The organism is Exiguobacterium sp. s21 (assembly GCF_018617975.1).
Classification (GTDB): Bacteria; Bacillota; Bacilli; order Exiguobacteriales; family Exiguobacteriaceae; genus Exiguobacterium; species Exiguobacterium mexicanum_A.
Map to the genome: position 1 here is coordinate 53,307 of NZ_JACSLF010000007.1, position 54,123 is coordinate 107,429.

The 54,123-nt window shown below is 52.2% G+C and carries 69 protein-coding genes (2 of these 69 running past the window's edge); 14 read left to right on the plus strand and 55 right to left on the minus strand.

What is annotated here, in order from left to right:
* From KNP06_RS09555 to KNP06_RS09710, 32 genes are all read right to left on the minus strand, one after another.
* Nucleotides 1–328, minus strand: partial view of a dUTP diphosphatase gene (locus KNP06_RS09555; protein WP_214788668.1) — the 5' portion only. It extends 209 nt beyond the left edge of the window; 328 of the gene's 537 nt are visible here — the first part of the coding sequence; it begins with the start codon at nt 326–328; its stop codon lies off the left edge, out of view.
* Nucleotides 325–477 (minus strand): hypothetical protein, encoded by a 153-nt coding sequence (locus KNP06_RS09560; protein ID WP_214788670.1) that lies wholly within the window; start codon nt 475–477, stop codon nt 325–327. The genes KNP06_RS09555 and KNP06_RS09560 overlap by 4 nt, the downstream gene beginning before the upstream one ends.
* A gap of 175 nt (nt 478–652) precedes the next feature.
* On the minus strand, nt 653–1,438 hold the full coding sequence (locus KNP06_RS09565) for a DNA-methyltransferase (RefSeq protein WP_214788673.1): 786 nt from the start codon (nt 1,436–1,438) through the stop codon (nt 653–655).
* 44 nt (nt 1,439–1,482) lie between these two features.
* Complete coding sequence (locus tag KNP06_RS09570; RefSeq protein ID WP_214788676.1) at nt 1,483–1,686, minus strand: hypothetical protein; 204 nt, start codon at nt 1,684–1,686, stop codon at nt 1,483–1,485.
* Entirely contained in the window at nt 1,683–1,964 is a 282-nt protein-coding gene (locus tag KNP06_RS09575; protein ID WP_214788679.1) for a hypothetical protein, read from the minus strand. The genes KNP06_RS09570 and KNP06_RS09575 overlap by 4 nt, the downstream gene beginning before the upstream one ends.
* Before the next feature lie 93 nt (nt 1,965–2,057).
* On the minus strand, nt 2,058–2,576 hold the full coding sequence (locus KNP06_RS09580) for a Holliday junction resolvase RecU (protein WP_214788681.1): 519 nt from the start codon (nt 2,574–2,576) through the stop codon (nt 2,058–2,060).
* The gene (locus KNP06_RS09585; RefSeq protein ID WP_214788684.1) at nt 2,573–2,767 is read right to left on the minus strand and encodes a hypothetical protein; all 195 of its coding nucleotides are present in this window, start codon (nt 2,765–2,767) and stop codon (nt 2,573–2,575) included. The genes KNP06_RS09580 and KNP06_RS09585 overlap by 4 nt, the downstream gene beginning before the upstream one ends.
* Nucleotides 2,764–2,910: a hypothetical protein gene (locus KNP06_RS09590; protein ID WP_214788687.1), complete on the minus strand. Its 147-nt coding sequence runs from the start codon at nt 2,908–2,910 to the stop codon at nt 2,764–2,766. The genes KNP06_RS09585 and KNP06_RS09590 overlap by 4 nt, the downstream gene beginning before the upstream one ends.
* The gene (locus tag KNP06_RS09595; RefSeq protein WP_214788690.1) at nt 2,907–3,761 is read right to left on the minus strand and encodes a hypothetical protein; all 855 of its coding nucleotides are present in this window, start codon (nt 3,759–3,761) and stop codon (nt 2,907–2,909) included. Before KNP06_RS09595 ends, KNP06_RS09590 begins: the two co-directional genes overlap by 4 nt.
* On the minus strand, nt 3,758–4,294 hold the full coding sequence (locus tag KNP06_RS09600) for a hypothetical protein (protein WP_214788693.1): 537 nt from the start codon (nt 4,292–4,294) through the stop codon (nt 3,758–3,760). Before KNP06_RS09600 ends, KNP06_RS09595 begins: the two co-directional genes overlap by 4 nt.
* Before the next feature lies 1 nt (nt 4,295).
* Nucleotides 4,296–4,802 carry a helix-turn-helix domain-containing protein gene (locus KNP06_RS09605; RefSeq protein ID WP_214788696.1) on the minus strand — a complete coding sequence of 169 codons (507 nt, stop codon included), beginning with the start codon at nt 4,800–4,802 and terminating at the stop codon, nt 4,296–4,298.
* Complete coding sequence (locus KNP06_RS09610; RefSeq protein WP_214788699.1) at nt 4,795–5,229, minus strand: hypothetical protein; 435 nt, start codon at nt 5,227–5,229, stop codon at nt 4,795–4,797. Before KNP06_RS09610 ends, KNP06_RS09605 begins: the two co-directional genes overlap by 8 nt.
* Complete coding sequence (locus KNP06_RS09615; protein ID WP_214788701.1) at nt 5,226–5,714, minus strand: hypothetical protein; 489 nt, start codon at nt 5,712–5,714, stop codon at nt 5,226–5,228. The genes KNP06_RS09610 and KNP06_RS09615 overlap by 4 nt, the downstream gene beginning before the upstream one ends.
* Entirely contained in the window at nt 5,699–5,878 is a 180-nt protein-coding gene (locus tag KNP06_RS09620; RefSeq protein ID WP_214788704.1) for a hypothetical protein, read from the minus strand. The genes KNP06_RS09615 and KNP06_RS09620 overlap by 16 nt, the downstream gene beginning before the upstream one ends.
* Entirely contained in the window at nt 5,875–6,033 is a 159-nt protein-coding gene (locus KNP06_RS09625) for a hypothetical protein (protein ID WP_214783320.1), read from the minus strand. The genes KNP06_RS09620 and KNP06_RS09625 overlap by 4 nt, the downstream gene beginning before the upstream one ends.
* A 2-nt stretch (nt 6,034–6,035) precedes the next feature.
* Nucleotides 6,036–6,524 carry a YopX family protein gene (locus KNP06_RS09630; protein WP_214788707.1) on the minus strand — a complete coding sequence of 163 codons (489 nt, stop codon included), beginning with the start codon at nt 6,522–6,524 and terminating at the stop codon, nt 6,036–6,038.
* Nucleotide 6,525: 1 nt separating this feature from the next.
* On the minus strand, nt 6,526–6,906 hold the full coding sequence (locus KNP06_RS09635) for a hypothetical protein (protein ID WP_214788710.1): 381 nt from the start codon (nt 6,904–6,906) through the stop codon (nt 6,526–6,528).
* Nucleotides 6,903–7,754 (minus strand): helix-turn-helix domain-containing protein, encoded by an 852-nt coding sequence (locus KNP06_RS09640; RefSeq protein ID WP_214788713.1) that lies wholly within the window; start codon nt 7,752–7,754, stop codon nt 6,903–6,905. The genes KNP06_RS09635 and KNP06_RS09640 overlap by 4 nt, the downstream gene beginning before the upstream one ends.
* A complete protein-coding gene (locus tag KNP06_RS09645) occupies nt 7,747–7,893 on the minus strand; it encodes a hypothetical protein (RefSeq protein ID WP_214788716.1) in 147 nt (48 codons plus the stop codon). The genes KNP06_RS09640 and KNP06_RS09645 overlap by 8 nt, the downstream gene beginning before the upstream one ends.
* Entirely contained in the window at nt 7,893–8,357 is a 465-nt protein-coding gene (gene ssb, locus KNP06_RS09650; RefSeq protein WP_214788718.1) for a single-stranded DNA-binding protein, read from the minus strand. Before ssb ends, KNP06_RS09645 begins: the two co-directional genes overlap by 1 nt.
* Entirely contained in the window at nt 8,354–8,530 is a 177-nt protein-coding gene (locus tag KNP06_RS09655) for a hypothetical protein (RefSeq protein ID WP_214788723.1), read from the minus strand. Before KNP06_RS09655 ends, ssb begins: the two co-directional genes overlap by 4 nt.
* Complete coding sequence (locus KNP06_RS09660) at nt 8,527–9,432, minus strand: recombinase RecT (RefSeq protein WP_214788726.1); 906 nt, start codon at nt 9,430–9,432, stop codon at nt 8,527–8,529. Before KNP06_RS09660 ends, KNP06_RS09655 begins: the two co-directional genes overlap by 4 nt.
* 12 nt (nt 9,433–9,444) lie before the next feature.
* Nucleotides 9,445–10,413: a YqaJ viral recombinase family nuclease gene (locus KNP06_RS09665; protein ID WP_214788729.1), complete on the minus strand. Its 969-nt coding sequence runs from the start codon at nt 10,411–10,413 to the stop codon at nt 9,445–9,447.
* Entirely contained in the window at nt 10,410–10,868 is a 459-nt protein-coding gene (locus KNP06_RS09670; protein ID WP_214788733.1) for a hypothetical protein, read from the minus strand. The genes KNP06_RS09665 and KNP06_RS09670 overlap by 4 nt, the downstream gene beginning before the upstream one ends.
* The gene (locus KNP06_RS09675) at nt 10,865–11,158 is read right to left on the minus strand and encodes a hypothetical protein (RefSeq protein WP_214788735.1); all 294 of its coding nucleotides are present in this window, start codon (nt 11,156–11,158) and stop codon (nt 10,865–10,867) included. Before KNP06_RS09675 ends, KNP06_RS09670 begins: the two co-directional genes overlap by 4 nt.
* Nucleotides 11,155–11,307 carry a hypothetical protein gene (locus KNP06_RS09680; RefSeq protein WP_214788738.1) on the minus strand — a complete coding sequence of 51 codons (153 nt, stop codon included), beginning with the start codon at nt 11,305–11,307 and terminating at the stop codon, nt 11,155–11,157. Before KNP06_RS09680 ends, KNP06_RS09675 begins: the two co-directional genes overlap by 4 nt.
* Complete coding sequence (locus KNP06_RS09685) at nt 11,307–11,516, minus strand: hypothetical protein (protein WP_214788741.1); 210 nt, start codon at nt 11,514–11,516, stop codon at nt 11,307–11,309. The genes KNP06_RS09680 and KNP06_RS09685 overlap by 1 nt, the downstream gene beginning before the upstream one ends.
* Nucleotides 11,513–11,695: a hypothetical protein gene (locus KNP06_RS09690; protein ID WP_214788744.1), complete on the minus strand. Its 183-nt coding sequence runs from the start codon at nt 11,693–11,695 to the stop codon at nt 11,513–11,515. The genes KNP06_RS09685 and KNP06_RS09690 overlap by 4 nt, the downstream gene beginning before the upstream one ends.
* A gap of 89 nt (nt 11,696–11,784) precedes the next feature.
* Nucleotides 11,785–12,027 (minus strand): helix-turn-helix domain-containing protein, encoded by a 243-nt coding sequence (locus tag KNP06_RS09695; RefSeq protein WP_214788747.1) that lies wholly within the window; start codon nt 12,025–12,027, stop codon nt 11,785–11,787.
* Between the two features lie 13 nt (nt 12,028–12,040).
* Nucleotides 12,041–12,262 carry a hypothetical protein gene (locus KNP06_RS09700; protein WP_214788750.1) on the minus strand — a complete coding sequence of 74 codons (222 nt, stop codon included), beginning with the start codon at nt 12,260–12,262 and terminating at the stop codon, nt 12,041–12,043.
* A gap of 21 nt (nt 12,263–12,283) precedes the next feature.
* Nucleotides 12,284–13,069: an ORF6C domain-containing protein gene (locus tag KNP06_RS09705; protein ID WP_251131569.1), complete on the minus strand. Its 786-nt coding sequence runs from the start codon at nt 13,067–13,069 to the stop codon at nt 12,284–12,286.
* Between the two features lie 77 nt (nt 13,070–13,146).
* Nucleotides 13,147–13,359 carry a helix-turn-helix domain-containing protein gene (locus KNP06_RS09710; protein ID WP_214788753.1) on the minus strand — a complete coding sequence of 71 codons (213 nt, stop codon included), beginning with the start codon at nt 13,357–13,359 and terminating at the stop codon, nt 13,147–13,149.
* A gap of 148 nt (nt 13,360–13,507) precedes the next feature.
* Here KNP06_RS09710 and KNP06_RS09715 point away from each other — a divergent pair, with 148 nt between their 5' ends.
* On the plus strand, nt 13,508–13,921 hold the full coding sequence (locus tag KNP06_RS09715) for a helix-turn-helix domain-containing protein (protein ID WP_214788756.1): 414 nt from the start codon (nt 13,508–13,510) through the stop codon (nt 13,919–13,921).
* A 10-nt stretch (nt 13,922–13,931) separates the two neighbouring features.
* Here the strand turns inward: KNP06_RS09715 and KNP06_RS09720 are convergent, their stop codons facing one another.
* Nucleotides 13,932–14,096, minus strand: a complete 165-nt coding sequence (locus KNP06_RS09720; RefSeq protein WP_214788759.1) for a hypothetical protein — start codon at nt 14,094–14,096, stop codon at nt 13,932–13,934.
* Between the two features lie 219 nt (nt 14,097–14,315).
* On the opposite strand from KNP06_RS09720, the gene KNP06_RS09725 reads away from it, so the two are divergent.
* From KNP06_RS09725 to KNP06_RS09735, 3 genes are all read left to right on the plus strand, one after another.
* Nucleotides 14,316–15,086, plus strand: coding sequence for a hypothetical protein (locus KNP06_RS09725; protein ID WP_214788761.1), 771 nt, complete (start codon nt 14,316–14,318; stop codon nt 15,084–15,086).
* A gap of 333 nt (nt 15,087–15,419) precedes the next feature.
* Entirely contained in the window at nt 15,420–15,980 is a 561-nt protein-coding gene (locus tag KNP06_RS09730; RefSeq protein ID WP_214711041.1) for a hypothetical protein, read from the plus strand.
* Between the two features lie 148 nt (nt 15,981–16,128).
* A complete protein-coding gene (locus tag KNP06_RS09735; RefSeq protein ID WP_034777482.1) occupies nt 16,129–16,824 on the plus strand; it encodes a queuosine precursor transporter in 696 nt (231 codons plus the stop codon).
* Nucleotides 16,825–16,855: 31 nt separating this feature from the next.
* Here KNP06_RS09735 and KNP06_RS09740 read toward each other — a convergent pair whose 3' ends face one another.
* Nucleotides 16,856–17,104 (minus strand): hypothetical protein, encoded by a 249-nt coding sequence (locus tag KNP06_RS09740; protein ID WP_034777481.1) that lies wholly within the window; start codon nt 17,102–17,104, stop codon nt 16,856–16,858.
* A 146-nt stretch (nt 17,105–17,250) separates the two neighbouring features.
* Between KNP06_RS09740 and KNP06_RS09745 the strand changes: the two genes are divergently transcribed.
* The 3 genes from KNP06_RS09745 (at nt 17,251) to KNP06_RS09755 (ending at nt 18,719) form a co-directional block, all read left to right on the plus strand.
* A complete protein-coding gene (locus tag KNP06_RS09745; RefSeq protein ID WP_034777480.1) occupies nt 17,251–17,607 on the plus strand; it encodes a PilZ domain-containing protein in 357 nt (118 codons plus the stop codon).
* An 87-nt stretch (nt 17,608–17,694) separates the two neighbouring features.
* Nucleotides 17,695–18,312, plus strand: coding sequence for a hypothetical protein (locus KNP06_RS09750; RefSeq protein WP_214711040.1), 618 nt, complete (start codon nt 17,695–17,697; stop codon nt 18,310–18,312).
* Nucleotides 18,313–18,446: 134 nt separating this feature from the next.
* Complete coding sequence (locus KNP06_RS09755; protein WP_251129650.1) at nt 18,447–18,719, plus strand: hypothetical protein; 273 nt, start codon at nt 18,447–18,449, stop codon at nt 18,717–18,719.
* 69 nt (nt 18,720–18,788) lie between these two features.
* On the opposite strand, the gene KNP06_RS15420 is transcribed toward KNP06_RS09755, so the two are convergent.
* Entirely contained in the window at nt 18,789–18,923 is a 135-nt protein-coding gene (locus KNP06_RS15420; RefSeq protein ID WP_034777478.1) for a hypothetical protein, read from the minus strand.
* A 56-nt stretch (nt 18,924–18,979) separates the two neighbouring features.
* Nucleotides 18,980–21,643, minus strand: coding sequence for a cation-transporting P-type ATPase (locus KNP06_RS09760; RefSeq protein ID WP_214711039.1), 2,664 nt, complete (start codon nt 21,641–21,643; stop codon nt 18,980–18,982).
* A 251-nt stretch (nt 21,644–21,894) separates the two neighbouring features.
* Here KNP06_RS09760 and KNP06_RS09765 point away from each other — a divergent pair, with 251 nt between their 5' ends.
* The gene (locus KNP06_RS09765; protein ID WP_214788764.1) at nt 21,895–22,929 is read left to right on the plus strand and encodes a PTS sugar transporter subunit IIC; all 1,035 of its coding nucleotides are present in this window, start codon (nt 21,895–21,897) and stop codon (nt 22,927–22,929) included.
* A 40-nt stretch (nt 22,930–22,969) separates the two neighbouring features.
* Here the strand turns inward: KNP06_RS09765 and KNP06_RS09770 are convergent, their stop codons facing one another.
* The 4 genes from KNP06_RS09770 to KNP06_RS09785 all read right to left on the minus strand — a co-directional run bounded on the left by KNP06_RS09770 (nt 22,970) and on the right by KNP06_RS09785 (nt 26,297).
* On the minus strand, nt 22,970–24,013 hold the full coding sequence (locus tag KNP06_RS09770; RefSeq protein WP_214711037.1) for a lipid II:glycine glycyltransferase FemX: 1,044 nt from the start codon (nt 24,011–24,013) through the stop codon (nt 22,970–22,972).
* 231 nt (nt 24,014–24,244) lie between these two features.
* Complete coding sequence (locus KNP06_RS09775) at nt 24,245–25,243, minus strand: Gfo/Idh/MocA family oxidoreductase (protein ID WP_214711036.1); 999 nt, start codon at nt 25,241–25,243, stop codon at nt 24,245–24,247.
* 60 nt (nt 25,244–25,303) lie between these two features.
* A complete protein-coding gene (locus tag KNP06_RS09780) occupies nt 25,304–25,792 on the minus strand; it encodes a GNAT family N-acetyltransferase (RefSeq protein WP_138859472.1) in 489 nt (162 codons plus the stop codon).
* 79 nt (nt 25,793–25,871) lie between these two features.
* On the minus strand, nt 25,872–26,297 hold the full coding sequence (locus KNP06_RS09785; protein ID WP_214711035.1) for an OsmC family protein: 426 nt from the start codon (nt 26,295–26,297) through the stop codon (nt 25,872–25,874).
* A 95-nt stretch (nt 26,298–26,392) separates the two neighbouring features.
* On the opposite strand from KNP06_RS09785, the gene cls reads away from it, so the two are divergent.
* Both cls and KNP06_RS09795 read left to right on the plus strand, forming a co-directional pair.
* Nucleotides 26,393–27,850, plus strand: coding sequence for a cardiolipin synthase (gene cls / locus KNP06_RS09790; RefSeq protein WP_214711034.1), 1,458 nt, complete (start codon nt 26,393–26,395; stop codon nt 27,848–27,850).
* 233 nt (nt 27,851–28,083) lie between these two features.
* The gene (locus tag KNP06_RS09795; RefSeq protein ID WP_214711033.1) at nt 28,084–28,989 is read left to right on the plus strand and encodes a GGDEF domain-containing protein; all 906 of its coding nucleotides are present in this window, start codon (nt 28,084–28,086) and stop codon (nt 28,987–28,989) included.
* 419 nt (nt 28,990–29,408) lie between these two features.
* On the opposite strand, the gene KNP06_RS09800 is transcribed toward KNP06_RS09795, so the two are convergent.
* The 7 genes from KNP06_RS09800 to adhE form a co-directional block, all read right to left on the minus strand.
* Complete coding sequence (locus tag KNP06_RS09800; protein WP_114167413.1) at nt 29,409–29,930, minus strand: GNAT family N-acetyltransferase; 522 nt, start codon at nt 29,928–29,930, stop codon at nt 29,409–29,411.
* A gap of 133 nt (nt 29,931–30,063) precedes the next feature.
* Nucleotides 30,064–31,971 (minus strand): PTS fructose transporter subunit IIABC, encoded by a 1,908-nt coding sequence (locus KNP06_RS09805; RefSeq protein ID WP_214711032.1) that lies wholly within the window; start codon nt 31,969–31,971, stop codon nt 30,064–30,066.
* Complete coding sequence (gene pfkB / locus KNP06_RS09810) at nt 31,968–32,897, minus strand: 1-phosphofructokinase (protein WP_214711031.1); 930 nt, start codon at nt 32,895–32,897, stop codon at nt 31,968–31,970. Before pfkB ends, KNP06_RS09805 begins: the two co-directional genes overlap by 4 nt.
* Complete coding sequence (locus KNP06_RS09815; protein ID WP_029595570.1) at nt 32,894–33,640, minus strand: DeoR/GlpR family DNA-binding transcription regulator; 747 nt, start codon at nt 33,638–33,640, stop codon at nt 32,894–32,896. The genes pfkB and KNP06_RS09815 overlap by 4 nt, the downstream gene beginning before the upstream one ends.
* 139 nt (nt 33,641–33,779) lie before the next feature.
* On the minus strand, nt 33,780–34,691 hold the full coding sequence (locus KNP06_RS09820; protein ID WP_214711030.1) for an alpha/beta hydrolase: 912 nt from the start codon (nt 34,689–34,691) through the stop codon (nt 33,780–33,782).
* Nucleotides 34,692–34,778: 87 nt separating this feature from the next.
* On the minus strand, nt 34,779–35,981 hold the full coding sequence (locus KNP06_RS09825) for a zinc-binding metallopeptidase family protein (RefSeq protein ID WP_034777462.1): 1,203 nt from the start codon (nt 35,979–35,981) through the stop codon (nt 34,779–34,781).
* A gap of 140 nt (nt 35,982–36,121) precedes the next feature.
* A complete protein-coding gene (adhE, locus tag KNP06_RS09830; RefSeq protein WP_214711029.1) occupies nt 36,122–38,713 on the minus strand; it encodes a bifunctional acetaldehyde-CoA/alcohol dehydrogenase in 2,592 nt (863 codons plus the stop codon).
* A gap of 385 nt (nt 38,714–39,098) precedes the next feature.
* Here adhE and KNP06_RS09835 point away from each other — a divergent pair, with 385 nt between their 5' ends.
* The 3 genes from KNP06_RS09835 (at nt 39,099) to KNP06_RS09845 (ending at nt 41,804) form a co-directional block, all read left to right on the plus strand.
* Complete coding sequence (locus KNP06_RS09835) at nt 39,099–39,545, plus strand: MarR family winged helix-turn-helix transcriptional regulator (protein ID WP_138859482.1); 447 nt, start codon at nt 39,099–39,101, stop codon at nt 39,543–39,545.
* A gap of 79 nt (nt 39,546–39,624) precedes the next feature.
* Nucleotides 39,625–40,338 carry a YebC/PmpR family DNA-binding transcriptional regulator gene (locus KNP06_RS09840; RefSeq protein WP_138859483.1) on the plus strand — a complete coding sequence of 238 codons (714 nt, stop codon included), beginning with the start codon at nt 39,625–39,627 and terminating at the stop codon, nt 40,336–40,338.
* Nucleotides 40,339–40,484: 146 nt separating this feature from the next.
* The gene (locus tag KNP06_RS09845) at nt 40,485–41,804 is read left to right on the plus strand and encodes a Na+/H+ antiporter family protein (protein WP_214711028.1); all 1,320 of its coding nucleotides are present in this window, start codon (nt 40,485–40,487) and stop codon (nt 41,802–41,804) included.
* A 149-nt stretch (nt 41,805–41,953) separates the two neighbouring features.
* Here the strand turns inward: KNP06_RS09845 and KNP06_RS09850 are convergent, their stop codons facing one another.
* From KNP06_RS09850 to KNP06_RS09875, 6 genes are all read right to left on the minus strand, one after another.
* Nucleotides 41,954–43,405: a glutamate synthase subunit beta gene (locus KNP06_RS09850; RefSeq protein ID WP_214711027.1), complete on the minus strand. Its 1,452-nt coding sequence runs from the start codon at nt 43,403–43,405 to the stop codon at nt 41,954–41,956.
* Nucleotides 43,402–47,841 (minus strand): glutamate synthase large subunit, encoded by a 4,440-nt coding sequence (gene gltB / locus KNP06_RS09855; RefSeq protein WP_214711026.1) that lies wholly within the window; start codon nt 47,839–47,841, stop codon nt 43,402–43,404. The genes KNP06_RS09850 and gltB overlap by 4 nt, the downstream gene beginning before the upstream one ends.
* Before the next feature lie 277 nt (nt 47,842–48,118).
* Complete coding sequence (locus KNP06_RS09860) at nt 48,119–48,868, minus strand: TspO/MBR family protein (protein WP_214711025.1); 750 nt, start codon at nt 48,866–48,868, stop codon at nt 48,119–48,121.
* Nucleotides 48,869–49,085: 217 nt separating this feature from the next.
* Nucleotides 49,086–49,898 (minus strand): aldo/keto reductase, encoded by an 813-nt coding sequence (locus KNP06_RS09865; protein ID WP_214711024.1) that lies wholly within the window; start codon nt 49,896–49,898, stop codon nt 49,086–49,088.
* Between the two features lie 66 nt (nt 49,899–49,964).
* A complete protein-coding gene (locus KNP06_RS09870; protein ID WP_214711023.1) occupies nt 49,965–50,762 on the minus strand; it encodes an ABC transporter permease subunit in 798 nt (265 codons plus the stop codon).
* A complete protein-coding gene (locus KNP06_RS09875; RefSeq protein ID WP_214711022.1) occupies nt 50,763–51,635 on the minus strand; it encodes an ABC transporter ATP-binding protein in 873 nt (290 codons plus the stop codon). It abuts the gene before it with no gap.
* A 121-nt stretch (nt 51,636–51,756) separates the two neighbouring features.
* Here KNP06_RS09875 and KNP06_RS09880 point away from each other — a divergent pair, with 121 nt between their 5' ends.
* On the plus strand, nt 51,757–52,320 hold the full coding sequence (locus KNP06_RS09880) for a TetR/AcrR family transcriptional regulator (protein ID WP_214708614.1): 564 nt from the start codon (nt 51,757–51,759) through the stop codon (nt 52,318–52,320).
* A gap of 42 nt (nt 52,321–52,362) precedes the next feature.
* On the opposite strand, the gene KNP06_RS09885 is transcribed toward KNP06_RS09880, so the two are convergent.
* Both KNP06_RS09885 and KNP06_RS09890 read right to left on the minus strand, forming a co-directional pair.
* Complete coding sequence (locus tag KNP06_RS09885; RefSeq protein ID WP_214711021.1) at nt 52,363–53,472, minus strand: NAD(P)/FAD-dependent oxidoreductase; 1,110 nt, start codon at nt 53,470–53,472, stop codon at nt 52,363–52,365.
* Nucleotides 53,473–53,552: 80 nt separating this feature from the next.
* Nucleotides 53,553–54,123, minus strand: partial view of a Bax inhibitor-1/YccA family protein gene (locus KNP06_RS09890; protein WP_138859490.1) — the 3' portion only. 164 nt of this gene lie beyond the right edge of the window; the window shows 571 of its 735 coding nt (coding positions 165–735); the start codon falls outside the window, past its right edge; the stop codon is at nt 53,553–53,555.

Consider the following 54,123-nt stretch of genomic DNA (forward strand, 5'->3'; position numbering starts at 1 on the left):
CGTGTTCGACGACAACGTCAAGATATGCCGTGTGCAGGTCCATCTCGATAAATGCGCCGTTCATCTCGATCATGTGGTTGACGAAACTTAAGTAAAAATGCAACGCATCGACCAGCTCCTCGATAAACGCCTCTCGTCGCATCGGCTTATTGCTCCAATGCTTGAAGTCACCCTTCAATTCGTTCAGACACTCGGCTAACTCGATGCGGTAATACAGTTCGATCCGTCGGAGCGGCAAGTCCGTCACTCCGCTCGCTTGCTTAATCTTCGCGTCCAATACTTCCTGCTTGCCTGCCAACTCGATAAACGCCTGCTCTGATAAAATCATGCCCATCTCTCCTCTTCTTCCGCGATGTATACGTCTTCTTCTAACGTCTGTATCAAGTGCCACAGCTCATCGTCCCCGTCGAATCCCTTGCGCTCCATATACGCTTTCAGTTGCTTCTCCAGCTCTTTCAACGTCTTCAAGTCATCCATGTCGTCATCTCCTTTTATCATTTTTAGTTAGAAATAAGTCAGAAGTTAGTTAGAAACTGCATCAAATACCCAGCCGGTTTCCACGACGAGCAACGTGCCACGATACTTGCATCAAGTCGTCCATGTCGTCATCTCCTTTTGTGGGGTCATTCCGTGGAAGTCATAATTTTATTAGTCAAACCAACGTCGTCTGAACGTTTGATACTCTTTCGTCCGCAATCTCACAATACTCAGCACTCACCTCAAAACCGATGTACTTGCGCCCGTTGAGTAGCGCCATCTTTGCGGTTGTTCCGCTACCCATGAACGGATCAATCACGACGTCGCCGGGATTCGACCATGAAATAATATGATCGTTTGCTAATTGTTCGGGGAATGGTGCGGGATGAAGGCGTTCACTTTTGGATTTAGCAGGGAAAACCCTCCATACGTTCGCACGACGACCAAACGCATTAATCTCTTTTTTACCGTAATTCGATGTTCTGCGAACTGTGCCGTCGGGCTGACGAATTGAGCTGTTTTGAATTTCCCCTGATCGTTTATTAGGTTTGTCTTTTATTACGTTACTAGTGACCGGCTTTCCCTTACTAAAGACAAACATAAATTCGAACGTGTTTTCGTATCTATTCAATGAACCTATCGAGGAACAATTTTGTTTGTCCCATATCATCGTGTCATGTAAATTGAATCCCAACTCTTTAAAGTAGAGTGCTTGTCGGAATGAAGTCCCCGTCTCACTTCCATTAACCGTCGCATCTCCAACAACCCACACAACCACGCCACCGGGTTTGATGACACGCCACAATTCTTGTGCGATTTCCTCGAAATTGAACGAGTAGCCATTGTACAAACGGAGATTGTCGTACGGAGGTGAAGTGACGACTAAGTCGATTGACTCGTCGGGAATGTGTTGGCGCATCCCTTCCGCGCACTCCATGTTGTGTATAACGTTCGTTTGCAAATTCTCACTCTCCTATAAAATTTATCGTTTATGCCCCTTGCCCGTTAAAACGACTTCTCGCACAGCTCGCCGATCTGCTCCGCGTTCATCATCTTCGCCAGTCGGTCGAGCGGCATGAAGTGCTTACGCCTAGGGCGCACCTCGTACCACCCGTTGCCGTAGTCGATGCCGTCTGCGATGACGACGCCCTTGTACTGGATGCGGACGTGCCGTTTGCGGACGTCGTGCGTGATGAGTTGGTAGGTCATTGGTTTTTCTCCGTCAATGCGTCCCTTGCTAAAATTCTCATGTCAGTAGAAGTAAATACACCAATCTTATGTGATTCGATTTTCTTAAGCGCGTCTTCGTACCGCTCAACCTTATCGAGGAGCTCGCAGTAAGTCCCGTATTTCTCAATAAGCCCATTGGCAGCGCCTTCCGTTAGCGCTCCGACCGGATCGTTCTTAATCCATCTCCGGCTTGCTTCTTGCATGATGTAACCGAGTTGATATTGATTTTCTTCGATAAACCTTTGAACTTTATCCATCTCATCCACTCTCCTAGTCTCGTAGTCCCCACAGCCCCATCGCCCCGATCAGGCAGATGAGCAGCAGGGCCGTTCCCGTCTCCGTCCATTCAATCATCGCCGATCGCCGAGCTCCTCCCGTACCACGCTCAACCAATCGAGCGCCGCTGCACTCCGGCTCTTGACCACGCGGCAGTTGTCTTGGAACCACGCGTAGGGGATGCTCTTGCGTTCCTTCTGCGTCCACCAATACCGTAGTTGCTCGGCTGATAAGTAGTACGTCTCGCCCCAGTAGCTGAAGCGGACGAGCAGGAAGGCGATGCCGCCCGCCTTGTCCGTCTCGATGACTGTCGTGTATTGATGATGCTCGATGTTGCCGAGCGGGAAGCTCGTCTTGTTCGCCGTCTGCTTCGTGTCGAACGTGATGTAGTTGCCGTCCGCGATACCGTAAAAGTCAAGCCCTGCCTTGCCCTTGTGGAACGCGTTGACGATTTGCCCGCGCGCTCCCCGTATCGTCTTGACCTCGGCGTGCGCCTGGTGGATCAATGCCTCTTGCCGCATCCGATAGACGTGGTTACTCTGGATGACGAGTTGCTCGAGGTCCTTGCCTCGATTCTTGACGCTCGTGGTCATTTTTCGTCCTCTATAAGATCGGTCTCGACTCGGATTGTCATACCATCTTCTCCGAATAGTTCTTCTGCCGCATCTAGAATATTCGTTTTCGCTTCATCGATCATACGTTTGTTATTATGAACTGCACGAGCCAATTCTCTGTCTTCTTCCAAAATTATTGTTTCCATAATGATGATTGTTCTTGCTCTCATTCCCGCTCCCCCATTTCGTTTTCAATGTCGATGATGCAATCCATCAACCGCTCGTTGTCGTCCTTCAACTCGTCGATGCGATTCTGTAGCGTGATGGCGTAGAAGCCGAGCCCGATGGCGAGCAGTCCGAATAATGTGGTCATTTGCTCAACTCCCTTTCCAATGTGTAGGCAATCGTCGTGCGCTCGATCAACTTGCCGTTCTCGACCAACACCTCGACGTTATGCGTCACGTCTTCGATTTCTTCGCTGCGGGCTGAGAGGTAGTCGCCCCAGACCGCCTTGTCACGGTTCAGGACGCGCTTCTCGATGCGCTTATCTCGCTTCTTGTTCTCGTCTAGCTTCCCGATGACTTCCGATACCTCTTCGGCTTTGAACGCCGTCACAGCGCTTTCTAGGCTTGCTGTCGTCACGTCTGGCATCGTCGGTTCCTCCTTGGCTTCTTTTGGGATGGCGGGTTGTGTGGTTTTCGGTTGCTTGACGACTTTTTGACGGTGCCCCATGTCTTGAAGCACCTTCGTGATTGTCGGGAACGAGACTCCGACGCGTTCCGAAATCTCTTTTCGGGCCATACCTTGCTTGGCGAGCTCCAAGATTTGCTCGTTGCGTTCTTTATTCTTGGCAGCACGCTTGGCGCTGAACTTTCGAGGACCTGGCGCTCGGCGTCCATCCGGTACGGGCCATGATGTGCCGTACGTCTTTTTGATTTTGTAGTAGAGCCGACTGCTGATGTTCAATCGTTCCAGCACGGCGCTGAACGTCACACCGTCTTCGTGGAGCGCCCCGATCTGTCTCGCAAGTTCTTCGCGGTCGTACGGCGAGTTCGAGAAATCTCGTCTCTTTTCGCGTTTCTTCGGCACAATGTCTGCGACGAGCGGTTGAATCGTCTCCTCGCTCACGTTGTAGAGTCGTGCCAGTTCACCGAGTTGCATGCCGTTCTTGTATTGCTTTTGCACCACGTCGATGCGGATTGGCAAGTTCAATGTATCGGTCATGTCGTCTCCTCCTTGTTCCGTATCCAGCCGTGACGATTCAACTCACGGCGCACTGCGTTTCTCGAGCGTCCAAGTGCCTTGGCGACCTGTTCTTGCGACATGCCCCGCTCGACGTAGAGTGTATATAGTCGGCCCACCGGGATCTTGATACGTCTGGCAGCACCCGAGCGTTGTCCGGGCGGCAGGAACTCGACTCCGGCGTCTTGCAGAATCCGCTTTGCTGTCGGTGGCGAGATACAGAACTTGTTGCCGATCGCTTTGAACGAGGCTCCGGCTTCGTACATCTCTTTCATGTCATCGATTTGCTCACGGGACATCACAATCAGGTTCTTCTCACTCAGACGTTTGCGCCAGTGTGATTCCGGCACTTTGATGCCCGCCCGGTTCAACCTGGTGTACAAGGTCTTAAGGATCACGCCGTAATGGAGGGCGATGTCTTCGGGCGACTTCCCTTTGTCGAGCCAGCGTTGAATCTTGGCGTAATCGCGCTTCGTGAACTGGTAATCTTCTTGAGGTCTTCCTGTCCGTGCCATGTCACGGTTTCGCTCCTTTCTCGTAGCCGTATTGTTTAATCATCTCGCTGATCCGTTGCCGGCTCACCCCGAGCTCGTCGGCGATGGCCTGTTGATTCCACCCGCTCGCATACAGACGTTGAACCCGTTCCCGTTGGCTTGCCGTCCGGATGCCGTAGCGTCGGCATAGCGTGTCGACGTAACCGCGATCAATACCGAGCAGAGCCGCGATGTCTTTCCGGCTATATCCTTCCTTGGCAAGGCGTCGGAGTTCTTCCGTCCGTTCCTTCGTCTTCTCGGCCGGGCGTGGCGGGCGTCCTTGCGCCGGTGCCTCCGTGACTTCGCGTTTGGCTGTCCAACCATTAGTCTTAACGAGTGCCTTGACGTCCTTGACCTTGAGGTCCATGAGTCGGGCAATCTGGCTCGGGGTCATGCCGCGCTCGGTCCGTCGTTTGATGAGGTTCAACTGTGTCGCGAGCGGGATATCCTTCTCGGCGACGAGGCTTCCGTGTTCTTCTACGTCATTCATCTTGCCCATCCTCCCAGAGTCCGAACACGTCGGCGATGTAGCCGAGGAGCCGCGCCCGTAGTTTGTAGTACGCCTTGCGTTCGATGCCGAGCAACAACATGACCTGGCTGTCGTTGTAGTCGTGTCGCGGGTTGTAGCGCATGTCCCAGATGTCGACGAGCTGTTGATGCAGTTTTTCCTTGCGAAGTTTCTTGAGTAAGTCGAATTCTTTCTCTTTCAAGCGCAAGTCGTCACGTTTGAGCACCTTCGCTTCGACGGGCGAGGACGGAGCCGCGTGGCTCTGTCCTTCCCGGATGTCGTACGAGGCGATAGACGGCGCGATTTCCGCCTGCATCTTCAAGTTTTCGATGGTCATCGGTAGCGTGTAGTAAGCCCGGAGCAACTTCTCACATTGTCGTTGCTTCGGTTTCAGGTTCGTGTCGATCAATGGTGGTCCTCCTTCTTCTCGACGAGCGCCATATACAACTCGCCGTCACAATAAAAGTCTGTCGAGATGTTGCCAATCTGCACATAGCCTTTCTCGAGGTATTCGACGATGCGACGCTCGAGCAAGTGCCGGCTTCCGCTCTTGAGCAACTGGCGCCCGTTCTTCGAGACGCCGCACACGATTTCGTGCCACTCGCGCTGTTCGGCGGTCGGCTTGCGAATCGTCAACTTTTGGCGTTTCTTTCGGCTCTCGTGTAATGGGACGAAGCGCTTCGGCATGTCCGGCTGAATCTCCGGCTTCTGCGGGATGCGACGGGACGGGTCGGCCGCGCCCATCTCCCTAAGTACATCCTCGACCGTCATCGTGGTGAGGATAAAGTCCTTACGTTCTCGTCGTGTGTCCATTTCGAACCGCTTGGCGATGTCGCTCGCCGAGAGTCCGTTTGCGTGTAGCGTCATAATCATGCGTCTCATCCGTTTGTCCATGAACGATGTACCTCCCAACCGGCTTTTAGGTGACGTTGCAACTCGCCTTGGCTCATGGCGTCATACAAGGTGATCCATACACCTGCCTCACGCCGGACGAGGAACACCTCACGCGTTCCCCGATACCGGACAAAGGTCTGCGGCTTCTTCTTGCGGCGGTTCATTTCAGCACCCACTCGTTCGAGTCGAGCAGGGCGTACAGTTCATCTTCGGAGACGTCCTTGACGTCCTTGATACGGTTGTCAACGATGACGTGGAGCGTCAGCCTGTCAGGAAAGAGCAGATAGCGCGTCGTGCCTTCTGTGCGTTCGTAGTGCATCGTCATTCTCCTTTCAGCAGGTGAGGGTGCTCAAACACATTGCCGATGACTTCGAATGACCTTTGGAAGTTCCAAAATTGATAGTTATCAACTGGCGGCGTCGAATCTCCGATAAAGAAAAAACCGTTTGGAGATAAATCTTCAATCCCTTTAGTTTCTAAGCAATGTGCATAATCATGGATATGGCGTAGCGTGTTTCCGACGAGTTCTTTGACGACAACGTAGTCTTTGTTATGGCAGTAGAAATCGTTAAAACCATATCTCGTGATAGTTGGCGAATGTGGTCCAACGTTTTTTACGATATCTCCCTCATATATCTCGATGCCATTCTTGTCTTTGAGTCCGGTCGAGAACGATACACATTCAGATTTGATTTCGATTAGTGGCAGATTTCCCACATCTCCTGCATACACACTTCCGTCCGGTAACATATACAAGTCGCAATCAGTGATCCATTCATTGTTAACTTTGTCCCATGCTCGATATTTCATCTCAGCGTCCTCCCTTTACCTGTTCAAAGTGTCGTTTCATCTTGATCCGTTCGTTCCGTCGCATGCGCTCAATGCCGTGATGGTCGAGCGTCCGCTTGATGACACGATGGTTGCACTTGAATCGCTTCTGCAACTCGTCCGTGTTCAGACAGTCCTCGAAGTACGCCTTGTAGAATGATGGGAACGGGATGACCCGTGGTTCGATGTGATTTGTCGACCGCGGCTCCAAGGTGGGGCGAACCCACCCGTGACGCTTCACGTAGCGATGGAGGCAACGGCGACTGATATAGTGGCGTGTAGCGATGTCTTCGAGCTTGTCCGTGCTTGTCTCGTAGTCAAGGCGTAACTTCTCGGTCTCTTCAAGGGTGAGGCTCTGTTTCATGCGCCACCTCGCATCTTGGCGAGCATCTCCTCGAGTTCGTGGTCGTCCGGGACGCTCGCGGCGAGTTCCTCTTGGCGACGCTTGTCATGCTCACGTTGCTTCGCCCCTTCTTCCTCGAGCCATTCCGGCACCTTGTGATCTGGGACAGATTGTCTTCCATTTGTCCGTCGCTTCTTCTGCTCGACCAACTTCTCGTAGCCGACGAGGGTCTTGACCTTGTGCTCCTCGTCGAGTCTTTGGAGGATTCCAGCCGCATAGTCCCACTTCTTGCCCTTCTCAAGCGCAAGGTCGATAGCTTTCGTGATGACCTCTGCTTCGAAGCCTTTCTTCAAGAACTTGTCCACGGCGGTGATTACCAGTGGCGGCATGTTTCCGTAATTACTCTGATAATGAGCAACTACCGTTTCCATGAGAGAGTCTTTACTCTTAGTAGAGTTATTCTTAGTAAAGTCATTCTTAGTACTATAATTCTTAGTAGTGCTCGATTTTCCGACTTCGGTTTTTCCGACTTCGGTTTTTCCGACTTCGGATAATCGGTTTTCGGTGACAGGCGTTTCATAGACCGTGGTCTTGTATCCTTGCAACTGACCATTCGCCTGTCGGACCCGCTCCCGCTTGACGTGACCCTCGCTCTCGAGCTCTTTGAAGGCGGTCAGCACTGCGGCTTTGCCGTCCTTATGGTGCTTGGCGATTTCTTCGGTATAGATGACCCAGTCATCCGGAAGGCTCAGCACATAAGCGAGCAAACCTTTCGCTTTCAGAGACAGGTTCGAGTTGTTCAGGAACCCTTTGTCGAGCATGACGAAGTTGTTATCTTTGCGGACGCGGTGGATCCGTTCTTTATCCATGGGTCCCACTCCATTCTTCATAGCGTTTGTATTCGGCGTTCAGGTCGTGCATGAGTTGCGTGATGTCGACATTGGAGCGGGCGAAGAAGATCATCGTCTCCTCGCGCCCGTTCCGGTCATAGTAGAGTCGCAACCACATCAGAACGGCAGGTCATCATCTGACAAGTCGATTTTTCCGCCTACCGAGAACGGGTCGTTCGTAAATGTCGGTTGTGGTTTTTCAGACTTTGTCTCCTGCGCTTGTCCCCATCCACTCGATTGTTGTTGCGACTGACTGCCTCCACCTTTCGATTCGAGGAAGCGGACGCTATCGGCTACAACTTCTGCCCGGTAACGACGCTGTCCGTCTTGGCCTTCATAGCTACTGATTTGTAGGCGACCATCGACGCCGGCCATGTTGCCCTTCTTCAAGTATTGGGCGACGTTCTCGGCCTGTTTGCGCCAGACGACACAGTCGATGAAGTCCGCCTCTTTCTTGCCGTCCTGCCCGGTGAACGGGCGGTCACAGGCTAATGTGAAACGCGTGACGGCGATTCCTGATTGGGTGTACTTCATTTCCGGGTCACGTGTGAGGCGACCGACTAATACGATTCGGTTGATCATTTTGCAAATCTCTCCTTCAAATGTTTTGGCCAGTAAAAGATGTTCACTTTCTCGGTACAGGCCTTTACGTAGGCTTGTTCTTGGTCCCAATTCATGAAGTGCTCGTCGGCTTGCGTGGCAAACTCGACTGGTTCTTCGACTTCGATGGGTTCTTGCTCTTCGAATAGGTTCATTGTCCGTTCACCTCGAAAGGCATCTGTTGATTCGCCTCGATGATGGCCGGTTCGACTTCTGCATCTTGCTTCGTGTCGACGTACGAACTGTCGATGATGCCTTCTTGTGTCACCGAAGACTGGCGGATGGTCGAGACGCTGTTGTCCGCGGCGATGAGCTCTCCGACCGGCTGCAGGTGCCCGTCCTCTCGTTCGATTGACAATGGTGCGGTCTTGAGTAGCTTGAGGATGACAGTCTTGCGAGACATCTCGATGAAGTGATCTTTCCAAGGCCCGAACACGTTGCCCGATTTGTCTTTCGATTTCGTGAAACGGTCCCGGTGTTTCTCGACCTGGTTTCGACTCATGACGACGAAGTCTGAACCACCATCTTTCAAGTGATATACAGCGTAGAAATGGGTGACCTTGTCCGGGTCGTCCTCTCCGTTCGGCACGTGGTGAAGGTCTTTGTTCAGTCCGTATGAGTAATGGAAGTCGTCTCCTTCGTATACCTCATGGGCATATAGCTGTTTGAGCTCTCCCGAGCGACGGGCGAGGTCGATGGCTCCCTTGAATCCGAGTTGGAACTGCGCCTCCATCCGTTTCGTCTTACCGTTCCAGAATGGGAGGATGTAGGCGTGTCCGATGAGGTTCGGTTCGACGCCGAGTGCCGCACAGTTGACGATGGCACCTACGAGCGTCATCGGTTCGCATTCGAACAGTTTCGGATTCCGGCTAGCTGCGTTCAATCCGAGGCGCGTGAGCCGTTCTGGTGTGACATGTTTCGGGACCAGCGACTGAATCGCCTTATAGTTGGCGGCGAGCATACGCTCGAGTCCTTTCTCCGGTGTCAATGCCGGAGTCTGTGCCTGTTGTTGCGTCCGGTTGGCGAGTGCGGCTTTCGCATCTGTTGTGTTTGCCATGATGATTCCTCCTTATTTGACTTCCTTGATTGAAAAGCGACGTGTCGGGTTGCCGACCTTGCGATACTTCTCGACGATGTCGGGATGGTCGATCAGCAGTTGACGGGCATCGACCGTCTCACGTCCCTTGACATTCTTCCATTCGACGATGTGGTTGCGTCCGAGCCCGATTTCAGCGTTACCGATGAGTGCCTTGAGTTTGTTCTCCGCGTCGAGCTTGTCCGTCTTGGCGGCGTCCATCCGCTCACTGGCTTCGTGATATTGCTCGATGAGCGTTTCCGCCTCGTCCGGCAACTCCGTCTCCGATTCGTTCTCGGCCTGTGGGAACATGGCGCCGATCAGCGTGACCGAGGCGTTCGAACCATCGAACGGCGGTGGCACTTTCGGGAGCACATGGTTGTTCCAAAAGTTAGAGGCGGCGTCAATCATCAGTTCGATGAGCTCTTCGTCTCGCTCGACCGTCTTGTGGATGAAGCGTTGGCCACCGATGAGGACAGCGATGTGTGCCCGCTCATAGCCGGTGACGGCCAGGTAATGCATCACTTGGATGAGGTATTCCATCGGGACGTGCTCGCCTTCCCATTCCTTGGCCCGATATGCGGATGAGGTCTTACATTCGATGATTTCGGGTTTTCCGATGACGATACGGTCAAGGTTCGCGATGAGGTAAGGATGATCAGGGTGACTGAGCATCCGTGTGTCGTTGCCGACCGCTAGGCCGGTTCGTGTACCGAACTCTTGAGCCACCACGTCTTCGAGCATGTTGCCCCAGTACGCGGCCTCGCTCGTCTCGTCTTCATGTGGGGACTCGCCAACTTTATCGAGGTACACGCCCATCGGGGATTTGTACTTGTTCAACCCGAGGATGCCCGCGATATCCGAGCCGCCGATTCCGTTCCGACGAAGCTCTAGCCAGTCTTCTCGGCTCATGTCTTTCGTGTCGGCGATTGGGATGGCGTTCGTTTTGATTTGAGGGTTCATCGTGTCGCCTCCTTGGGTACGTCTTCGATTGGGATGCAGTTGTCCATCACATAGATATCTGCCTTAGAACAGCCACCTAAACTTAAATCCACTTTCACGTCAGCTTTGTATGTCGCGATAACTGCCGTGAACGCTCTTGAATCAAAACCGACTTTGTAAAGTCTTCCGTCAATATCTTCATATACTCCAACCCATTCGTCCGGCTTGTCGCGCATCGCTTGGCGGACGTCGAAGGGTTTCGGGATGTACCAGTCGCGTCTCAAGATGCGGTCGATTGTCATTAACCTTGGCGTTCTTTGTTGTGCATGAGTTGATACTGGCGAGCTGTATAAATCGCCAGCAGCTATAACGAACTCAGAAAACTCGTTATTGTGGAAGGAAAACACTACTTTTCCGTCTTTCAATCGTTCGAGTGCTTGCCAACCGTCAATCTTTTCGTATCGGTCGAGGTTCATACCGCTGTTCCTCCCTGTTCTTTGAGCATCGTCTCGTAGCAGACGTGCTTGACGCGCTGGGCACCGTATTCTTGTGCGAGTCGTTCGTAGCGAAGCTCGACCTCACTTTTCGGCTCGTCTTGTGCGAGGACTTCCTGCCATTCGACCGCTTGGTCGATCTGCGTGATGGCGTCTCCAATCGGGCCTGTGATGTTGGCGTTGAGGCTACCGAGTTTGACGATGCGTTCACGGATGTCATCTAAGTCGGCGGCGATGTCGTTCAGTTCGTTGATTTTGTCGTAGGCGTTCATTTGCGTTTTCCACCTTTCTTCTTTTGACGCATGCCTTGCTTACGAGATGATTTTCGGCTTTCTAGAAAACGGCGATGTTTGCTATACCGGTCCATTTCAGTGTCGAGATGAGCGTATTTACGAGCGTGTCCCCAAATGTCCAGGTTCATCAATACTCTTCCTTCTGGAATGTCTGCTCGAACAGTTCCTGCAGCTGGCGTAGCGTATTGAACACGCCCTGCTCGTAGCTGTAATCGAGGTCCTTGCCGTGCAACTGCTCGACGGCGTCGTTCGCCTCGACGCGGAGTTGCTTGATATGGTGATGGAAGCAATCGAGTTGTTCCTCGCGCTCCATGAGGCGTTCGTTATCGGCGGTCATGCGTCATTCCCCCTGCTTGTGTAGTCGAGTGTCGCCGTGATGCCGACGAGCACGAGTGTGACGACGGATGTGACGAGCCAGTACTCCGTTTGGTTGAGGAGCATCGTGAGGGTGAAGCTGATACAGGCGGCAAGCCCGAGCGACGTCATGATGATGTCCGTTTGGCGTGTGGTGAGCATGTCGTTCTCCTATCCCGAGGTGATCCGTGGTATACTCAAGGTGTCTAGTTCAAGAGCGTGCGGGGAATTTACCTCGTGCGTTTTTTTGTTTACTTTTCGTGTTGGTCGAGCCATTTATAGAGCGCCGCCCGCTCGATGAGTACCTTGCCGTCGACCTTGATATGCGGCATCCCGTTCGTCCGAAGGTGCTTGTCGACCGACCAACGGCTCATATGCAGTTCCTCGCACACTTCGTTGATGGTCATATACTCGCGATGCGGCTTGGCGTACTGTTGCATCACCTTGGCGACGGCGTCCTCGACGAGTAGCGAGAGCGCTTGTGTGTCAAACATAGGTAGGCTCCTTTCAGTCGCTATGAATCTCATTTAGCAATTTTGCGGCTGTTAACGCTTTGATAAGTCGATCGATGTCTTGTTGATCCAAAAGGACGGCCTCGTCATTGACATCTAGTAACGTCAATTTCGTTTCATCGCCCAGTGCCGTATTCAACGTAGTGACGAAAACCACAGGTCCTCCGTGAGTTTGAACAGCGATTTCGTCGCGGCCCATAAGTTCATCCGTTTTCATGACTCGTACCTCCGATTCGTTTTAAAGTGATTCGAAATCCATTTCGATTTGATCGTTTAATTGATGGATAGCCATTCGATTCTCGGTGCTCGGCGTCCATTCGCGAATGAAAACATTAGCTTCCTGGAGTCGAACGCGAGGGAGATCACCTTTCAACACGATGCCAAAATAATTTTTGAACTCCCGCCAAAATTGAGCGAATACCGTCTGGCGAAGCGAAGCATCCCGATAGGCTCGCGAACCTTTCCCGCCTAAAGAGGCAACAACTCTCTTGTTTGCTGAGTTTGCCATCGAACGCTCATCGCGAGACGACAATCTCATCTCACTTTTTAACAACTTGACATCTTGTTCGATGTCTCCAGTTTTCTCAATTAGATCGGCCACCCCTCGGAACAATTGCGGAAGAGAGTCATTTGCTTTTTGTGGAAGTTGAAACCGTCCTGTCTCCCGAATTTCTCGAAGGATGTGTTTAACCACCTTCTTCATTTGTTTAGCGATTGGTTTTCTAGACTGGAAGAAGACCTCATATAGACCGTCCTCGGTTAAAAACCAAACTTCTTGCGAACCACCAGGGGTCGAAACATTGCTTCGAACCTTTTCGTCTTCGTCGACAGTTTTAATCATCATGTGAACCGCCGTATGTTCAATCCATTCGGCCACGTCCTTTGCAAGGAACAATGGTTGCTCTTCACTACCGTAAATATCAATTTCGCGCCCGAGCACCTCTTCTGTATGAATCACGCGAAGTTCTTTAGTCCGGCTCGCCACTTCCATAATTTGAAACGTTGGTGTTTTGAATTCGTTCATTGCGTATCACTCCTTGTATGATTTACTTCAAAATCGGGTAATTAATAGTAGGATGTTGCTGTTTTAGCAACCCTGGTTCATAGGAAATCCGTGACCTCGCACTCGTAGAGTGCAGCTAGTTTAAATAACTCGTCTCCCCGGAATTTATGAAGACCATTTTCACGTTTAGACAATGGCGAAGCTGTACGGAATCCCAAGTATTTGGCCGCTACATCCAGTGTAATTCGCTTTTGTCTGCGGATCTGCTTGACCTTGTTCAAGTCTACTGTCGGTTCGGCGTATTGAATCATGTGAGTCACCTCCTTGTTGCTGTTTTAGCAACCCTTTGTATCTTCATAATAGTTGCTATAATAGAGAAAGTCAACACTAATTTTCTATTTTAGAGAATATATTTTTCTAATTCGGAAAAAAGTATATGATAGAAGGGAGAATACTAAGATGGAGTTGGTCATGGTTATGAACAAGGGCTTTCGTGGGGACCGCTTAAAAGCGATGCGAGTAAGGAAGCACATGAGTTTAGATGCTTGTGCTGAAAAATTAGGGACGAACAAAAGTACACTCTCTCGTATTGAAAACAACAAAAAAACTGTAGATTCTGAAATGTTTGCTGCTATTCTCGAACTATTAGGCGGGACGGCAGACTATTATATGGGGAGGGTCGAAGACCCGTTCATTACACACGCCGAATATATTGATCAATTAAAAAAATATCATTTAATAGGAGGAGACATGTTCGCTCCAGATAAGTTAGATGAACTTTCCCAAGAGAGATTTGAGGCATTACTAAAATTTGCGCGCGACCAGTATCTACTCAATCAGCTCGAGAAGGAATCAAAAAAAGAGAACAAATGATGAAAGAGCCTTACACCGAAGTGGTTGGCTCTTTTTTGGTAACTCTATGGGTGATTTCTTCTTGGGTGTAGATATACATAACTTGTTGTTGATCATCCCAGAACCAACCGATGACTTCCTTGACGGCCTTCCCGGACACGACTGCAATCTTATCTGGCATCTTGATATCCTGCAAAGAAATCCCTCCGAATACGAACGCACGTTCTTATTTGTGTGTCTTTAGTATGATTCATACCCAACAAATTTTCAACTATATTCCCAATATCAACAAGATTATTGTTTCGACAAGTGAAAATTGAGTGTCGAACATTCGATACGAAACTTAATCTACCATATATGGGTATATATAGTTGTAGTGATACAATTGAATCGAATAATTGAAAGAGGTGATTTTATGTTGGCTTTTCTAGGACAAACGGCAATGATTATTTTTGTGTTTGTTTTCATTTTTCACATGGCCGCACGTAGGGAAGTATCGAAAGACGAAGACAGAGGCGTTGAAAGTGCTCCGCGTATGCTAAAGATGAAACGCATCACCGGTCAAATAATGGGGGTCGCGGGTTTGGTATTCCTCGCAACTCTTGCGTTAGGGAACGATGAAGCTGATCCGAAAGAAGAAGTGGTTGCTCAAAATGACCAATCAAAAGAAAAACAGATCGAAGAAGTAAATTATTCAGAATTGGCTCGAACCGCGGCAAACGTTTCTGAATTAGAAGCGGCCCTTAAACAACTTGACCAGTCGGTCGATTCAGTTCGGCTTGAGGGAGACTTGGCCGTTATCAGTTACGATAGCGAGGAGGCAGTATGGAGCGAGAATACAATGGTGAAAGAGTTCGCAACTGACTCAACAAAGATACTGGAGATACTACATGCCAATCCAAATTTCGGGGATGCGGCATTTGAGCGATTTGGTACACTTGTTGATGATAAAGGGAACGAGAGTGAGTCTGGACTTATCAAGGTTTTGTATCTCGAATCTGAATCCAGTCAACTGAATTTCAAAAACTTTACAGACATGGTATATGGGGATGCGGCGAAATTTTATAACAACGCAACAGGTTATGCAATTAACGGAGCAATTTATACTAAAATCGAAACAGAACTTCAATACAATATGAAATGGGCGAATGATCCCAAGACTGACGTCTACAACGTTTATTTTTGATCTAATTTCGTGCACAGTAACGTGCACACTTACCGCCCATGCACAGGCGAATTCACAGTTTTTCCAACAACTTTCTTACAAATTCAAGACCATCAACCCGCATAACGGCGCGAATTCTCAAGCGTTCTCATTCCCACGAAAAACCAAAATAGAAATGGTAATGCTGCAGCACGAGTTCGATTCTCGTCGGAGGCATCAAATGGATTCCGTGACACGGACCAACACAAGCACTTTCTCAAACTATTGAGAAAGTGCTTTTTTATAGTCGATCGTCCATTCTTATATTCCAATAAATGGTATGATGGATAAATACTTATATAAAGGAGACTCGATATGAAACGTTTCATCATTCTACTTGCTGCCGTCGCCTTATTGGCCGCCTGTACCGAACAGACGACAGATCGTACGTCTGACTCACCCCCGAAAACTAAAAATGTCGTAATCGATGTATCCGAGACACAACCTTTCTCCGAGCCCGTCCCGACCGAAGAAGAAGTCACAATCTTTTTAGGGTATCTTGAGTCTCTGAGCAGTGATACGCTCGGCGCGTTGCGCGAATCAGAGCAGGCAATTTTCCCCTGTGGGATGTCTTGTGAAGACCGTCCGCTCGACGAAATCTCTACGCAAATCGACAGTAACCTGGAAGAACTCGAATCCGTCCGTGCCGACATTGATGAGATTCTCCCGGCACTTGACCACTTGTTGTCATCTGACGCCTCAGGCATCGACCGCGAGGGGTTGACCTCTGTATTGAACGAACTCACTTACATTAGTGAGACGTTGACACGATTTATAGAAGGTGACGATTGGGAATCTTGGGAACATGCCCGTACCAAATTGAATCATCTGTCATCGATGATGAAAGGCATCGCCATTAACCTAAGTGGTGTATGACAGCATATCAACTAGATATATCGCTCTCATCCAACCCCGGGTGAGAGCTTTTTCCGTCTAGTCATGGAAACTGTCTTGACACGGTTTCCGTTCCTCTATAAACTTGTAAAGTTGACAGAATGAATGATTTGGAAGGAGTACGATCCCCATGCTCAATGAATGGTTATGGATTCCTTCTGCCTTGCTCACGCTCGGTCTGCTCGTCCTCAGTTATAAGCTGTTCGGACGTGTCGGACTGTTCGCCTGGATCGCGATGGCCTCGGTCGTCGCCAACATCCAAGTGACGCAGCAGATTGTAATCGGTGGTTTCATCTTTACTCTCGGGAATATCGTCTACGGTTCCCTTTATTTAGCGACTGACATCTTGAATGAAAAATATGGTCGTCACACCGCCCGTAAAGGCGTCTGGCTCGGCTTCTTCATCTTGATCGTCTCGACGGTGCTCATGCAATTCGCATTGCTCTATGAGCCGTTCGAAGAGGCGCTGTTCATGCATGAGAGTTTCGAGGCGCTGTTCTCGATGCTACCGCTCATCACGCTCGGTAGTCTCGCGGCGTACCTCGTCTCACAGCTGTTCGACGTCTTCATCTATTCGAAGATTCGTGCCAAGACCGGTGAGAAGAAACTGTGGCTCCGGACGACCGGTTCGACCGTCGTCTCACAGTTCATCGACACGCTCACGTTCTGTACGATTGCCTTCTGGGGCATGGAATGGGACATCTGGTGGAATATCTTCATCACGACATACGTCGCCAAGTTCATCATCGCTTGGATGGCGACGCCGTTCATGTATTACGCAAAACGGACCGTCCCACAGGAAGACGAGACAGAAAAAGCAGCCTAAACAAAACCGCGAGCCGATCGGCTCGCGGTTTTTACTTTCCCTTGATATGAAGCCGCACCGCATAAGGGCGTGCATCTTCAAGCGACGATTTCTCCCGACAAACGGTGAGCGCCACGTACGCGTCGATGGCGAGCGCCTCGATGGCCTCGTCCGTTGCCTCGACCTCTAGTATGGTGTAGGGCGGCAGTTGCTCCAACTTGACCCACTGCCCGTGTAGATTTTTCGCGTAGATGATTGGTTCGTCGATCGAATAGCGTCGGAGTAAGTCCTTGACGTTCATACGATCCCTCCTCTATCCACTCTGTCTTCTCATTATAGAAAGCGATTGCATTTCTGTAAACCGCGCTTCCTAAATTTTGGTGCATTCAACGCTTCACGATTCGCCAAAAATAGCCGATAATCAAGGTAGAGAAATGAGGTGAACCGATGCGCTATCGACGACAAGAAACGTTTCGTTATATTTTACCGAACCCCCGCTTCATCCCATATCGCCTCATCTGGGAAGACAAAGAACTTCATGACGGGGAAGCACAACTGCTCAATATCAGCGCCCACGGTCTGAAGATGCGGTGCGATTACTTATTTCCACTTTCTGAAGGATTGAAAGTCCAAGTCAAACTCGACCTCGTCCCGTTGATTCAACCGCTCGACCTGACGGGTCACGTACGGCACCGTGGACAAATGGGGAGCCTGTATGATTACGGGATTCGACTCGATTCGAACTCTGACGAGACCCAGCAACTCGTGACGATGATTAAAGCGTATGCGCGCGAAAACCAATGAGAACGTGTCGATTGACACTTCTCATTTTTTGTTCGCTTGATTCCGGGGTATACTAAAAGAAACAGAGACAGACTCGAGGTGTAGGGCATGACTAGAAAGTTTTTACTCATTCCGTGGGCCGCTGCGATCGCCATCGCGCTCCTCGGCCCGAACGAACCGTTCTCGAGCCGGTTTTTGCTCGATTTCATCACGTATAATACGGACGCCTATGAAGGGTATTCGCTTTCCCTTTTCAGCATCCTAGGCGTTTATCCTCTCGCCTTGTTCCCGCTTCTTTGGTCCGAGGTGAACCAGTTGCGCCCGAACCCGCTCTTACCGGCAGCGACCGGTTTCGTCGTCGGCGGCTTCATCATCGCCCCGTATTTGGCGTTCGCGCGGCAGTCGCCTTATCCGACACCGATCAAACCGCTCCCGACACGATTGCTCGGGGTGTTGCTCTTGCTCGTCACGATCGGCTTGTTCATCGCCGCGTCGACGACCGGGAACGTGGCCGAGTATTGGTCATATGTCGAACAGAACCAGTTCGTCCGGACGATGACGGTCGATTTCTTCTTGCTCGCCTTCATCCAAATCACGTTGATGAACCGGGATGCCAAACGTTATAAGATGAGCTTGTGGCCGCTACCTTACATTCCCTTGTTCGGTTTGTTGTTCTGGCTGATCATTCGCCATAAACAACCGTTCAACGAGGCACCGCCAAGCTGACAAAAAATGAAATGAACCGAGCCCCTTTCGCATTCGCGTTAGGGGCATTTTATCGAAAATGGGATGACGGTTCCCAAATCGGGCCAGCTCCTATATACTGAGAATTCAGCTTACAGACGAAAGAAGGTACACATATGAGATTTTTTAAAGTGATGACGCATACGAACGATAAAGCCGAAGAGATCATCTTGAGCGAATATTTCAAGATCAATGACAAACAGGCCGATCAATTTTTGAAAGACACGCTCGAGCTCGACATGTATGACCAGAAAGTGACACTCAAAGAATGTCAGGTCGCGAAAGACCGTTGGGAGTGCCCAGTCGGAGATTTCGTCGTCGTCGAATACTTCAATGAAAAAGAGTTCGACAAAATGAATGAGTTTCGGAGCCCGGCACCGAAAAAATAATGCCATAAAAAGGCTTTCCGATTTTTGCCGGAAAGCCTTTTTTGTGGATACTCCCTCATTGAAGTCTCCTTATTTTGATTCTTTGTCGTCTTCTTCAGGTGCCGGGTCCGGATGTTGCGTCGGAGCCGGTTTTGTAGCCGGGTTTGATTCCTCATCCGGTACTGGGTCCGGGTGAACCCCTGGTTGTGATTCATCACGTTTCATTGAGCATCCCTCCTCTGCATAATGGACTAATTCCACATTAGGCAGTGTGCAAAACATCAGTGTATGTCTTTGTTGCCGATCACACGACGCGAGATGGCTTTCTCGATTTCGACGATGACAAAGACGATGAGACCGAACGCGACCGGATAAATCCAGTCTTGCAGTTCAAGTGGTGCCGTACCGAACAGCGTGTGCATGAACGGGACGTACGTAATGAACAGCTGGAGCCCGATCAAGAGTGCCGACACGAGGAAGGCGATCTTGTTGTCAAAGAAGTGACGGTTGAACGCCGGCGCGAGCTCGGTCCGACAGTTGAACAAGTGGAACAGTTGCGCCATGACAATCGTATTGAGCGTGATCGTCTGCAACTTATCGGTCGAGTAATCGAAATCGCCGAGCATATAGTTGATGACTAGACTACCGCCCCCGATTAAAATCGAGACGAACGTGATGCGGAAGACGTAGTAGCGACTCAGCAACGGCACGTTCGCGGGACGCGGTGGCCGTTTCATCGTGCTCTCTTCGAGCGGCTCGAAGGCGATGGCGAGCGAGAGCGTGATGGCGACGACCATGTTGACCCAAAGGATTTGGACCGGACTGAGTGGTGCCGCGGCGCCCAATAAGATACTCATTGCGACGAGGAGTGCTTGTCCCCCGTTTGTCGGTAGCAAGAACAAAATCGTCTTCTTCAAGTTGTCATAGACGCGACGACCTTCACGGACGGCGTTGTAGATCGTCTTGAAGTTGTCATCGACGAGGACCATCTGCGAGGCCTCTTTCGCGACTTCCGTTCCTTTGATCCCCATCGCGACCCCGATGTCGGCCCGTTTCAAGGCCGGTGCGTCATTGACACCATCTCCGGTCATCGACGTGATTAAGCCGTTCTGTTGCAATCCTTTGACGAGACGAAGTTTATCGTTCGGGCTCGTCCGGGCGAAGACGTCATTATGAACCGACGCCTCTTTGATTTCTTCGTCGGACATGTTCGTCAATTCTTTCCCTTCGAGGGCGCCCTCGACTTCCATACCGAGTTCTCGGGCGATGGCGACGGCCGTGTCTTTATGGTCGCCGGTGATCATCTTGATACGGATCCCCGCGTCACGGCAAGCCGCGACCGCTTCGATCGCTTCTTGACGTGGCGGATCGACGATGCCGTAGAGGCCGAGGAATGTGATGCCGTTCTCGACGTCTTCATGGTCGACCGTCTCTTTCGAGGCTTCGACGCGTTTGAAACCGCCCCCGAGCACGCGTTGTCCGCGGTCGGCAATTTCTTTTCGTTTTTCATCCCAATAGGCACGGTCGAACTCCGTGTCTTCCGCCATATCGAACAGGCGGTCCGGTGCCCCTTTGATGAAGATCATCCGCTCTCCTTTATAGTCGACGAGCGTCGCCATATATTTGTACTCCGAATCGAATGGAATCTTCGAGATGACGTCCAAACGTTCGATCGGCCGCTCCGCTTTTTCAGCGAGCGTGAGCAAACATGCTTCCGTCGGGTCACCATTGACGACCCATTCGCCGCCCTCTTCATACAGCTGGGCGTCGTTACATGTTTTCCCGACCGTGAGAAGGTCGATCATCGACTCATCATCATCTAAATCGAACGGCTGACCGTTCAGTTCTAAATCACCGTCCGGGGCGTATCCACTCCCTGACACTTCGATGTCGTGTTTGGCCGTGACGACTTGTTTGACGGTCATCTCGTTTTTCGTCAACGTCCCGGTCTTATCGGTACAGATGACCGATACGGCGCCGAGCGTCTCGACCGACGGCAAGCTGCGGACGATGGCTTTCTTCTCGGCCATGTTCCGGACACCGAGCGCGAGGATGATCGAGATGACGGCCGGTAATCCTTCTGGAATGGCGGCGACGGCAAGACCAATCGTCGTCAGCATCAACTCGATCGGGTCGAAATCGCGGACGAAGTAACCAAATGCGTAAATGACGACCGAGATGACGAGGATGGCGATGGATACCGTCTGACCAAACTTCGTCGTCTGGCGGATGAGCGGCGTCTTCACCGTCTCGACTTCAGCAATCGAGGCGTTGATTTGGCCGAGCTCCGTGCCTTCTCCGATGGACGTGACGATTGCTTTCGCACTTCCCGTCGCCACGCTCGTACCCGAATAAATCATGTTCTTGCGATCACCGAGGACGGCGTCTTCCGGTACGACTTGAATTTTCTTCTCGACCGTCGTCGCTTCACCTGTCAACGCCGATTCCTCGACTTTGAATTTCTCGGCTTGAATGACACGGGCGTCAGCCGGCACTTTATCACCGGCGGCAAGGACCAAGATGTCTCCGACGACGAGGTCGCTCGAGTCGACTTGGATTTGCTTGCCGTCACGGATGACGCTCGCCTTCGTCTCGAGTAATTTTTTGATTCCTTCTAACGCCTGCTCGGCCTTGTTCTCTTGGAGATATCCGACGACGGCGATAACCGTCACAACGAGCACGATGACGATCGTGTCGATGTACTCCCCTAGAAAGCCGGTGACGACAGCGGCACCGAGCAAGACGAAGACCAGAATATCATTGAATTGACGCAAAAATTTTATGATTTCAGGTGTCTTCTCTTTCTCGGGCAGCACGTTTTTCCCGTACTGTTCCTGCCGACTTGACACTTCCCCTTTCGACAGACCACTAGATGTGTCCGTCTCGAGCGAACTCTTTACCGCATCCGGTTCGAGTGCGTGCCAGTTTTTTGTCTCCATCTGCATCTCTACTCCTCCTTGGTCATTCCTATATGGAAAGTCTTTCCCCTTTCTCTTCCCAATCCGGGCCGGACTGACACATATGAGCTTGTTTTTTCGCTAATTTTACAGCTGAATTCGTTCACAATTTTCCAATTCGTCAGTTGGAAACGCTACCATCAAAAAAAGTCGTGTCAGATGGATGAAATGGCTTTACAGAACCGTTCGGATGGTTAACTATAGAGGAAATATAGAACAGAGAGAAAGAGGTACACCGTATGATCATTATTCAAGGGATCGCACTTTTACTGTTGATTCTTGCCTTATTCACGTTATTCAGTTACAAAGCCCCGTTTGGGATGAAAGCGATGGGCGCCTTGGCCGGCGCCGCCATCGCGAGTTTCTTGGTCGAGGCGTTCAACGCTTACGCCATCGGCGGTTTGCTCCCGCTCCCTTTATATGAGGAAGTCGGACAGGCGGCTGGTTCTTTGTCCGGCCCTGCCGCAGCCGCGCTCGTTTCGATCGCACTCGGGATCAATCCGGTCTACGCGCTCATGCTCGGTCTATCGGTCGCCGGCTTCGGCATTCTTCCTGGCTTTTTCGCTGGATACATCCTTGCCCTTGTCGGTCGTAAACTAGACCGTCATTTACCGGCCGGTGTCGACATGATTTTCTACGTGATCGTCATGGCTCCCCTCGCTCGCCTCGTGGCGACAGGAGTCGATCCGCTCGTCTCGAACACATTGTCGCAAATCGGTGCGGTCATCGAACTTGCCGCGACGCAAAACCCCGTCGTGATGGGACTTGTCCTTGGTGGGATTGTCACAGTCGTCTCGACGTCGCCACTCAGCTCGATGGCACTCACCGCCATGCTCGGTTTGACAGGTGTGCCGATGGCCATCGCCGCCCTCGCGTTGACAGCGTCGATCTCGATGAACTTCTTGCTGTTCAAGCGTTTGAACATCGGGACGAAGAAAGATCAACTATCGGTCGCGATTGAACCGCTCACGCAAGCCGATCTCATCTCGGCGAACCCGATCCCAATCTACAGCGTCAACTTCGTCGGTGGCGCCATCGCCGGACTCATCGTCGCGATGACCGGCATGGTGAACGACGCGCCAGGTTCTGCTGCCGGGATTCCGGGATTGCTCGTCATGTACGGCTTCAATGATTGGCAGACCGTGACCGTGACGGCGCTCATCTTGTTCGGCGTCGGCATCATGGCCGGACTCGTCGGCAGTAAACTGTTCAGTAATTTCCCTATCACTCGCCAAACCGAAAAAATGGCCGCTCCCGACGAAGAGGCCGCTTGATACAAAAGGTTCTCACTCCATCTCGAGTGAGAACCTTTTGTTATCGTTCTGCTTGCACCTCGGCGACCGTCTCTTCGACCGGTGTCCGATAGAGTGGAAAGAAATCAGATGGTCCGTAGCGGAGCAAATGGTCTTGATTCAACCGGTGGTAAACCGCCTCATCGAGCACGGACTGTCCGATATAGTATGTGAGCGGCTCATCCCCTGAGAAGCTCTGCTTGAAGTCATAGAGCGCATCTTCCCCGGTCGCTCCGCCACCGAGATGTACGTATGCTTTCTCTTTCTCGGCCGCGTGGCGGATCATCTCGCGGAACAAGAAATGGTTCGGTCGCAGCGCCAAGTAGTTCGCGTCCGAGCCTCCGAGATGATAATGCGCCCCATCGTCCCCGAACAACATGAACACGCCTGCCACGATGACGCCCTCATGGACAGCGAATAACAGCTCCGTTTCGCATGTATCGCTGTTCCACAGGTCCTCGAAGTATCGGTCCGAGAAATAGTACGCCTCGTTCGCTGCTCGACGGTCCATCGTCGCCCGATAAAGCCGGATGAATTCACATAGTTCATGGGTCTGCCCTTGTACCGCCGTCACTTGTTCACGGATAGCCCGCTTCACGTTTCGTTTCGTCATTTTACTGAAGCGTTGCTCGAGTTGGTCGAACGGGTCATCGAGCCGGACGTGCACCGTTTGACGAATCGGGACGGCTTGGCCGAAGGCACACATCAAATCCTGGTCGAAGCGGCAAGGATGATATCGAATCGTCTCAGTAACCGTGGCTTGATTCTCAGGACGTTTTAAAAAGAGACGTCTAGCCTCTGCGACGTCCTTGTTCGAAAAGTTGCCTTCACGGAACGGGCCGCCATAACCATACGCCGTAACGAGGTCATCATGACGATGTGCAATTGGACGACGGATGTATGGATACAACAAGATGCCGTCCTCTTTGGCCGCAATATACAACTCAGGCTGCTCGCCCGGTTCACAGTTGGCCAATACATAATCGTAATGATCGTACGAATCACAACTGACCTCCCGCAACCAGTTCTCCCACTCCCATCGATTTTTCACAATCTGATTGAACATCATCCGTTCCCCTCTTCCTTTAAGTCGTCATTGTTTAAAGTGTGACAGGACAGTCTGGAGTCGTTTCCTATGTCCTGTTCCCATTCAAAGCTGACTATTTGAAGGAGGGGAATAGCTTTTTGTTGTTAACAAACATGAAGCGAGCTTGTTCATTCACAATAAAATCATAGCGATTTCTTTGAGATTTTAAAAAGGACGACCTCGCCAATGGCGTCAGGTCGTCCTTCATGATTATGACTTGAAGTCGAGGACACGTTGAAGCCGTGATGCTTCACGAGCCGTTTCGATGACTCTCGTCGTCAAGAGCGCTTCCCGAAGCGGCACGAGCGGATGACGTGTCATATAACTATCCGCCAGCGCCCGGTAGAAGGACAAATACTCACCTGCTTCGATGTCGATTGTCGATTCAACATCTGTGACGACCGTTCCACTCTCACGGTCGGGACATCGCACTTCCCCGTTCCGGAGACACGCCTCTTGCGGATCGAGTCCAAACTTCAAGAAACTGCCTTCCGTCCCGTGCACTTCGAACCGCGGCGCCTCGATGGCGATGAACGGGTTCGAACGCAGATATACCCGTTTTTCTCCATAATACAGGGTCAGATGGAAGCCGTCGTCAGACTGACCTCCTTTACGTTGAATCATAACATCTGCCGACACTTTGTCGGGTGCACCGAACAAGACGAGCGCTTGATCGATCAAATGGCTACCGAGGTCAAACAATATCCCTGCTCCCGGCCCCGCATTCTCGCGCCACCGATCCCGGACGACCGGACGGAACCGGTCGAACCGTGACTCGATCACTTTCCAATCGCCGAGTCGTTTTTCCTCGAGCAGTCGTTTGACCGTCAAGAAGTCTCCGTCCGTCCTTCGATTATGGAAGACGTTGACGATTCCGGCACTGGCCTGTTCGCGTGCAATCAACGCCTCTCCTTCCTCTGTCGTCAAGAACGCAGGCTTCTCGACGAGAACATCCTTCCCTTCCTGTAAACAACGTTCCACCATGTCCTTATGTAAATGGGACGGCGTCGTGACGATGAACAAGGTCGCCTCAGTCGCGAGAGCCTCGTCTAGCGTTGCATATACCGCGACATCGCCAAGTACGGCTTGTACGTCCTCAGGTCTTGATGAGACGACACCGGCGACCTGGAAGTCATCCAGCTCCTGTAAAAATGGTAAATGAAATGTCGTCGCGGAAAAACCGAAGCCGACAAGAATCGTTTGAATCATACCGTTCTCCTCCTATCCATTCGCCTCTCAGTATATCAAAAAAAGGAGTCAATCGACCCCTTATGCACTGACACTCTCATCCATGCTGTATTCAAACGTGTTATACCCGTCCCGTGAGTCCACGAAGACGAAGCCAAACCGTGGATAATAACTGTTCAAGAAATCATTATCAGCCACACAATCAAGCCGGACCGGCTCCTGTGTGTCGGCTTCACGTAAGACGTGCTCCATCAGTTGTTGACCGACGCCCCGCCCCTTCAGCCGTTCACTGACAACGATTCGATGGATGTATTGACCGCGCTCGCCATCTTCCCATAAGCTATGGTCCCAGTCATCTGCCGGAAGTAAGGCGATCGAGGCCAATACCGATCCATCTTGCTCGTACACATATACATATCCCGAGGTGATGTCTGTCTGCACCCGATCTATGAGGTCTTGCTCCAAATATTCCGCCCATTGATCGCTACCTTGTTGTTTTAGCGCTACGGCTCGTTGTTCGATAAGGTCCGCGATGTGTTTGGCATCGCGTTTCGTCGCGAGTCGAATCATAACGTCCTCCTTTGTATTACAGTATTTGAAATACAAATATAACGGACCGTTTCGACTCTTTTCAACCATCCTGCTCACATTACGTAAATGGGACGACCTCGCCGCCGTTCAAACGATAGCTGTACGTCATCGTCGCGTTCAGACTGTGCGACACCGAACAGTAGCGATCGACGGACAACTCGATGGCGCGGCGGACCCGTTCTTCGGGCATATCCCCTTCGAGGACGTATAAGATGTGGATGGCCGTGAACTTCTTCGGATGTTCTGTCGCCCGGACGCCGTCGATTTTCATCTCGAACCGCTCGAGCGGCAAACGCATCTTATGCAGAATTGAGACGATATCGATGCCTGTACAGGCGGCCGTCGCCTGCAACAGCATCTCGGTCGGTCGTGGACCCGTGTTGAGACCACCGACGTCCTCCCCGGCATCGAGCGTCACGTCATGACCTGACGGCGTCGTCGTCTGGAACGCCATCCCTTGTTTCCAATTCACTTGTAAATGCATCTTTGTCTCCTCCTTATGTTTCGATAGCTTACTATTCCCTTGAATGAGGTATTATTAATCTATGCACTGAAATTGTCGTTTAGGGAGTTGGTCGCTTGGATTGGTCGGTCATTATTAGTTGGGGGCTGTATATCGTCCTCGGATTGAATTTATTGTTCGCGTTAGCCGTCATCTTCGCGGAGCGCCGCGATGTCGGGGCGACGTGGGCGTGGCTTCTCGTCTTGTTCTTCTTGCCAATTATCGGGTACATCATCTATCTCTTCCTAGGCCGACAGTTGAAGAAGGACAACTTCTTCAACTTGAGCGTCGAAGAGCGCTCGTTCCACGCGCTTCAAGTCGAGAGTCAAATCGAACAGATCCGCCGGAAAGAGACCGCTTTGGCTCAACCGGTGTTCGAAAAGTACGAGCAACTGCTCGAGATGAACTTGCGATCGTCGAAGTCACTCATCAGCGTCCATAACAAATCTGCCATCATGCATGATGGCGAACAGAAGTTCAAAGCGCTCATGGACGATATCCGCAGCGCCGAAACCGAGATCAACATCCAGTACTACATCATTCAACGCGACGCGCTCGGGAAGGCGCTGATCCACGAACTAATCGAACGCGCCAAGGCGGGCGTCAAAGTCCGGCTGTTATATGATGCGGTCGGTTCGCGCAGCCTCCGTGACTCCGATTTTAAAGAATTGATCGCACACGATGGCGAGGTCCGCGTCTTCTTCCCGCCGACGCTCGGATTGATCAACTTCAAGTTAAACAACCGCAATCACCGCAAAGTCGTCATCATCGACGGCAAGATTGGTTATGTCGGTGGCTTCAACGTCGGCACCGAGTATCTCGGCCTGGTCGAGAAGTTCGGATACTGGCGTGACACACACCTCCGCGTCGAAGGGGACGTCGTCTACCATTTGCAACATCGATTCATTCTCGATTGGAACTATTCTGGCAGCAAACATCATGACCCGGAGAACTCGTTCTGTTTCGCACGCCACGACATCAAGGACAAGTCGCCGATGCAAATCGTGACGAGCGGACCGAACTCCGACACGGAACATTTGAAAAACATGATGATCAAGATGATCATGTCGGCGAAACATCGTGTCATCATCCAGACGCCTTATTTCATCCCGGACACGAGCTTCATGGACGCCTGTAAGATGGCACTTTTGTCCGGCGTCAAGATGGACATCATGATTCCAGGAAAGCCCGACCACCCGTTCGTCATGTGGGCGTCGCTATCGTTCCTCGGCGAATTGCTCGACTACGGGGCGAACGTCTATATGTACGGGCAAGGCTTCCTACACGCCAAGACGCTCGTCGTCGATGATGAGATTTCGACCGTCGGGACGACGAACTTGGATGCCCGCAGTTTCCGATTGAACTTTGAAGTGAACGCCGTCATTTATGATCAGCGGGTCGCGCTCGAACTCGCATCACTGTTCGAGTCAGACGTCGCCGTCAGCCGCAAATACACGGTCGACGACTATGCGGCCCGGAAATGGACCGTCCGGATGCGCGAAGGCGTGTCACGATTGCTCAGTCCAATCTTATAAGTTCTGATCACGCTAACTACCCCATCGTATCGGCCAAGTATGCCAACGCGATGGGGTATCTTTATATTCGTAAGTCGAGAGCTATGTACTCACACCAAGCTGTGTCGATTTCTCGTCATATTCTAAAATTTGCTAGCATTTAAAAGAATACTCGCTAGTTTCTTCCCGAATTAGGGTATAAAGTATCAGTACGAACGTCCTACACTACCGCTTCGGCTAGGAAAGGAGGAAGTATGCGTTCACGCATATGTCATACAATGGCTGATCAAGAACGGACTCATCATGACACTCACACCACGAAACCCGATCCTTCCTCATGGGACCAGCTCCCGATCGGCCTGTTCGCATTCAATCGTGACGGGCAGATCGTCAGCTATAACGAATCATTCGTTCATTTACTCGGGATGCTTCCGACCTCGATTGTGATGTTCGAGCGATGTAGTTCTTCTTCGTTCGACTTCTCAGGCGCCATTCGGAACGTCTTGAACGGGGAGACGATTCGCATGGCCGGCTGGTATAAAGCACCAGAACGGCAGGCTCGCTTCATCCAAACGACGATGTCTCCGAGTTTTTCCGCGGACGGACAACTTGACGGCGGCGTCGGCATTTTAGAAGACGCGACCGAGCAACGTCGTTATGAAGAACGCATGGAACACCTGTCCTCACTCGATCCGCTGACAGAGCTGTATAACCGGAAGAAAGTCGGGGACGTTCTCTCGTCGACGGCTCAGGAGACGGTCGACACAAGGGCGCCCGCCGCTGTCATCATGCTCGATATCGACTATTTCAAACTTGTCAACGATACGTTCGGCCATCCGACCGGAGACCTCGTCTTACGTTCGATTGCCCAATTGCTCAGGCGCAACATCCGCAAGTCGGACTCGATTGGCCGCTGGGGTGGTGAGGAATTTTTAATCGTCGCCCCACAGTCAACGCTTGCTGACGGTGTGCAACTCGCCGATAAGCTCCGAAAAAAGATTAACGCCGAGCCGTTCGGTCCCGTCCCGCGCGTCACTTGTTCGTTCGGCGTCAGCGCCCTTGAAGATGGGAAGACGGTCGAACAGGCGCTTCAGGATGCGGACGAGGCGCTGTATGTCGCCAAGAACCTCGGCCGTAATCAAGTGTCGAGCAAGCGATAGTTTTGAAAAAGGATGCGTTCGTGCATCCTTTTTTTGTGGACAGACGATTCCGTCAAGTTGGCTTGCCTTTACAAACTTGAGGTAGATGATGCCAGAGCATTCAATCGGTCATCAGTCAGTGAAACATATTTGTGAAAAAAACAAAAAGGGATGATCGTCTGCCTCGAACAGATTCTCATCCCTTTTTCTCATTCGTATGTTAAAGCGTGATACGAACTCCTTCAACTCTTCTGCCATATGCGCAAATGAGTTCGCAGATTGCGCAATCTCTTCCATCGAACCGAGTTGGTTCTCCGTCGTCGCCACTTGCTTCGAGGCTACTGAGTTCTCATCGGCGATAGGTCAACTTGCTTGCTGTCCTTGCACGGTCATCCCCCTTATCCATAAAAACGGACGCGATCTGCTCTGGCCGCGTCCGTTCATGCGCCGACGATGGCGTCGTGATTCCCTTTCGTCCACCCGTAGGCGACTTCGCGCAGAGCGAGTTCCCCGAACAAGCGCTCTTTCGCATCGATGACTTGCCCGTCACGTTGCTCATAGAACGTGCGGTAAGGGTTCAATTCGAGCGCCCAAATGATGAGCCCGTGATTCGACATCGCTTGGATCGCTCGCTCCAGCAATAGCGAACCAATCCCGTTACGCTGATGGTCCTCTAGAATGTAAATCGCATAAATCTCATTCGGATGGTCCGGATATTCGCCCGTCCGTTCTTCCCCGTAAAGAACGAACCCGACGATTTCCTCTTCGACGATGGCGACAAACCCTTCGACTTCTCGTTTCGCGAGGGCGCTGCGGACCTTTTCAGACCACTCGATCGCGTTCGAACCGAGCTGCAAGAGAAAGTCGGTCGGCACAATTCCCCGATAGGTTGTGCGCCATCCGTTCACCCTCACCCGCGCAATCCCGTAAGCATCTTTTGGCTCGGCTTTCCGTATGAGCATCCGTACCCCCTCCTTAGCGTAAGTTTTACAAGTATTTTACCACAAATCACCCAATCGAAATCAGACTTCTTCCAGATTTGACTGACAATCATTTGACAAAAAACGACCGTAGGAAATCCTACGGCCGTACTGGTCAAGCGACGTTACGCGTTGTTGTAGCTTGCGTCTCCGTCAATGGTTTTTTCAAGAATGACAAGAGCAGTGCTCCAATCAAGGCTCCGGCGAGAATCGCGAGGGCGTAAAGTCCCATGCTCATGACGACGTTTCCAGCCCCTTCAAGAAGTGGGAAGACGAAGACTCCACCGTGTGGCGCTGGCAATTGGATCGCGAAGAAGGCTGACAATCCACCAGCGATGGCTGATCCGAGAATCGCTGACGGCAATACCCGAATCGGGTCGGCCGCTGCAAACGGGATGGCCGCTTCCGTGATGAACGAGGCACCCATGATATATGCTGTCTTCCCGGCTTCACGTTCTTGTTTCGAGAACTTTTGACGGGCGAACACAGTCGAAGCGAATGCGACGAGAAGCGGTGGTACCATCCCACCGGCCATGACAGCTGCCATGATTTCTTGGTTACCGGCAGTGAGTGCAGCTGTACCAAAGACGTAGGCTGTCTTGTTAATCGGACCACCCATATCGACGGCCATCATGCCACCGACGATGATACCAAGCAAGATGGCGTTGGCGCCGCTCAGGCTGTTCATGACATCCATCAACCATGTCATGAAGGCTGCGATTGGTTTATTGACAACAAGTAACATGATCATACCGGAAATAAATGACCCAAGTAACGGATAGAGCAATACCGGTTTAATTCCTTCAAGCGAGGCCGGTAGTTTAGAAAGTGCTTTAACCAAGAAGAGGACGACATATCCGGCAAGGAAACCAGCGATGAGTCCGCCGAGGAATCCGGCGCCACCTTGGCTGGCTAATAAACCAGCGACAAGACCTGGTGCGAGACCTGGACGGTCGGCGATTGACATCGCGATGAAACCCGCAAGAATCGGGACGAGGAAGCTAAAGGCTGCCCCACCGATTGTGTTGAGTTGCGCCGCAAATTCATTGAATGACGGGTCATCCGGATTTGCCGAGTTGATGCCCCAGAAGAAGCTGATGGCGATCAAGAGACCACCAGCGACGACGAGTGGGAGCATCGCGGATACACCGCTCATCAAGTGCTTGTAGATGCCTGTGCGCTGTTCTTTCGTACCACCTGACGAACCGGTTCCTCGATACACCGGTGCGTCTTGTTTGACGGCCCTGTTGATCAACTCTTCTGGCTTCCGGATGCCTTGGGCGACCGGGACTTCGATGACATGTTTTCCGGCGAACCGGTCCATCTCGACGGCTTTATCAGCCGCGACGATGATGGCTGTCGCTTTCGCAATATCAGCCGCTGTCAATTCATTCTTGACGCCGGTCGAACCGTTCGTCTCGACTTTGATATCGACACCCATCGCTTCCGCTTTCTGCTTCAAGCTATCGGCGGCCATGTACGTGTGAGCGATACCCGTTGGACAAGCCGTGACAGCAAGGATGTAAGGTGCATCGGCTTGAACCGGTTTCGAAGCAACAGGAGCCGCCTCAGCCGCTTCTTTTTCTTCGATGGCCCGAATGACGTCATCTTCTGACGTAGCTGCATAGAGACGTTCTTGGAACGCTGGATCCATAAGGAAGACAGATAATTTCGAGAGTGTTTCCAAGTGTTCGTTATTGGCGTGTTCTCCAGCGGCGATCATGAAGAACAAGCGGCTGTTTTGGCCGTCGAGTGCTTCGTAATCGATGCCTTCCGAGCGTCCAAAGGCGATGGCCGGTTGTTTGACGGCCTTCGTCTTCGCGTGCGGGATGGCAATCCCTTCACCGAGTCCGGTCGTACTTTGTGCTTCACGTGCGAGGATGGCGTCGCGGTAGCCGTTACGATCCGATAGTTTGCCAGCGCGGTCGAGCACGTCGACGAGTTCTTCGATGACTTCGGCTTTCGAACGGCTGCGGAGATTCAGTTGAATCGTGTCCTTTTTAAGAAGGTCCGTGATATTCATGTTGTTTCCTCCAATCGAGATAGTGGGATGACGCTGACTTCGCCGACCAAGCGGTCCACGTCTTCTTTTGTGCACAGCCCGAACGTATATGCAGACGCGCTGCCGGTCGTGACCGCATAGCGGAACGCTTCGGTTGCGTCGTGGTCGAGAATGTTGGCGACGAATCCGGCGACGAGTGAATCGCCTGCGCCGACCGAGTTGACGAGTTTGCCGCTCGGTGTGTTCGCCGTATAGGCGCCTGAACTGTTGACGAGCATCGCACCGTCACCGGCGAATGAGACGATGACGTTTTGGGCACCGCGTTCGACCAACTGCTCCGCATACGGGAGCGCCTGTTCGAACGTCTCGATGTCTGTATCGAACAGTTCACCAAGTTCATGGTGGTTCGGTTTAATCATGAGCGGATTGAGTGAGAGGACTTCGAGCATCGCTTCCTTCGTCGTATCGACGACGAACTCGGCACCGTTTGCCCGCACCGTCTCAGCGAGCGTGCGGTAGAGTGTATCCGGCAGATTGCCCGGAATGCTTCCGGCGAGGACGACGATGTCGCCCGGTTGAACGTGATCGAACTGACGCGTCAACCGTTCAAGTTCCGTGTCCAAGATGACCGGGCCGCTCGCGTTCAATTCCGTCTCTTCTTGCGCTCGAATCTTGACGTTGATGCGCGTCTGACCATCGACTTCGACGAAATCGGTTTGGACGCCCTTGTCGGTCAGCGCCTTCTTGATGAAGTCTCCCGTCGTGCCGCCGACGAATCCTAACGCGACTGTGTCGACGTCATATTCACGTAAGACGAACGCGACGTTGATGCCTTTTCCTCCGGCCCGCTGCGTCGTCTCTTGAATCCGGTTGACTTCACCGAGGACGACTTCAGGGAGCGTCACGTAATAATCGATTGAGGGGTTCAGTGTTAACGTGTAAATCATTGGGCGTTCACCACCTTTGTGATTGATTGAATTGAACTGACGCTTGTCGAGTCGCTCCATGTGACGAGTGTAGCCGCTTCGAGCGGAGCCACCCGACTGAACGAACGTTTCCCGAATTTTGAATCGTCCGCCAAAATGTACGCCTCGCGAGCCAGTTCGATTGCTGTTTTTTTGACGAGTGCCTCTTCCGGGTCTGGGGTTGTGTACCCGGCCTCTAGGTCGACGCCATTGATGCCAAGAAAAGCGAGGTCGACCCGATAGTTCATCATGCTCTCCCGAGCGTTATAGCCGACGAGTGCCTGTGTCGACCGTTTCAACTCACCACCGATCACGAACGTCTTGATATCGAGGTCGAACAAGTCGTTGGCGATTGGTAAACTGTTCGTCACGACGATGACGTCTTTTCCATCTAAAAAAGGAACCATCGCTTGCGTCGTCGTCCCAGCATCGAGATAGACGGACATCCCGTCTTCGATGAATGTCGCGGCCTTCCGTGCAATCGCGACTTTTTCATCGACGTGTTGATCTCGTTTCTCCTCGAACGTCGGCTCTTCTTCGTAGCGGGCCACGAGCGTTGCGCCGCCGTGTACCCGTTCGAGATAACCTTCTGCTTCGAGGTCGGTCAAATCCCGGCGAATCGTCGACTCCGACGATGCCGTCAACTCGACCAATTCTTTCAATTTGACAATCTTTTGCTCCGACAGACGTTGCAAAATCAGTTGATGTCGTTGCTTCGTTAACATCATATTCCCTCCGTAGCTCTAATATAAAGCGTTTTCATTTAAAAAACAATCATAAACATTCAAAAACATTCATCTTTTTTTACGTTTTCACAATTATAACATAAAAAACGGTCACTTGGTGACCGTTTTTGACAGTTTATTATCGTTTCATCAACCAATCGTTCAATCGGCGAATGAGTTCGGGGTGAAGCGGTGCCTCAATGGCGTTTCGATATTCCTTATGCAATGTGAGGAGCGCGTGCGGACTCGTCCGTTCGACGAGCAAGTGGTTCATGTTGTGGATGATGTGGCTGTCGATGTCCCCTTTCGTCCGAATCGAGTGGACATGCTCCGGCGGGACTTGGACATCGCGGTCACCGGTCAGGGCGAGCACCGGGACCCGCACATGTTCGAGTCGCTCGCGGACGTCATACGACGCATGCTCGCGAATCCATTTGGCGTTCACGACTTGGCCGCGGTACTTGAAGGCGGCGACGTTCGTCCGCAGCGACCGTTCGAGCAAATCGTCTTGGCGCTGGCGAATCTTCTTCGGGACGCCGGTCAATCGATAGAACACGCCCTTGAGTCCTTTCACCGAACCGACTTCAGTTGCGAGTGCGTCGGCTTGCAGCAAGAACATCTTCTTCGAGGAATCGTTGAATCCGGCAAGAAGAAGCAGTCCGGCCGCGTTCGTCTCGAGCTGGACCGCCGGGGCGATCACTGCCCCTTCGCTGTGACCGAGCACATACATGTCACCTGCGTCCGGCTCCTGTTTGATGGCGTTGACGACGGTGATCGCATCTGTCACCAAGTCGTGCAGCCCGACTTTATTGAAATCACCGTCCGATTCACCGATGCCTTGTTTGTCATACCGGTAGACGTTGACACCCATCTTAAAGAGCGCCTCGGCCAGTTTTTTATACGTGCCGAATTGGGATGGTCCAAGATTGCCGTCCCGGTCGCTCGGCCCGCTCCCGCTGAGCAGGACGACCGTCTTACGGGGTTCGCCGTGGGTCATCCACGTACCGGCCAGTTGTCCATAATTCGTTGTCACATTCAGTTGTCGTTCCATCGTATCGCCTCCCCTTTCATCATACCGAAGTAATGGATCCGTTTCGAGTAAAAGAATAGACCGCCCTATATGTGACGGTCTTACTTCTTATTGGAGAGTTAACCACTCGCTGAGCCATTTAACGTGATCACGCATCGCCTCGTCAGAAAGACGACTGATTGTGTCTTTATCTGTATAAACGTCGTTATGGGCTGTGACAGAATCATTGACGGAGATGACTGGGAACCCGGCTTGCTTGTACTCATCTAAGATTGATACGCCTAGACTCTTCACTTCGACAGGGCCAAAACCAATCCCCTCCATAAACGGATATGTCGTCATCCCACTTGTTTTGAAGAATCGATTCGTCTCCCCTGTACCAAGTATATCAAGTAACATGATGACACGCGGCGTCGTACCTCGATCTTGAAGCATCTGCAAATAGTGCGTACTTGATTCGTATCCATCCCCAGTTCCATTCAAGAAAACGTAGCGGACCGTTGCATCCGTCTCTACGTCATCCATCGCTTGAAGCGTATGGTAGAGCACGGATGCACCACCTAACCCAGTGAGAGCGTGATCGCCATACCAGCTTCCCTCAAGTCGGGCCATGACAATCACTTCTTTGTCAGTCGTGCCAGGTTGCGTAAACTCTACGTAAGGAATTTCGTCTGTGAACGGCTCAATCGCAACCGTTTGACCGTCTTGGAAAGACTCGGCTGTTATTCGGTCGACCCCGGCCCCATTCAAGCGAAGTGCAGCTGAAACGTAAGCGAATCCATATTCTTCCGGAGCATCCGGGTGTGGCGTAATGAGATAACCTGCCGCATTCGCTTCGGCTAATTTTGTAAGATAGCGATTCGCCGCCTCGTCATTAAGGACTTCTCCGTAATAATCGATTTCATACGCATCTTCCATTGCTTCATAAGATACGTCGGTCGTCGGTAGGACGATGACTCTTCCAGCCACATCAGGTATCGGGGCATCCCATTCCAAATGAAGCAGTTCCCCTTCAATTGTCTCTTCAAATGGAATTGTCGCGTACCCATCGTAAAATTCATCATCAATCGTTATAGTCGGCCAATTCGTGTTGAGCGGAGCGTAATGAATCTCACGTTTCATATCGACTGAAGTCTCGTCAGAAACACCAATACCTAACGACTCGAACAGTTCGACATTTTCATGGCTTTCTGCGACCCGATCGTATGAAGCAAAATATTCAGCCGTCTCATAAGGACTTGTTGCCGAGGCCGGATTGAAATAAAGAAAAATAGTAAATAGTGCCGACAGTAGGCTGTACATAATGGTCATCTACGTATCTCCATAAAAAAAACTCACCAATAAATGGTTGTATTATCCTATTATATTAAGTGATCTGACAATTGTATATTTATTTTTCAAGAAAAAACGGCCTCCCTCTTAGGAGGGAAACCGTTTAGATATTGTAAGACTTATACGCCTTCGTAAGCAGCGTACATGATTTCTTTCAATTCTTCGACGAGCGGCATTTTCGGGTTAGCCGTCGTACATTGGTCTTCGAACGCGTCGACTGCCATCTTGTCGATTTTCGCGTCGAGGTCCGCTTTCTTGATGCCTTGGGCTTTGAACGAGAGCTTGATGTTCAAGCGCTGACCGAGCTCGATGATCGCTTGGATGAGCGACTCGACGCCTTCTTCCGTCGTGCTGGCTGGAAGTCCGAGATAGCGCGCGATTTCAGCGTAACGCTCGTCGGCGATGAATGACTCATATTTCGGGAACGCCGCGAGTTTCGATGGGCGTGTCGCGTTATAGCGGATGACGTGCGGCATAAGGATCGCGTTCGTCCGTCCGTGTGGGACATGGAACTCGCCGCCGATTTTGTGTGCGATCGAGTGGTTGATACCGAGGAACGCATTCGCGAAAGCCATACCAGCCATTGTTGATGCGTTGTGGACTTTCTGACGTGCTTCGGCGTCACTGCCGTTTTCATACGCTTTCGGGAGGTAATCGAAGATCATCTTCATCGAACGAAGCGCGAGTCCATCCGTATAGTCGTTTGCCATGACCGAAACGTACGCTTCGATGGCGTGTGTCAACACGTCCATTCCTGTATCCGCCGTGATTGAAGCTGGGACCGTCATGACGAACTCAGGGTCGACGATGGCGACGTCCGGTGTGATCGCATAGTCAGCGATCGGGTATTTGACGTTGCGTTTCTTATCTGTGATGACCGTGAACGGTGTCACTTCAGAACCCGTACCTGATGTTGTCGGGATCGCGACGAACATCGACTTGTTGCCGAGCGTCGGGAACTTGTACGTCCGCTTGCGGATATCCATGAATTTTTGGCGAAGGTTCGAGAACTTCTCTTCAGGGCGTTCGTAGAAGAGCCACATGCCTTTCGCGGCATCCATCGGTGATCCACCACCGAGTGCGATAATCATGTCTGGTTGGAAGTGACGCATCGCTTCGGCACCACGCATGACCGTCTCGACCGATGGGTCTGGCTCGACTTGGTCGAAGATGCGATACTCGACACCAGCCGGCAAGTTTTTGACGACTTTATCGGCAAATCCGAGTTTGACCATCATTTCATCTGTAACGATCATCGCCCGTTTTTTCGATGTGAGCGATTGAAGGTATTGGACCGAGTTTTTCTCAAAGTAAATCTTTTCAGGGACTTTAAACCATTGCATATTCACGCGACGTCTCGCCACCTTTTTCACGTTGAGTAGATGTTTCGCCGTCACGTTCTCAGAGACGGAGTTTTTACCGTACGACCCACAACCGAGTGTGAGTGATGGTGTCATTTCGTTATAGAGGTCACCGATCCCGCCGTGTGCCGTTGGCGAGTTGACGATGATGCGGCAAGCTTTCATCCGGAGTCCGAATGCGAGGATGGCGTCGTCATCTGTCGAGTGGATGGCTGCCGTATGACCGAGACCACCGATTTCGAGCATCTTCTCAGCGATCGCGAAACCTTCTTCACGCGATTGGACTTTGTAGGCTCCGAGTACTGGGCTAAGTTTCTCGTGTGAGAGCAGTTCTGTCGCGCCGACCGTCTCGAGTTCGGCAATCAAGATTTTCGTGTCGGCCGGAACACTAAGTCCAGCTTTCTCGGCAATCCAGGCTGCAGGCTTCCCGACGATTTCAGGGTTGACCGCACAAGAGTCTGTTTTAATAACGAGTGTCTCGAGTTTTGCTTTCTCTTCTGGTGAGCAGAAGTAGCAACCGAGCTCCGTCATTTCGGCTTTCACTTCTTCGTACACTTCTTGGTCGACGATAATCGCTTGTTCAGATGCACAGATCATCCCGTTATCGAACGTTTTCGACAAGATGACGTCCGAGATGGCACGTTTTACTTTTGCTGTTTTGTCGATGTAGGCCGGAACGTTACCAGGACCGACACCGAGGGCTGGTTTACCAGTCGAGTAGGCTGATTTGACCATCGCCGCTCCACCAGTTGCGAGGACCATGGCAACACCTGGGTGGTTCATGAGCGCTTTCGTCGCGTCGAGTGACGGTTTTTCAACCCATTGAATCAAATGTTCCGGTGCGCCGGCTTCGATGGCTGCGTCACGAAGGATGCGTGCCGCTTCACTTGAACACTGTTGTGCCGACGGGTGGAAACCGAAGATGATCGGGTTACGTGTTTTGATGGCGATGATTGCTTTGAACATCGTCGTTGATGTCGGGTTCGTGACCGGTGTTACCCCGGCGACGACACCGACTGGTTCCGCGATGTACGTGATGCCGTTTTGCTCATCGTCCTCGATGACGCCGACCGTCTTCTCGCCACGGAGTGAGTTATAAATATATTCTGTCGCAAAGATGTTTTTGATCATCTTATCTTCAAACACACCGCGACCTGTTTCTTCATATGCATGTTTCGCGAGTGCGACGTGTTGTTCGAGACCGGCTAGCGCCATCGCTTGAACAATCGCATCGATTTTCTCTTGGTCGAACGTCATCAATGTCTCGAGCGCCGTGTGGGCTCTAGTGACGAGCGTGTCGACCATCTGTTCTGCTGATGTTTCCACTACTGCTTTCTCTTTAACTGCCATGTTGGTTTCCTCCTCATGAATGAGAGCTTATACTGTTGACTTGATGGAGAGCACGGGGCGATCAGTGGTTTGATAAGAGTTTGTGCTTTCCTTCACATTCATAGAATACAACGTTTCCAACAATTTGTGCGTGACAACAATGTGAACTCTTTCACAATATTTTTTTGAAGAATGAGGATAGGTCTTGCTTTTTGATAGGACGCTCAGTAAAATCGTATGCGTTTTCATGAAAAGATGAAGTCTAAAAAATGTAAACGCTTACATGTATTGTGACGCCTGTTTGTCTGATGTGCTGTGCAATTTCTCACGCAACAAGGATTGGTCGTCCACCCCGTCCTCGGTCGTGTATAATGAAGAAAGAACCTAATTAGGAAGTGACATGATTATGCCGAGACAAGACGCAGCCGATCAGTTCGTGAAACTGATCCCATTTATTCGCCGGAAGTTGTTACGTCGTTCCGACCTTCCGCAAATCCCAAACTTAAACTTTTCCCACTTTCATCTCCTCATGTTGATTGAAGATGAAGGCGCGGTCACGAACGGACACATCAGTGAGACGTTATCGATTGCCCCGCCGAACGTGACGCCGCTCATCACGAAGCTCGTCGATGAGGGCTACATCACCCGCGTCCCGGACGAACGCGATCGCCGCGTCATCTGGAATCAACTGACCGAAAAGGGCGAACTCGTCCTCCGCGAGCGTCGCGATTCGTTCCGTCGCCTGTTCGAGGACCGTCTCGCGTTTCTGAACGAGGAAGAGACGGACCGCCTGATTGACAGTTTGAAGACGTTGACGGAGATCGTCGAGAAGATGGATAAAAGCGAGGGATGATTTTTGCTCGTCAACATCCACGTCTTCTTATATAATCGAGGATGAATCAATCGAACAATGGAAAGAGAGATGACATGTAATGGGTCGTAAATGGAACAACATTAAAGAGAAAAAGGCGTCAAAAGACGCCAATACGAGTCGCATCTACGCGAAGTTCGGCCGTGAAATCTACGTAGTCGCCCGTCAAGGGGAACCAGATCCAGAATCAAACCAAGCACTCAAGTTCGTCGTCGAACGAGCGAAAACGTACAACGTCCCGCGCGCAATCATCGACCGTGCTATCGACAAAGCGAAGGGCGGCGACGAAGAGAACTTCGACGAGCTCCGCTATGAAGGATTCGGACCGAACGGCTCGATGCTCATCGTCGACACGCTCACGAACAACGTCAACCGGACGGCGTCTGAAGTCCGCGCCGCTTTCGGTAAAAACGGCGGCAACATGGGTGTCAGCGGGTCGGTCGCTTACATGTTCGACGCGACGGCTGTCATCGGTGTCAACGGCATGTCTGCTGACGACGTACTCGAACTCATGATGGAGCACGACCTTGACGTTCGCGATGTCATCGAAGAAGATGAGACGGTGATCGTCTATGCGGAACCAGAAGCGTTCCATGCCGTCCAGACTGCCTTCAAAGCAGCAGGCATCGAGACGTTTGAAGTCGCCGAGTTGACGATGCTGCCCCAAAACGAGATTACCCTCGACGACGAGTCGAAAGAACAGTTTGAAAAACTACTCGACGTCCTCGAAGACCTCGAAGACGTGCGCCAGGTATACCATAACGTTGAAGGATGACGAACGAGCGATAACTTTTCGGAGTTATCGCTTTTTTTGAACAATCGATTTGACAACCCGAAACACGTATGTTAAATTTCAAAAGTCTTTATCATATTAAAGTGATAATAAGAGAAAGAGTTTTTGAATGAAAGGTGTTGGAATTGATGAATGCTGTCTTATTAGCTGTTATCGTATTATTCGCGCTCGCGATCAGTCGCGTGCACATCGTCTTGTCGCTCATCCTCGCCGCCGTCGTCGGTGGTCTGGTCGGAGGTCTCGGGTTCAATGAGACGTTGACCGCCTTCAGCGACGGTCTTGGCGGAGGGGCTACCATCGCCCTCAGTTATGCGCTACTCGGCGCGTTCGCCGTCGGTTTGTCAAAAACAGGGCTCCCAGACGTCCTGGCTGAAAAGTTAATCAGCATGTCAGGCCGCGACGTCACCGGTAAGAGCGTGGCGCGCGTCAAGGCGTTGTTGCTCTCGTTCCTCTTATTACTAGCCATCAGTTCGCAGAACGCTTTACCGATTCACATCGCGTTCATCCCGATCGTCATCCCACCGCTCCTCGTGCTCTTTAACGAGTTGAAGCTCGACCGCCGGCTCGTGGCGACGATCCTCACGTTCGGTCTCGTCACGCCGTATATGTTACTTCCGGTCGGATTCGGTGGCATTTACTTGAATGAGATTTTGCTACCAAACGTGGAAACGAACGGCATGGCCGTCGGTGATGTCAATATTGTCAGCATCATGGCCATCCCGGCCCTCGGTATGCTCGTCGGTCTCATCACCGCCTTCTTCCACTACCGGAAGCCGCGGACGTACGATACGATTCAACTCGGGCCTACTGATTACGAGATTCGGACGTTGAGCCCGCTCAAAATCTGGCTAACAGCTGCCGTCGTCCTCGTCGTGCTCGTCGTTCAACTTCAGACCGAATCGATGATCGCATCGGCCGTCTCAGGACTCATCCTGTTGACGTTGCTTCGCCTCATCCCTTGGTCAGAGGCAGACGACATCTTCACGAGCGGGATGCGCATGATGGCTTTCATCGGCTTCGTCATGATCGCGGCGAGCGGTTTTGCCGCCGTCATCCGCGCGACCGGTGCCATCGAACCGCTCGTCAGCGGTGCGAGTGGCATCATGGGCGACTCACAATTTGTGGCCGCACTCGTCATGCTCCTCGTCGGACTCGTGATCACGCTCGGTATCGGTTCGAGTTTCTCGACGATTCCAATCATCGCGGCCATCTTCGTCCCGCTTTGCATCCAATACGGTTTCTCGGTCGAGGCGACAATCGCCATCATCGGGACGGCCGGTGCACTCGGTGATGCTGGTAGCCCGGCAAGTGACTCGACACTCGGACCGACGAGCGGCTTGAACGCCGACGGTCAACACGACCACTTGCGTGAGACGGTGTGGCCGACGTTCCTCCACTACAATATTCCGCTCATCGTCTTCGGTTTGATCGCCGCCATGGTGTTGTAATCACTTCCGATTGCGCCGAGCGTAAATCGTGCCGAGCAAGACGAGCACGAGTAAAAACCAAACCCCGGTGTACATGAGGATTTCGATAATCATTTCTGACTCCTCCTAAATGTCCATGTAAAAAGGAGCGACGAATTCGTCGCTCCTTTTTATGATGAAGTTTTTAGCTGTTGTTGACAAGTGTTCAAGTATCCGTCGACGGTATCCGCGACCTCGCGACCTTCTCGGATTGCCCAAACAATCAAACTTTGTCCCCGTCTCGCATCCCCTGCAACAAACACACCCTCGACGTTCGACGTATAGTCATGGTTCGCCTCGATGCCGACTTTCCGGAGCTCTCGCTCCGGTCGTTCGAACCCGATGGCGACAAGGACGAGATCAGCTGGATACGTCTCGACCGACCCGTCGACGACGAAGAACGTCGCCTGTCCGTCGGGTTTGATGATTTTCTCCATCCGTTCCGTCTCAATCCCGACGACACGGTCTCCATCTTTGATAACCCGGTTCGAACGAATCAAATACGTGCGCGGGTCATGGTCGAAATGTTCAATCGCTTCCGCATAAGCGTAATCAGTCGACAACGTGTCCGGTTGAAGCGGCCATGGTCGCTCCGGCGCCCGAAACATACCTTTCTCCGGGTGTTTCCCGAACTGCGTCACCGACTTGGCGCCTTGACGAATCGCCGTCGCCACGCAGTCCGCTCCCGTGTCTCCGCCACCGATAACGATGACGTCTTTCCCGTTCGCGTCGTATCGAGCGTCGAGCGATTTCCCGCCGAGCATCCGCGTCGATTCCGTCAAATAATCCATCGCCGGCTCGACGCCTGTGGCATCATCCCCATCGATGCCGAGCGTCCGTTGTTTTTGAGCCCCTGTCGCGAGAATGACAGCATCGTACGTGTGACGGAGTGACTCGATCGTCACATCGGTTCCGACGTTGACGCCCGTCTTGAAGCGAATCCCTTCTGCCTCGAGTAGCCGTACGCGACGACGGACGACGTCCTTCTCAAGCTTCATGTTCGGGATGCCATAGAACAACAGGCCGCCCGCCTCATCCGCTTTTTCATAAATTGTGACCGCATGGCCGAGTTGGTTCAATTGATCGGCCGCCGCGAGTCCGGCCGGCCCGCTGCCGATGATGGCAACACGGTGTCCGGTCCGTTTCTTGACATGGCGTGGCTTGACCCAACCTTCCTCGAACGCGCGATCGATAATCGTCCGTTCGATCGATTTGATTGCGACCGGATCCTCGCTGATGCCGAGCGTACACGACCCTTCACATGGGGCCGGACAGACACGCCCCGTAAACTCTGGGAAGTTGTTCGTCTCCATCAATCGTTCGTAGGCCCGATACCAATCTTGATTCGAGACGAGCTTATTCCATTCGGGAATCAAGTTGTGGATCGGACAGCCGATCGTCTCTTGACCGATCATGTCCCCGACGTGACAGAACGGGGTGCCGCAATCCATGCAACGCTCGGCTTGATTGACGATCGGTCCGTCTTCCATCCGTGAAGCGTATTCACTGTAATCATGAATCCGTTCGAGGACGGAACGTTCTGGCAATGTCTCCCGTGGGATATCGATAAATTTATGTCTCATGCTCCCCCTCCTTCAGTCACGACGCGGAATAGTTCGAGGGCGCGGTCGGCGTCACTCAATTCCGGACGCGTCGCCTCGATGTGACGCATGACGTCAAGTACGTTCGCATAATCACGCGGTACGACTTTGACGAAGCGTTTTCGTTCTTGCTCAAACGCCTCAAGTACGGCTCTCGCTTTCACACTGTCAGTATGGAACTGGTGCATCTCGAGCAACGCGTAAATCTGTTCGGCATCTTCATCGGTCAACTCTCGATCAATCGAGACGAGCTCTTCGTTGACAAGTTGTTCGTACGCCTGGTCCCCGTAAAGGTAGGCGACTCCGCCCGACATCCCGGCCCCAAAGTTACGACCGACCGTACCGAGGACGACGACCGTCCCACCAGTCATGTACTCACAGCCGTGATCGCCGACGCCTTCTGTCACAGCGACCGCACCCGAGTTACGGACGGCAAATCGTTCTCCGACATGACCGTTGAAGAACGCCATCCCGGACGTCGCCCCGTAGAGACAGACGTTCCCCGCGATGACTTGTTCGCTCTCTTCAAACGGGGCATGTTTCTCGGCGATGACGGCGAGTTTCCCACCGCTCAAGCCTTTCCCGACGTAATCGTTCGCGTCGCCGATGACAGAGATCGTGATCCCGCTCGGCAGGAACGCCCCTAAACTTTGGCCGGCCGATCCGCTGAGGCGAAGTGAAATCGTATCCTCGGCGAGACCGACGTTGCCATGCACTTTCGTCACTTCATGCCCGAGCATCGTCCCGACGGCGCGGTCCGTGTTGCGGACGCGGCCGACGAAGAACGTCGGTTGAAGCGACTTGATCGAGCGTGATACGGCCGGGATCAATTTTCGGTGGTCATACGACTGATAGGCCGGATGCGGCAGCTCTTCTTTTTCCGGCAACGCTGTCGGAATCGATAGCATCGGTGCCAAATCAAGTGTTCTCGCTTTCGGATGTTCTTGTTTCCAGACGCTTTCCTCTAACAAGTCGGTCCGGCCGATGACGTCACGGAGCGATTTCGCGCCGAGCGAGGCTAAAATCTCTCGCACGTCTTCGGCGAGGAACGTCATCAAGTTGACGACGTGTTCGGGTTTGCCCATGAACTTTGCGCGCAAGGCCGGGTCTTGTGTGGCGACACCAACCGGACACGTGTCGAGGTGACACGCCCGCATCATGATACAACCGAGCACGACGAGCGGCGCCGTCGCGAACGCGTATTCTTCGGCGCCGAAGATGGCGGCGAGGACGATATCACGCCCGGTCATGAGCTTACCGTCGGTCTCTAGTGTGACGCGGCCCCGGAGTCCGTTCAACGCGAGCGTCTGGTGCGTTTCGAGCAGACCGAGCTCCCACGGGAGTCCCGTATGCTTGATTGATGTCCGTGGTGACGCTCCGGTTCCTCCGTCATAGCCACTGATGACAATCGTGTCGGCGTTCGCTTTGGCGACACCGGCCGCGATCGTCCCGACGCCTGACTTCGAGACGAGTTTGACGCTGATTTTCGCGTTCGGGTTGACGTGCTTCAAGTCGAAAATCAGTTGCGCCAAATCTTCAATCGAATAGATGTCGTGGTGCGGCGGTGGCGAGATGAGTCCGACACCTGGGACTGAGCCGCGCACTTCGGCGACCCATGGATATACTTTGTTCCCTGGCAATTGTCCACCCTCACCCGGCTTCGCACCTTGCGCCATCTTGATTTGAATCTCATCGGCGTGATACAAATATTCGGCCGTCACACCGAAACGACCGCTTGCGACTTGCTTGATGCGACTGACGCGTTCACTGCCGTCATCATCAGGGGTGAACCGATTCCGGTCCTCCCCGCCTTCTCCTGAGTTGCTCTTGCCGCCGATTTGGTTCATGGCGATGGCAAGCGTCTCGTGGGCTTCTTTCGACAAGGATCCGAACGACATCGCCCCCGTCTTGAAGCGGCTGACAATCGAGGCGACCGATTCGACTTCGTCGAGCGGGACGGCATCCTGCTGTTTAAACGCGAACAATTGACGCAAGAATTGGCCTGACGATTCGTGGAGTTTGACGTAGGCGTCATAATACCGGCGCTCATTCTCACGGCAGGCACGCTGGAGCAAATGAATCGTCTTCGGGTTAAAGGCGTGCTCTTCCCCATCAGCGCGCCACTGGAAATCGGCTCCGGCCTCGAGCGGTCGTTCCCGCTCGTAGGCAGCTTCATGCTGGCGGCGCGACTCTTCCTCGAGTTCGGTGAAACCGACACCGGACAATTGTGACGTCGTCCCTCGGAAATGACGTTCAATCAAGTCACGGTCAATGCCGACCGCCTCAAAGATTTGTGCCCCGCGATAACTTTGCACAGTCGAGATCCCCATCTTCGACATGATCTTGACGATACCGTCGACCGACGCCGTCTGATAGCGGCGGACCGACTCGTCGAACGAATAGGACAGTTGACCGGCCTCGACCGCCTCGGCAATCGTCGCATAGGCGAGATACGGATAGACGGCGTCAGCGCCGTACCCAATCAAGGCGGCCGCTTGGTGGACTTCTCGTACTTCGCCACTTTCGGCTACAAGACTGCACGACGCGCGAAGGTTGACGCGAAGCAAGTGTTGGTGGACGGCGCTCAAGACGAGGAGCGACGGCATCGCCAACAGGTTTTCGTTCATGTCACGATCCGACAAGACGATGACTTCAGCCCCATCGCGGACGAGCCCTTCGACACGTTCGAACAACGTCTCAAGGGCAGCCTCGAGGTCGTGTTCGTATGTCGTATCGACCCGTTCGACGCGAAGCGTCTCGTTCACTTGTTCGATCGCGGCCCCATCAAGGAACGGATGTTTGAGCCAGACACGACGGGCGTGACCGCGACCGGTGTGGACCGGGTTCGCGAGTGGTCCGAGCCACGTGAACGTGGCCGTGACGATCTTCTCACGCAATGCATCGATTGGTGGGTTCGTGACTTGGGCGAAGTGCTGTTTGAAGTAATGGAACAACGAACGTGGTCGTTCAGACAAGACCGCGACCGGTTGGTCATGACCCATCGAACCAATCGGGTCTTTCTTCTCAAGGATGAGTGGGACGAGATATTGTTCGATATCTTCTTTCGTGTAACCGAACGCCCGCTGTTTCCGGTGCAGGTCGGCGACGAACGGCTCTTCGACCGGAGACTCTTCAAGCTTAGTCATCTGCTTCAACCATTTACCGTACGGCTCGGCGCGCGCGATCGTCTGTTTGATTTCCGCGTCAGGGATGAGGCGTTTCGACTCTAAGTCGATCAATAGGAGCTGGCCTGGACGAAGTCGCTGTTTCGACTTCACGTTCTCGGCTTGTACGGGAATGACGCCGCTCTCAGACGACAAGATGAGTTCGCCATCAAGCGTCTCGATATAACGCATCGGTCGCAGTCCGTTCCGATCCAAGATGGCGCCGATTTGACGGCCGTCCGTGAAAACGACACCAGTCGGTCCATCCCAAGGCTCCATGATCGATGAATGATATTGGTAGAAGTCTTTTTTGAACGGATCTATTTTCACTTCTGCGAACGGCTCAGGGATGAGCATCATCGCCGTATGAGCGATGGAACGTCCGGTCCGTGTGAAGAACTCGAAGGCGTTATCGAGCATCGACGAATCGCTGCCCGTCTCTTGAAGGACTGGGAACAGCTGATTCACGTCCTCGAACAAATCGGTCGATGTCACGCCTTCGCGCGCTCGCATCGCGTCGATATTGCCGCGGAGTGTGTTAATTTCTCCGTTGTGCACAATCATGCGGTTCGGATGGGCCCGCTCCCATGATGGGAACGTGTTCGTCGAGAAGCGAGAATGGACGATACCAAACGTGCTCTTATAGGCCGGCGCCTGCAAATCGAGATAAAATCGCTCAATCTGTTCAGGCGTCAGCATCCCTTTATAGACGATCGTCTTCGTCGATAAACTCGGCATGTATAGATTCAAGTCTTCGGTCTTCTCAATCGTCCGTCTGAGTTGGTAGAGTGTCCGCTCGTTCGAGTCGTAGTCTGCGAATGGGCAAGAAACGAACCATTGATAAATCGTCGGCTGTGTCACCCGGGCGTGTTCCCCAATGGCCAAACTATCGACCGGGACCTCACGCCAGGCGATGGTCGCATAGTCAAACTCATCGGCAATCGCTTCCATCTGCCGTTGCTTTTCTTGCAGCCGTGATTCGTCAGGTTGGAAAAAGACCATCCCGACCGCGTAGCGACCTGGTGTCGGCAAATTCATCGTCTCGAGGAACAGTTCGTGCGGTAGCTCGGTCATGATCCCCGCGCCGTCTCCGGCATCGATGACGCCTTGCCCGCCCCGGTGCTCCAGCTTACAGAGCATCGATAATGATTTACTGACAATGTCGTGTTTCTTCTCTCCGTTTAGGTTGACATATAGCCCAATGCCACATGCGTCTTTTTCGAATCGTGAATCGTACAAGCCTGTTCGCTTCATCGAATCAACCCCTCTCTCTCGATCTTGTTTCGTAAATTTTATTTTGTTCTAAATATTCTGATAAATCAAGGGGCTTGTATACCATTCTGCATAATTCATGTCCATCACCATATCGATGTAAGCGTATTCATTAGCGTTATCAAGCAATTTTTGAAAACATGTTATAATGCATAAAGAATAATTATCCATAAAATATATTGATATATAGGTTCATAAGAACTCAAATAAATTCGCAAAAAAGCGGTAGTCTATTGAGCTACCGCTTCTGTTTTCGACCTTATTCAACCGTTTTTCGTGAGTGATGCAAAAATGCCCGTGGCTTTTTCCAAATGATCAAGCCGACATATCCGAGAGTGAGCAAAATCAAGGCACTGACGAGGACGACGTAAAGCGTCGCATTGTCAAGTCGTGCAAAGATGGCGATGTAGGCCCAGACGAAGACGAGCGGATAGATGAAGTCACGATGCCACCACATGAAGACGAGCGCCAGGACAACACCGACCATGAGCATGAGCGATGTCCAAGCCAGTTCGTCGAGCCCGAGCAACGTGGTGACATTTTCTCGGTTCATGACGACGAACACGTTGACGATCGTCGCGACAGACACCCAGCCGATATAAATCGAGAACGGGAACCGGTCGAGCCAACTTGTCGACGTCCGGAAGGCGATGTAATAGAGCCAGGCGAGCGTCGCGAGAAATGCGACCATGACGACGAGCGAAGCGATGAACCATTCGTTCGTGAACGTGAGCAACCAGAGGCCGTTCAAGATACACGAGACGAGAAAGCCCGCTTTCATCCGATTCGCCTGCCGGTTCGCAACCGACCCTTTCTTCAGTTGCAAGACGAGCCAGACGGCGAGCGCGATATAAATCACGCCCCAAATCGAGAACGCGTAGCCGGCCGGTTTGAAGTAAATATCGATTCGGTCCGACACGGCCGCATTTTCACCGCTCGCGAAGTAGTTGATGACGACCGTCGCCAAAAACGCCAGCCAGTTGATTAAAGGCCATTTTGATAAGTCCATAAGTACGATCCTCCGAAGAAGACCTGACACCTCCTTTATTAGCATAGTTTTCTATACCCATGTGCCAACGCTCATACACATCCGGACTAGCTCCTGAATAACTCGCCGGACACATAATAAAACGACCCCGGCCTAAACCGGAGTCGTGTCAAAGAAGCGGCAGTGTCACCGCATTCGGGATCGTCCACCTAAGTAGGTGGGCGACAACATCAATTGTTTAGAAGTCGATCTCGTCCGGGTCGGGACCGAGACGGTCATGTGTCGCCACGGCATCGATTTTCGCCAAGTCGTCCGCATCGAGCGCAAAGTCGAACACTTCGAAGTTCTCTTGAATGCGGTGCGGTGTGACGGATTTCGGAAGCGCGACATTCCCCGTGTCCAAATGCCAGCGAAGCACGACTTGCGCCGGCGTCTTACCGTGTTTCTCCGCGATTTCAGCGAAAGTCGGGATGTCGAGGAACTTGCCTTGCATGAGCGGACTCCATGCCTCGACTTGAATGCCCTCGTCTTGGCAATACTCGACGAGGTCCGGTTGCGGCAGTTGCGGGTGCAACTCGATTTGATTGATGAGGGGCGTCATGAGACCCGCTTCTTTCAACGTTTCGAGATGATGTTCTTTGAAGTTCGACACCCCGATCGCCTTGATTTTACCGGCCTCATAGAGGTCAATCAAATCTTTCCATGCCTCGACGAACCCGTCGACTGGCCAGTGGAGGAGGCAGAGGTCCAAATAGTCCGTATCGAGTCGAGCGAGTGATTCGTCAAACGCTTCTTTCGTCCGGCGCTGGCGGATATCTTCGTTCCAAATCTTCGACGTCAAAAAGATATCTTCACGAGCGACGCCAGATGTTTGAATCCCTTTGGCGACGCCTTTTTCATTCTTATAAACGGCTGCCGTATCGATATGGCGATATCCGACTTTCAGTGCCTCGGCGACAGCCTGTGGCGCCTCCGTCTCGTTGTCGACTTGCCATACCCCAAAGCCGATCATTGGAATTTTGACACCGTTACGTAACGTTGCGAGTTGCATACAATCATTCCCCTTTCAAAGCTGTTCGAGCTGATTGTATCATACCCGTCATTCTATTTCGAAAAACTAAATCGTCAAATCTTTTCGGGTAAAACGTCCATAAGACAACAGCATGGCGACGATGAGAAGTCCCCCCAACCAGATGAAAGAACGAAACGCTGATTCCCCTTGGATTTGAGCGTTGGCGTCAAACAACGAGAAAATCGATAACGTATTCAACCAGTCGAGCTGGTCACTAAATCCCGAGAAGACGTTCGCCATCAAGAAGAGCGCGAAAATCCCACCTGTGACCATATATGACCGTGTGCTGTCGTCGAACAGGCTTGCGAGCACATAGGCGAGCGCACCCAGGACGACTAGAATCAGTCCTGCGTTCAACTGAAGCGTCCACAGTAAGCCGATGTCGATCTGTAAATCAAACAACACGTTGGCGAGCATCAGATTGAGCCCGTTCAACCCGACGAGCATACCACTCGCGATCACAAGCAACACCATACTAGCCGTCACGTAACCGCCACGTGAAATCGGTGCGGCCAAATAAAGCATGACCTCACCCGAATCGACCGGTTTAGCCATGAGCCGTGAGGCGAACGTGAGCGCGAACAGGATGGCCAATACGTAAAAGATGAGCCCATAGTAATTGCCCGCGAGCAGATTGATGACGTTGTCCATCGCCAAGTTCGGGTCGATTTTAAACACTTCTAGCAACTCGGGTGGCAACGAATCCAACTTTCCTTCAATCAGCCCCGTCTCTTGGATGGATGGGAACACCGCCGCCAAAAAGAACAAGTAGAGGCTCGTCCCGAGCGAGTACCCAAGAATCCAGCTACAATTTTGTTTAAACAGTGCCGAGATGAGAACCATTTATTTCGCCTCCCCATAATATTGCATGAACAGATGCTCGAGTTCGTCCGTGCCGCTCGACAACGATTGGACTTCGTGACGGGCGAGTCGATGAATCAAGTCGTTCAACTCTTCGACCGTCGATAAAGTGACGGTGACGACCACACCGTCACGCGAACCGACTTCTTCGCTCAACCGCATTGCTGCCGCCTCGTCCTTCAATTCGATCCGATACGTCTTCTGACTATGCCGTTTTAACTCGGTCATCTCCGCTTCGATGATCATCCGACCATCACGGATGAGTGCGGCCCGGTCACACGTCTTCTCCATCTCCGGGAAGTGGTGGGAACTCATCAAGACCGCCTTACCCGCTGTTTTCTCAGCGATGACCCAATCGACGAGCCGTTCCTGCATGAGCGGGTCGAGCCCGCTCGTCGGTTCATCGAGAATATAAACCGGCACATCTTTCATGAAGCAGGTGACGATGGCAAGTTTTTGTTTCATTCCTTTCGACATCTTGCGCACTTTGAGTGACGTATCGAAGGCGAACACGTCACGCAACGTCCGTTCGCGCTCCGCGCTCGTCACATGAAGTTTCCGAGTCAGTCGGATGACATCCTCCGCAGTCATGTCCTGTGGATAATTGATTTCGCCAGGCAAATATCCGACAAGCGCCTTCACCGTCTCACTCTCGTTCCAGCAATCATGTCCCATGACGGTGGCGACACCAGATTCAGCGTGGAGCAACCCCATCAAGTGACGAATCGTCGTCGATTTCCCCGCCCCGTTCGGTCCGATAAATCCGAACACGGTTCCCGGCTCGACCGTGAACGACACGTCGAAGATGCCGTGTGACGCATCGAAACGCTTCGTCAGTCCTTTAATTTGAATCACCGCTCTCACTCCTTAGTTTTGAAATTTATTATATATATGATTACAAAACTAGTATATCACGTTATTTTTTGAAATGGAAATGGTATATTGATTACAAAACATTAGAGAAGCGAGGGTCATCATGGATGGATTCACAAAACGAACTGAAACGAAACGACGAGCAATCTTAGACGCCGCCTTTCGACTAATGAACGAGAAGCAGTCCCGTTTCACGGTGAGTGAGCTTGCTCGCGCCGCCTCGGTCTCACCGGTATCGATTTATAATTACTTCGGCTCCAAAGAACAAGTGATTGTCGCCGTCTTGACCGAAATGACGGAGGAACAGATGGGATGGATCGAGTCACAAATCGCTGACACCGTCCCGTTCGATCAATTGCTGATCGAGATTTTGTCTCGTAAAATCGAGACGGCCGGGCTGTTCGACGAGACGATCACTTCGATGATTCAAGCGGACGCCTCGTGGCAACAGTTGGCAGGACGAGGCTACGCCGCATTCCGGCAATTGATTGAGTACGGGAAGACGAGCGGGGCCATCGACCCGGAGCTGTCGACCGATTCGTACTTACGCTACGTCCAACTCGTGCAGCAGGCGATTTTGTCCGACCCGTCCTTCCCGTCAGGTGACATGAGCTCGTTGATGCAAGACTATTTTCATTTCTTCTTGAACGGAATCATGAGCCGTTGACGACAAACAAGCGACCACCGAAGAGGATGGTCGCTTGTTTTCTCATGTCAGATAGATGAAATCTTCAATCGGATAAAGCGACATATCGAGCTCGCAGTCCCCTGTCAGAACGAGATCGGCGAGCACTTTCCCGATGAACGGGCCGACCGTCAAACCGGACGAGCCGAGACCGTTCGCGACGAGCAACTGCTCCGCTCCCGGTACGCGACCTAGAATTGGAATCGAGTTCGGCGTGACCGGACGGAAGCCGACACGCGTCTCAATCAGTTCGGCCTCAGCTAGTCCTGGGGCCGATTCTAGCCCTTTCGAAAGCACTTCATGAATCCCGATCGCCGTCGGCCGTGCGTCGAACGCCTTGTCCCGTTCGTGCGTCGAGCCGATGACGATTCGTCCTTCTTCAAATCCGAGCAAATAGCGGCGCCGCGGCGGCATGACGACCGGCCAGTCGGACGCGTCCGTATCAGGCAGCTGTACGTGAACGATTTGTGCCTTCTCCCCAGCGACACGGGCCGTATACCCGATCGGTTCCATCAACTCGGGCAACCACGCCCCGCAGGCGAGTACGATTTCATCCGCCTCAAAGCGGACACCATCACATTCGACGTGATAGCCGTTTTCTTCAACGAGCACGGCCGAACCGTCAATCAAGGTCACACCTCGTTTTACGGCGACCCGTTCGAGCGCCGCTCTTAACTTCTCCCCATCGACGCGTGCCCCTCCTTCGACGAGAAGGGCGTCATATTCGTCCGAGAGCGGCGGGAACAGCGCTCTCGCTTCTTCTGCCGTCATCCGGGTCAAATCGCCGATTTCCGGGGCTTCTTCACGGCGTAGCGCCGTCCGCTCTTGCATCTCGTTCAATTTTTTGTCTTCGTGCAAGGCGAGCGTCCCGACGCGTTTATAGCCGGTCTCCGTCTCACCTTCTCGCTTCAAATCGTCCACGACGGTCGCGTAGTAGTGAGCGCCCCCTTTGGCGAGCGCGTACCACGCCTTGTTCCGGCGCTGGGCGATCCACGGGCAGACGATGCCTGCTGCCGCGTCAGTCGCACGGCCCTTCTCTTTACGGTCGATGACGGTGACGTCGGCTTTCCCGGCCAGATGGTACGCGGTCGAGATGCCGACGATTCCTGATCCAATCACAATCACTTTTTTCATAACAGTAGCGCCATCATCGGTTCGATGACGGCTTCACATCCTTTCCTTTCATAAAAAATCACCGGCCCGAAGGCCGATGATCAGTCGCGCATGGCGAGGCGATACAGTAAATCAAGAATTTCAATATAGAGCCAGATGAGCGTCACAATCAACCCGAACGCCGCGACCCATTCGAGCTCTTTCGGAGCCCGGCTCTCGACTTGACGAGCGATATAGTCGAAATCAAGCACGAGCGCGAGTGAGGCGATGATGACAATTACAAATTGCACGCCGATGGCAAGCGGTGACGAGCCCGTCATGAACGGGAGTCCTGAACCAAAGAAGCTCATCCCGATTTGAACGAGATAAAGCAACATGACCGTAAAGATCGCGGCCGTGACACCGGCGCGGAACTTTTGCGTCACTTTGACGAGACCCGTCGAGTAGACGAACCACATCGCGAACGCGACGATGAACGTCGTCAAGACGGCACGGCCGACGATGCCCGGAAGCATCGCTTCGAAGAAGTACGAGATCAACCCGACGAACACCCCTTCGACAATACCATACAATGGCGCGACGACAGGTGCCGTTCTCGGTTTGAACGTGATGACGAGTGCTAAGACCAAGCCGAGGATGAGCGAGCCGATCATGAGCGGAAACAATAACGCC

Excerpts from the sequence above, each read along its gene's own strand:
- KNP06_RS09560 (WP_214788670.1), bottom strand. The coding sequence starts at position 477 with ATGGATGACTTGAAGACGTTGAAAGAGCTGGAGAAGCAACTGAAAGCG.
- KNP06_RS09570 (WP_214788676.1), bottom strand. The coding sequence starts at position 1,686 with ATGACCTACCAACTCATCACGCACGACGTCCGCAAACGGCACGTCCGC.
- KNP06_RS09575 (WP_214788679.1), bottom strand. The coding sequence starts at position 1,964 with ATGGATAAAGTTCAAAGGTTTATCGAAGAAAATCAATATCAACTCGGT.
- KNP06_RS09580 (WP_214788681.1), bottom strand. The coding sequence starts at position 2,576 with ATGACCACGAGCGTCAAGAATCGAGGCAAGGACCTCGAGCAACTCGTC.
- KNP06_RS09585 (WP_214788684.1), bottom strand. The coding sequence starts at position 2,767 with ATGAGAGCAAGAACAATCATCATTATGGAAACAATAATTTTGGAAGAA.
- KNP06_RS09590 (WP_214788687.1), bottom strand. The coding sequence starts at position 2,910 with ATGACCACATTATTCGGACTGCTCGCCATCGGGCTCGGCTTCTACGCC.
- KNP06_RS09595 (WP_214788690.1), bottom strand. The coding sequence starts at position 3,761 with ATGACCGATACATTGAACTTGCCAATCCGCATCGACGTGGTGCAAAAG.
- KNP06_RS09600 (WP_214788693.1), bottom strand. The coding sequence starts at position 4,294 with ATGGCACGGACAGGAAGACCTCAAGAAGATTACCAGTTCACGAAGCGC.
- KNP06_RS09605 (WP_214788696.1), bottom strand. The coding sequence starts at position 4,802 with ATGAATGACGTAGAAGAACACGGAAGCCTCGTCGCCGAGAAGGATATC.
- KNP06_RS09615 (WP_214788701.1), bottom strand. The coding sequence starts at position 5,714 with ATGGACAAACGGATGAGACGCATGATTATGACGCTACACGCAAACGGA.
- KNP06_RS09620 (WP_214788704.1), bottom strand. The coding sequence starts at position 5,878 with ATGAACCGCCGCAAGAAGAAGCCGCAGACCTTTGTCCGGTATCGGGGA.
- KNP06_RS09625 (WP_214783320.1), bottom strand. The coding sequence starts at position 6,033 with ATGCACTACGAACGCACAGAAGGCACGACGCGCTATCTGCTCTTTCCT.
- KNP06_RS09630 (WP_214788707.1), bottom strand. The coding sequence starts at position 6,524 with ATGAAATATCGAGCATGGGACAAAGTTAACAATGAATGGATCACTGAT.
- KNP06_RS09635 (WP_214788710.1), bottom strand. The coding sequence starts at position 6,906 with ATGAAACAGAGCCTCACCCTTGAAGAGACCGAGAAGTTACGCCTTGAC.
- KNP06_RS09640 (WP_214788713.1), bottom strand. The coding sequence starts at position 7,754 with ATGGATAAAGAACGGATCCACCGCGTCCGCAAAGATAACAACTTCGTC.
- KNP06_RS09645 (WP_214788716.1), bottom strand. The coding sequence starts at position 7,893 with ATGTGGTTGCGACTCTACTATGACCGGAACGGGCGCGAGGAGACGATG.
- ssb (WP_214788718.1), bottom strand. The coding sequence starts at position 8,357 with ATGATCAACCGAATCGTATTAGTCGGTCGCCTCACACGTGACCCGGAA.
- KNP06_RS09655 (WP_214788723.1), bottom strand. The coding sequence starts at position 8,530 with ATGAACCTATTCGAAGAGCAAGAACCCATCGAAGTCGAAGAACCAGTC.
- KNP06_RS09660 (WP_214788726.1), bottom strand. The coding sequence starts at position 9,432 with ATGGCAAACACAACAGATGCGAAAGCCGCACTCGCCAACCGGACGCAA.
- KNP06_RS09665 (WP_214788729.1), bottom strand. The coding sequence starts at position 10,413 with ATGAACCCTCAAATCAAAACGAACGCCATCCCAATCGCCGACACGAAA.
- KNP06_RS09670 (WP_214788733.1), bottom strand. The coding sequence starts at position 10,868 with ATGAACCTCGACCGATACGAAAAGATTGACGGTTGGCAAGCACTCGAA.
- KNP06_RS09675 (WP_214788735.1), bottom strand. The coding sequence starts at position 11,158 with ATGAACGCCTACGACAAAATCAACGAACTGAACGACATCGCCGCCGAC.
- KNP06_RS09680 (WP_214788738.1), bottom strand. The coding sequence starts at position 11,307 with ATGAACCTGGACATTTGGGGACACGCTCGTAAATACGCTCATCTCGAC.
- KNP06_RS09685 (WP_214788741.1), bottom strand. The coding sequence starts at position 11,516 with ATGACCGCCGATAACGAACGCCTCATGGAGCGCGAGGAACAACTCGAT.
- KNP06_RS09690 (WP_214788744.1), bottom strand. The coding sequence starts at position 11,695 with ATGCTCACCACACGCCAAACGGACATCATCATGACGTCGCTCGGGCTT.
- KNP06_RS09695 (WP_214788747.1), bottom strand. The coding sequence starts at position 12,027 with ATGTTTGACACACAAGCGCTCTCGCTACTCGTCGAGGACGCCGTCGCC.
- KNP06_RS09700 (WP_214788750.1), bottom strand. The coding sequence starts at position 12,262 with ATGAAAACGGATGAACTTATGGGCCGCGACGAAATCGCTGTTCAAACT.
- KNP06_RS09705 (WP_251131569.1), bottom strand. The coding sequence starts at position 13,069 with ATGAACGAATTCAAAACACCAACGTTTCAAATTATGGAAGTGGCGAGC.
- KNP06_RS09710 (WP_214788753.1), bottom strand. The coding sequence starts at position 13,359 with ATGATTCAATACGCCGAACCGACAGTAGACTTGAACAAGGTCAAGCAG.
- KNP06_RS09715 (WP_214788756.1), top strand. The coding sequence starts at position 13,508 with ATGGAGTTGGTCATGGTTATGAACAAGGGCTTTCGTGGGGACCGCTTA.
- KNP06_RS09725 (WP_214788761.1), top strand. The coding sequence starts at position 14,316 with ATGTTGGCTTTTCTAGGACAAACGGCAATGATTATTTTTGTGTTTGTT.
- KNP06_RS09730 (WP_214711041.1), top strand. The coding sequence starts at position 15,420 with ATGAAACGTTTCATCATTCTACTTGCTGCCGTCGCCTTATTGGCCGCC.
- KNP06_RS09735 (WP_034777482.1), top strand. The coding sequence starts at position 16,129 with ATGCTCAATGAATGGTTATGGATTCCTTCTGCCTTGCTCACGCTCGGT.
- KNP06_RS09740 (WP_034777481.1), bottom strand. The coding sequence starts at position 17,104 with ATGAACGTCAAGGACTTACTCCGACGCTATTCGATCGACGAACCAATC.
- KNP06_RS09745 (WP_034777480.1), top strand. The coding sequence starts at position 17,251 with ATGCGCTATCGACGACAAGAAACGTTTCGTTATATTTTACCGAACCCC.
- KNP06_RS09750 (WP_214711040.1), top strand. The coding sequence starts at position 17,695 with ATGACTAGAAAGTTTTTACTCATTCCGTGGGCCGCTGCGATCGCCATC.
- KNP06_RS09755 (WP_251129650.1), top strand. The coding sequence starts at position 18,447 with ATGAGATTTTTTAAAGTGATGACGCATACGAACGATAAAGCCGAAGAG.
- KNP06_RS15420 (WP_034777478.1), bottom strand. The coding sequence starts at position 18,923 with ATGAAACGTGATGAATCACAACCAGGGGTTCACCCGGACCCAGTACCG.
- KNP06_RS09760 (WP_214711039.1), bottom strand. The coding sequence starts at position 21,643 with ATGCAGATGGAGACAAAAAACTGGCACGCACTCGAACCGGATGCGGTA.
- KNP06_RS09765 (WP_214788764.1), top strand. The coding sequence starts at position 21,895 with ATGATCATTATTCAAGGGATCGCACTTTTACTGTTGATTCTTGCCTTA.
- KNP06_RS09770 (WP_214711037.1), bottom strand. The coding sequence starts at position 24,013 with ATGTTCAATCAGATTGTGAAAAATCGATGGGAGTGGGAGAACTGGTTG.
- KNP06_RS09775 (WP_214711036.1), bottom strand. The coding sequence starts at position 25,243 with ATGATTCAAACGATTCTTGTCGGCTTCGGTTTTTCCGCGACGACATTT.
- KNP06_RS09780 (WP_138859472.1), bottom strand. The coding sequence starts at position 25,792 with ATGATTCGACTCGCGACGAAACGCGATGCCAAACACATCGCGGACCTT.
- KNP06_RS09785 (WP_214711035.1), bottom strand. The coding sequence starts at position 26,297 with ATGCATTTACAAGTGAATTGGAAACAAGGGATGGCGTTCCAGACGACG.
- KNP06_RS09795 (WP_214711033.1), top strand. The coding sequence starts at position 28,084 with ATGCGTTCACGCATATGTCATACAATGGCTGATCAAGAACGGACTCAT.
- KNP06_RS09800 (WP_114167413.1), bottom strand. The coding sequence starts at position 29,930 with ATGCTCATACGGAAAGCCGAGCCAAAAGATGCTTACGGGATTGCGCGG.
- KNP06_RS09805 (WP_214711032.1), bottom strand. The coding sequence starts at position 31,971 with ATGAATATCACGGACCTTCTTAAAAAGGACACGATTCAACTGAATCTC.
- pfkB (WP_214711031.1), bottom strand. The coding sequence starts at position 32,897 with ATGATTTACACGTTAACACTGAACCCCTCAATCGATTATTACGTGACG.
- KNP06_RS09815 (WP_029595570.1), bottom strand. The coding sequence starts at position 33,640 with ATGTTAACGAAGCAACGACATCAACTGATTTTGCAACGTCTGTCGGAG.
- KNP06_RS09820 (WP_214711030.1), bottom strand. The coding sequence starts at position 34,691 with ATGGAACGACAACTGAATGTGACAACGAATTATGGACAACTGGCCGGT.
- KNP06_RS09825 (WP_034777462.1), bottom strand. The coding sequence starts at position 35,981 with ATGACCATTATGTACAGCCTACTGTCGGCACTATTTACTATTTTTCTT.
- adhE (WP_214711029.1), bottom strand. The coding sequence starts at position 38,713 with ATGGCAGTTAAAGAGAAAGCAGTAGTGGAAACATCAGCAGAACAGATG.
- KNP06_RS09835 (WP_138859482.1), top strand. The coding sequence starts at position 39,099 with ATGCCGAGACAAGACGCAGCCGATCAGTTCGTGAAACTGATCCCATTT.
- KNP06_RS09840 (WP_138859483.1), top strand. The coding sequence starts at position 39,625 with ATGGGTCGTAAATGGAACAACATTAAAGAGAAAAAGGCGTCAAAAGAC.
- KNP06_RS09845 (WP_214711028.1), top strand. The coding sequence starts at position 40,485 with ATGAATGCTGTCTTATTAGCTGTTATCGTATTATTCGCGCTCGCGATC.
- KNP06_RS09850 (WP_214711027.1), bottom strand. The coding sequence starts at position 43,405 with ATGAGACATAAATTTATCGATATCCCACGGGAGACATTGCCAGAACGT.
- gltB (WP_214711026.1), bottom strand. The coding sequence starts at position 47,841 with ATGAAGCGAACAGGCTTGTACGATTCACGATTCGAAAAAGACGCATGT.
- KNP06_RS09860 (WP_214711025.1), bottom strand. The coding sequence starts at position 48,868 with ATGGACTTATCAAAATGGCCTTTAATCAACTGGCTGGCGTTTTTGGCG.
- KNP06_RS09865 (WP_214711024.1), bottom strand. The coding sequence starts at position 49,898 with ATGCAACTCGCAACGTTACGTAACGGTGTCAAAATTCCAATGATCGGC.
- KNP06_RS09870 (WP_214711023.1), bottom strand. The coding sequence starts at position 50,762 with ATGGTTCTCATCTCGGCACTGTTTAAACAAAATTGTAGCTGGATTCTT.
- KNP06_RS09880 (WP_214708614.1), top strand. The coding sequence starts at position 51,757 with ATGGATGGATTCACAAAACGAACTGAAACGAAACGACGAGCAATCTTA.
- KNP06_RS09885 (WP_214711021.1), bottom strand. The coding sequence starts at position 53,472 with ATGAAAAAAGTGATTGTGATTGGATCAGGAATCGTCGGCATCTCGACC.